Source organism: Neisseria sp. HMSC069H12, assembly GCF_001812735.1.
Lineage (GTDB): Bacteria > Pseudomonadota > Gammaproteobacteria > Burkholderiales > Neisseriaceae > Neisseria > Neisseria subflava.
This window is the reverse complement of record NZ_KV810265.1, coordinates 1-56,279: the sequence shown is the minus strand read 5'-3', so window position 1 is coordinate 56,279 and position 56,279 is coordinate 1. Positions and strand designations below refer to the sequence as shown.

At 48.6% G+C, this 56,279-nt stretch carries 52 protein-coding genes, 1 other RNA gene and 1 pseudogene (1 of these 54 running past the window's edge); 28 read left to right on the top strand and 26 right to left on the bottom strand.

The features are described 5' to 3' along the window. From efeB to efeU, 3 genes are all read right to left on the bottom strand, one after another. Positions 1–767: the 5' portion of an iron uptake transporter deferrochelatase/peroxidase subunit gene (gene efeB, locus HMPREF2872_RS04645; RefSeq protein WP_070631554.1), read on the bottom strand. 499 nt of this gene lie to the left of the window's left edge; the window shows 767 of its 1,266 coding nt (coding positions 1–767); its start codon is at positions 765–767; its stop codon lies beyond the left edge, outside the window. A gap of 134 nt (positions 768–901) precedes the next feature. Next, positions 902–2,068 carry an iron uptake system protein EfeO gene (gene efeO / locus HMPREF2872_RS04640; protein ID WP_070631552.1) on the bottom strand — a complete coding sequence of 389 codons (1,167 nt, stop codon included), beginning with the start codon at positions 2,066–2,068 and terminating at the stop codon, positions 902–904. Between the two features lie 12 nt (positions 2,069–2,080). Continuing rightward, positions 2,081–2,905 carry an iron uptake transporter permease EfeU gene (gene efeU / locus HMPREF2872_RS04635; RefSeq protein WP_070631549.1) on the bottom strand — a complete coding sequence of 275 codons (825 nt, stop codon included), beginning with the start codon at positions 2,903–2,905 and terminating at the stop codon, positions 2,081–2,083. A gap of 381 nt (positions 2,906–3,286) precedes the next feature. Here efeU and HMPREF2872_RS04630 point away from each other — a divergent pair, with 381 nt between their 5' ends. The 3 genes from HMPREF2872_RS04630 to HMPREF2872_RS04620 all read left to right on the top strand — a co-directional run bounded on the left by HMPREF2872_RS04630 (position 3,287) and on the right by HMPREF2872_RS04620 (position 5,284). After that, positions 3,287–4,441 carry a cytochrome-c peroxidase gene (locus HMPREF2872_RS04630; RefSeq protein WP_070631548.1) on the top strand — a complete coding sequence of 385 codons (1,155 nt, stop codon included), beginning with the start codon at positions 3,287–3,289 and terminating at the stop codon, positions 4,439–4,441. A 139-nt stretch (positions 4,442–4,580) separates the two neighbouring features. Continuing rightward, complete coding sequence (locus HMPREF2872_RS04625) at positions 4,581–4,910, top strand: FKBP-type peptidyl-prolyl cis-trans isomerase (protein WP_094192864.1); 330 nt, start codon at positions 4,581–4,583, stop codon at positions 4,908–4,910. A 125-nt stretch (positions 4,911–5,035) separates the two neighbouring features. Continuing rightward, positions 5,036–5,284, top strand: a complete 249-nt coding sequence (locus tag HMPREF2872_RS04620; RefSeq protein ID WP_003686612.1) for a BolA family protein — start codon at positions 5,036–5,038, stop codon at positions 5,282–5,284. A gap of 145 nt (positions 5,285–5,429) precedes the next feature. On the opposite strand, the gene HMPREF2872_RS04615 is transcribed toward HMPREF2872_RS04620, so the two are convergent. From HMPREF2872_RS04615 to bioH, 8 genes are all read right to left on the bottom strand, one after another. Next, on the bottom strand, positions 5,430–6,224 hold the full coding sequence (locus tag HMPREF2872_RS04615) for a class I SAM-dependent methyltransferase (protein ID WP_070631545.1): 795 nt from the start codon (positions 6,222–6,224) through the stop codon (positions 5,430–5,432). A gap of 84 nt (positions 6,225–6,308) precedes the next feature. After that, complete coding sequence (locus tag HMPREF2872_RS04610) at positions 6,309–6,893, bottom strand: 4Fe-4S single cluster domain-containing protein (protein ID WP_003686644.1); 585 nt, start codon at positions 6,891–6,893, stop codon at positions 6,309–6,311. After that, a complete protein-coding gene (locus HMPREF2872_RS04605) occupies positions 6,893–8,728 on the bottom strand; it encodes an AAA family ATPase (protein WP_070631543.1) in 1,836 nt (611 codons plus the stop codon). The genes HMPREF2872_RS04610 and HMPREF2872_RS04605 overlap by 1 nt, the downstream gene beginning before the upstream one ends. Before the next feature lie 9 nt (positions 8,729–8,737). Beyond that, entirely contained in the window at positions 8,738–9,844 is a 1,107-nt protein-coding gene (locus HMPREF2872_RS04600) for a hypothetical protein (protein WP_070631541.1), read from the bottom strand. 33 nt (positions 9,845–9,877) lie between these two features. Continuing rightward, positions 9,878–10,384, bottom strand: a complete 507-nt coding sequence (locus HMPREF2872_RS04595) for a PIN domain-containing protein (RefSeq protein ID WP_070631538.1) — start codon at positions 10,382–10,384, stop codon at positions 9,878–9,880. Continuing rightward, a complete protein-coding gene (locus HMPREF2872_RS04590) occupies positions 10,377–12,389 on the bottom strand; it encodes a PIN domain-containing protein (RefSeq protein ID WP_070631536.1) in 2,013 nt (670 codons plus the stop codon). Before HMPREF2872_RS04590 ends, HMPREF2872_RS04595 begins: the two co-directional genes overlap by 8 nt. Next, positions 12,389–16,306, bottom strand: coding sequence for an AAA domain-containing protein (locus HMPREF2872_RS04585; RefSeq protein ID WP_070631533.1), 3,918 nt, complete (start codon positions 16,304–16,306; stop codon positions 12,389–12,391). Before HMPREF2872_RS04585 ends, HMPREF2872_RS04590 begins: the two co-directional genes overlap by 1 nt. A gap of 91 nt (positions 16,307–16,397) precedes the next feature. Next, entirely contained in the window at positions 16,398–17,144 is a 747-nt protein-coding gene (gene bioH, locus HMPREF2872_RS04580; RefSeq protein ID WP_070631531.1) for a pimeloyl-ACP methyl ester esterase BioH, read from the bottom strand. On the opposite strand from bioH, the gene HMPREF2872_RS04575 reads away from it, so the two are divergent. From HMPREF2872_RS04575 to rnpB, 7 genes are all read left to right on the top strand, one after another. After that, a complete protein-coding gene (locus tag HMPREF2872_RS04575; RefSeq protein ID WP_070631530.1) occupies positions 17,143–17,859 on the top strand; it encodes a ComF family protein in 717 nt (238 codons plus the stop codon). The two genes, bioH and HMPREF2872_RS04575, sit on opposite strands and share 2 nt — an antisense overlap. Positions 17,860–17,923: 64 nt before the next feature. Then, positions 17,924–18,388 (top strand): tRNA (uridine(34)/cytosine(34)/5-carboxymethylaminomethyluridine(34)-2'-O)-methyltransferase TrmL, encoded by a 465-nt coding sequence (trmL, locus tag HMPREF2872_RS04570; protein WP_070631528.1) that lies wholly within the window; start codon positions 17,924–17,926, stop codon positions 18,386–18,388. 48 nt (positions 18,389–18,436) lie between these two features. After that, the gene (locus HMPREF2872_RS04565) at positions 18,437–19,156 is read left to right on the top strand and encodes a septal ring lytic transglycosylase RlpA family protein (protein WP_070631526.1); all 720 of its coding nucleotides are present in this window, start codon (positions 18,437–18,439) and stop codon (positions 19,154–19,156) included. A gap of 98 nt (positions 19,157–19,254) precedes the next feature. Then, positions 19,255–19,839, top strand: a complete 585-nt coding sequence (gene ruvA, locus HMPREF2872_RS04560; RefSeq protein WP_070631524.1) for a Holliday junction branch migration protein RuvA — start codon at positions 19,255–19,257, stop codon at positions 19,837–19,839. Positions 19,840–19,852: 13 nt separating this feature from the next. Then, positions 19,853–20,086: a methionine-binding protein gene (locus HMPREF2872_RS04555; RefSeq protein ID WP_070631522.1), complete on the top strand. Its 234-nt coding sequence runs from the start codon at positions 19,853–19,855 to the stop codon at positions 20,084–20,086. Positions 20,087–20,140: 54 nt separating this feature from the next. Further along, the gene (locus HMPREF2872_RS04550) at positions 20,141–20,848 is read left to right on the top strand and encodes a hypothetical protein (protein ID WP_070631521.1); all 708 of its coding nucleotides are present in this window, start codon (positions 20,141–20,143) and stop codon (positions 20,846–20,848) included. 53 nt (positions 20,849–20,901) lie between these two features. Beyond that, an RNA gene (gene rnpB / locus HMPREF2872_RS04545) (RNase P RNA component class A) lies at positions 20,902–21,263 on the top strand. Between the two features lie 106 nt (positions 21,264–21,369). Here rnpB and HMPREF2872_RS04540 read toward each other — a convergent pair. Together HMPREF2872_RS04540 and HMPREF2872_RS04535 are read right to left on the bottom strand one after the other, a co-directional pair. Next, positions 21,370–22,692 (bottom strand): murein transglycosylase A, encoded by a 1,323-nt coding sequence (locus HMPREF2872_RS04540; protein WP_070631519.1) that lies wholly within the window; start codon positions 22,690–22,692, stop codon positions 21,370–21,372. 89 nt (positions 22,693–22,781) lie between these two features. Further along, the gene (locus tag HMPREF2872_RS04535) at positions 22,782–23,369 is read right to left on the bottom strand and encodes an RDD family protein (RefSeq protein WP_070631518.1); all 588 of its coding nucleotides are present in this window, start codon (positions 23,367–23,369) and stop codon (positions 22,782–22,784) included. A gap of 242 nt (positions 23,370–23,611) precedes the next feature. Between HMPREF2872_RS04535 and asd the strand changes: the two genes are divergently transcribed. Further along, entirely contained in the window at positions 23,612–24,727 is a 1,116-nt protein-coding gene (gene asd, locus HMPREF2872_RS04530) for an aspartate-semialdehyde dehydrogenase (protein ID WP_063076326.1), read from the top strand. An 88-nt stretch (positions 24,728–24,815) separates the two neighbouring features. On the opposite strand, the gene HMPREF2872_RS04525 is transcribed toward asd, so the two are convergent. Next, entirely contained in the window at positions 24,816–25,613 is a 798-nt protein-coding gene (locus HMPREF2872_RS04525; RefSeq protein WP_070631516.1) for a factor H-binding protein, read from the bottom strand. 196 nt (positions 25,614–25,809) lie between these two features. Here HMPREF2872_RS04525 and HMPREF2872_RS04520 point away from each other — a divergent pair, with 196 nt between their 5' ends. Continuing rightward, a complete protein-coding gene (locus tag HMPREF2872_RS04520; RefSeq protein ID WP_070631515.1) occupies positions 25,810–26,292 on the top strand; it encodes a dihydrofolate reductase in 483 nt (160 codons plus the stop codon). 82 nt (positions 26,293–26,374) lie between these two features. Here HMPREF2872_RS04520 and HMPREF2872_RS04515 read toward each other — a convergent pair whose 3' ends face one another. Beyond that, positions 26,375–26,641, bottom strand: a complete 267-nt coding sequence (locus HMPREF2872_RS04515) for a DUF3079 domain-containing protein (RefSeq protein ID WP_003686685.1) — start codon at positions 26,639–26,641, stop codon at positions 26,375–26,377. 167 nt (positions 26,642–26,808) lie between these two features. Between HMPREF2872_RS04515 and HMPREF2872_RS04510 the strand changes: the two genes are divergently transcribed. Beyond that, entirely contained in the window at positions 26,809–27,264 is a 456-nt protein-coding gene (locus tag HMPREF2872_RS04510; RefSeq protein WP_070631513.1) for a GNAT family N-acetyltransferase, read from the top strand. A 69-nt stretch (positions 27,265–27,333) separates the two neighbouring features. On the opposite strand, the gene dinG is transcribed toward HMPREF2872_RS04510, so the two are convergent. Then, positions 27,334–29,484: an ATP-dependent DNA helicase DinG gene (gene dinG / locus HMPREF2872_RS04505; RefSeq protein ID WP_070631511.1), complete on the bottom strand. Its 2,151-nt coding sequence runs from the start codon at positions 29,482–29,484 to the stop codon at positions 27,334–27,336. 164 nt (positions 29,485–29,648) lie between these two features. Next, entirely contained in the window at positions 29,649–29,867 is a 219-nt protein-coding gene (locus tag HMPREF2872_RS04500; protein ID WP_070826381.1) for a DUF2061 domain-containing protein, read from the bottom strand. 128 nt (positions 29,868–29,995) lie between these two features. Between HMPREF2872_RS04500 and HMPREF2872_RS04495 the strand changes: the two genes are divergently transcribed. Next, on the top strand, positions 29,996–30,946 hold the full coding sequence (locus tag HMPREF2872_RS04495; protein ID WP_070631510.1) for a D-2-hydroxyacid dehydrogenase: 951 nt from the start codon (positions 29,996–29,998) through the stop codon (positions 30,944–30,946). A gap of 195 nt (positions 30,947–31,141) precedes the next feature. On the opposite strand, the gene gnd is transcribed toward HMPREF2872_RS04495, so the two are convergent. After that, entirely contained in the window at positions 31,142–32,590 is a 1,449-nt protein-coding gene (gene gnd, locus HMPREF2872_RS04490; protein ID WP_070631507.1) for a decarboxylating NADP(+)-dependent phosphogluconate dehydrogenase, read from the bottom strand. A 482-nt stretch (positions 32,591–33,072) separates the two neighbouring features. Between gnd and ggt the strand changes: the two genes are divergently transcribed. Next, positions 33,073–34,842: a gamma-glutamyltransferase gene (gene ggt, locus HMPREF2872_RS04485; protein ID WP_070631504.1), complete on the top strand. Its 1,770-nt coding sequence runs from the start codon at positions 33,073–33,075 to the stop codon at positions 34,840–34,842. Between the two features lie 233 nt (positions 34,843–35,075). Here the strand turns inward: ggt and lpxC are convergent, their stop codons facing one another. Further along, positions 35,076–35,993 carry a UDP-3-O-acyl-N-acetylglucosamine deacetylase gene (gene lpxC / locus HMPREF2872_RS04480; protein ID WP_070631503.1) on the bottom strand — a complete coding sequence of 306 codons (918 nt, stop codon included), beginning with the start codon at positions 35,991–35,993 and terminating at the stop codon, positions 35,076–35,078. 569 nt (positions 35,994–36,562) lie between these two features. Between lpxC and gap the strand changes: the two genes are divergently transcribed. Beyond that, positions 36,563–37,567, top strand: a complete 1,005-nt coding sequence (gene gap, locus HMPREF2872_RS04475; protein WP_070591971.1) for a type I glyceraldehyde-3-phosphate dehydrogenase — start codon at positions 36,563–36,565, stop codon at positions 37,565–37,567. A gap of 95 nt (positions 37,568–37,662) precedes the next feature. Here the strand turns inward: gap and tsaA are convergent, their stop codons facing one another. Beyond that, entirely contained in the window at positions 37,663–38,337 is a 675-nt protein-coding gene (tsaA, locus tag HMPREF2872_RS04470; RefSeq protein WP_070631500.1) for a tRNA (N6-threonylcarbamoyladenosine(37)-N6)-methyltransferase TrmO, read from the bottom strand. 170 nt (positions 38,338–38,507) lie between these two features. Between tsaA and HMPREF2872_RS04465 the strand changes: the two genes are divergently transcribed. The 5 genes from HMPREF2872_RS04465 (at position 38,508) to HMPREF2872_RS04445 (ending at position 42,707) form a co-directional block, all read left to right on the top strand. Beyond that, positions 38,508–39,143 carry a nicotinamidase gene (locus HMPREF2872_RS04465; RefSeq protein ID WP_070631498.1) on the top strand — a complete coding sequence of 212 codons (636 nt, stop codon included), beginning with the start codon at positions 38,508–38,510 and terminating at the stop codon, positions 39,141–39,143. 46 nt (positions 39,144–39,189) lie between these two features. Continuing rightward, entirely contained in the window at positions 39,190–40,158 is a 969-nt protein-coding gene (waaC, locus tag HMPREF2872_RS04460; RefSeq protein WP_070631496.1) for a lipopolysaccharide heptosyltransferase I, read from the top strand. Between the two features lie 183 nt (positions 40,159–40,341). After that, positions 40,342–41,091, top strand: coding sequence for an electron transfer flavoprotein subunit beta/FixA family protein (locus tag HMPREF2872_RS04455; RefSeq protein WP_003686610.1), 750 nt, complete (start codon positions 40,342–40,344; stop codon positions 41,089–41,091). 10 nt (positions 41,092–41,101) lie between these two features. Next, positions 41,102–42,034 carry an electron transfer flavoprotein subunit alpha/FixB family protein gene (locus HMPREF2872_RS04450; RefSeq protein ID WP_070631494.1) on the top strand — a complete coding sequence of 311 codons (933 nt, stop codon included), beginning with the start codon at positions 41,102–41,104 and terminating at the stop codon, positions 42,032–42,034. A gap of 61 nt (positions 42,035–42,095) precedes the next feature. Next, complete coding sequence (locus HMPREF2872_RS04445) at positions 42,096–42,707, top strand: IMPACT family protein (RefSeq protein ID WP_049333071.1); 612 nt, start codon at positions 42,096–42,098, stop codon at positions 42,705–42,707. A gap of 54 nt (positions 42,708–42,761) precedes the next feature. Here HMPREF2872_RS04445 and HMPREF2872_RS04440 read toward each other — a convergent pair whose 3' ends face one another. After that, positions 42,762–43,073, bottom strand: a complete 312-nt coding sequence (locus HMPREF2872_RS04440; protein WP_003747758.1) for a DUF4298 domain-containing protein — start codon at positions 43,071–43,073, stop codon at positions 42,762–42,764. Positions 43,074–43,212: 139 nt separating this feature from the next. Here HMPREF2872_RS04440 and purD point away from each other — a divergent pair, with 139 nt between their 5' ends. Next, positions 43,213–44,484, top strand: coding sequence for a phosphoribosylamine--glycine ligase (gene purD, locus HMPREF2872_RS04435; RefSeq protein ID WP_070631492.1), 1,272 nt, complete (start codon positions 43,213–43,215; stop codon positions 44,482–44,484). 71 nt (positions 44,485–44,555) lie between these two features. After that, a complete protein-coding gene (locus tag HMPREF2872_RS04430) occupies positions 44,556–45,125 on the top strand; it encodes an L-threonylcarbamoyladenylate synthase (RefSeq protein WP_070631588.1) in 570 nt (189 codons plus the stop codon). A gap of 382 nt (positions 45,126–45,507) precedes the next feature. Here HMPREF2872_RS04430 and HMPREF2872_RS04425 read toward each other — a convergent pair whose 3' ends face one another. Continuing rightward, a complete protein-coding gene (locus HMPREF2872_RS04425) occupies positions 45,508–45,945 on the bottom strand; it encodes a surface-adhesin E family protein (protein WP_070631489.1) in 438 nt (145 codons plus the stop codon). Between the two features lie 210 nt (positions 45,946–46,155). Between HMPREF2872_RS04425 and purB the strand changes: the two genes are divergently transcribed. Further along, positions 46,156–47,526: an adenylosuccinate lyase gene (gene purB, locus HMPREF2872_RS04420; protein WP_070631487.1), complete on the top strand. Its 1,371-nt coding sequence runs from the start codon at positions 46,156–46,158 to the stop codon at positions 47,524–47,526. Positions 47,527–47,656: 130 nt separating this feature from the next. Here purB and msrAB read toward each other — a convergent pair whose 3' ends face one another. Beyond that, positions 47,657–49,225, bottom strand: a complete 1,569-nt coding sequence (gene msrAB, locus HMPREF2872_RS04415) for a bifunctional peptide-methionine (S)-S-oxide reductase MsrA/peptide-methionine (R)-S-oxide reductase MsrB (protein ID WP_070631485.1) — start codon at positions 49,223–49,225, stop codon at positions 47,657–47,659. A gap of 145 nt (positions 49,226–49,370) precedes the next feature. Between msrAB and ftsY the strand changes: the two genes are divergently transcribed. Further along, positions 49,371–50,783: a signal recognition particle-docking protein FtsY gene (ftsY, locus tag HMPREF2872_RS04410; protein ID WP_070631483.1), complete on the top strand. Its 1,413-nt coding sequence runs from the start codon at positions 49,371–49,373 to the stop codon at positions 50,781–50,783. Between the two features lie 174 nt (positions 50,784–50,957). On the opposite strand, the gene HMPREF2872_RS04405 is transcribed toward ftsY, so the two are convergent. From HMPREF2872_RS04405 to HMPREF2872_RS04395, 3 genes are all read right to left on the bottom strand, one after another. Beyond that, the gene (locus HMPREF2872_RS04405; RefSeq protein ID WP_070631481.1) at positions 50,958–52,184 is read right to left on the bottom strand and encodes an MFS transporter; all 1,227 of its coding nucleotides are present in this window, start codon (positions 52,182–52,184) and stop codon (positions 50,958–50,960) included. Positions 52,185–52,300: 116 nt separating this feature from the next. Then, the gene (locus HMPREF2872_RS04400) at positions 52,301–52,699 is read right to left on the bottom strand and encodes an extensin (RefSeq protein ID WP_070631479.1); all 399 of its coding nucleotides are present in this window, start codon (positions 52,697–52,699) and stop codon (positions 52,301–52,303) included. 168 nt (positions 52,700–52,867) lie between these two features. Then, on the bottom strand, positions 52,868–54,901 hold the full coding sequence (locus tag HMPREF2872_RS04395; protein WP_070631477.1) for a TonB-dependent receptor: 2,034 nt from the start codon (positions 54,899–54,901) through the stop codon (positions 52,868–52,870). A 261-nt stretch (positions 54,902–55,162) separates the two neighbouring features. Between HMPREF2872_RS04395 and HMPREF2872_RS12000 the strand changes: the two genes are divergently transcribed. From HMPREF2872_RS12000 to HMPREF2872_RS11570, 3 genes and pseudogenes are all read left to right on the top strand, one after another. Then, entirely contained in the window at positions 55,163–55,297 is a 135-nt protein-coding gene (locus HMPREF2872_RS12000) for a hypothetical protein (RefSeq protein ID WP_283118988.1), read from the top strand. Positions 55,298–55,302: 5 nt separating this feature from the next. Further along, complete coding sequence (locus HMPREF2872_RS04390; RefSeq protein WP_070631475.1) at positions 55,303–55,971, top strand: TetR/AcrR family transcriptional regulator; 669 nt, start codon at positions 55,303–55,305, stop codon at positions 55,969–55,971. A gap of 58 nt (positions 55,972–56,029) precedes the next feature. Further along, positions 56,030–56,279, top strand: a pseudogene (locus HMPREF2872_RS11570) (IS5/IS1182 family transposase); the annotation flags it as partial.

The window sequence follows — 56,279 nt, the reverse complement described above, 5'->3', positions numbered from 1 at the left end:
AAGCTGTTGGCGGCAACGCCTGTCCACAGGACTTGATCGGCAACTTTGGGATCTTCGACTTTTGGATTGCCGGAACCGTCGCGGAAACCTAAAAGATTGCGCGCGGCAATGGCGCCGGGTTCGGCTTTAGGGAGCCAACCGTCTATGCTCCAGCGGATCACGGCAAACTGGGCGGTATTTTTGATGATGTCGCGCAGGGCGGCTTGGCAGGTTTCGGGGGAGAATGCGCAAATTTGCAGGCTGAGGTCGCCGTCGCACCACGATTTTTGGAGTTTGTCGTTGGGGAAGTCGCGCATTTCCTGCAGGTGTTTCGGCTTTTTGTCTTTGAGGCCGAAGCGGTCGTCAAAGAGGCTGCTGCCGACGCCGACGGTAACTGTCAGTCCGTCGGGACGGAATTGTTTGCCGAGGATGCCGCTACCCGCAGGAGGGAGTTTGTCGTCGCCGTCTTGGTATTCGCCGCCTTGGGTGAGGAATTCGATGCGGGCGGTCAGGGCGCGGAACAGGTTTTCAAGTTGTTTGGCATCTTTGGCGGTAACGTCAAAGGCACACATGATGCCGAAGAGCTGGTGTGGCGTGACGATGCCTGCCTGATGCTCGCCATAACACGGATAGGCCAGCTCGGAATGTTGGTTGTTTTGGGTCTCGGCGGCGGCTTCACCTTGTTTTTTACCGGCAAAATAACCGGCAACGCCGATGGCGCCGGCGGCAAGGGCAGTTTTGAAAAGGGTTCGTTTTTCGGGTTGTGCCGGTTGTTTGTTTTGGCTCATGGTCTGCTCCTTGGCAGGGAACGGAAAGATTGCAATCGTGTGAAGTAAGGTCGGTTTTCAAGCATATTTGTGTGGGCGACAATAAGATTCAGACGGCCTTTCAATATCCAAAGGCCGTCTGAAAACGCGTTATCTTATTTCAAACCCAAAATGCCGCGCAGTTTGGCCAAGTCTTCTGCCAAGGCATTAATCGGTGCCTGCAGGCCTTTGCGGTCTTCTTCGCTCAGTTTGTCGTACAGCTCAAAACCGTCTTGTTTTTTGTATTTCGCCAAAATGTCTTCAACCTGTTTGAAGTTGGCATCGGTTTTTTCCAACAGCGCTTTGTCTTTGGCTTCGATCAGCGGACGGAACAAATCAACGATTTTTTTGGAGCCTTCCACATTGGCTTGGAAGTCGCTCAGGTCAGTATGGCTGTAACGGTCTTCTTCGCCGCTGATTTTGCTGCCGGCCACTTCTTCAATCAAAACAGCCGCGCCGCCAACCACTTTGCTTGGCGGGAAGGAAAGGGCGTCGATTTCTTTTTGCAGGGATTCAACGTCTTTAAAGAGTTTGTCGGCGATTTCTTTCACATCGGAAACGTCTTTTTTCACCCACAACGCGTGTTCGATACGGTGGAAACCGGTAAAGGCCGCGTCGTTTGCGCCGTCTTTGAAGTCGTCTTCACGCGCGTCAATGGCCGGGTCGAGTTCGTTAAAGAGTTCGGCAATCGGCTCGATGCGTTCGTAGTGGACGCGGGTGGCGGCAAACAGGGATTTGGCTTTTTCAATGTCGCCGGCTTTGACGGCTCCGGTAAAGGCTTTGGTTTTAGCGACCAACTCTTTGGCTTCCGCCTGAACATAAGCTTTATAGTCGGCCAAAGGTTGCTCCAATTTTTCCAAATCGGCTTCGTTGGCAGTGTCTTTGAAGCCGCTGTCGGTAACAATCAGCTTACCGCGCGGATTTGTCAACAGGCCGCAAGTCATTTCGTATTCGCCCGGCAGTAGGGTAACGGTCATTTTGTCGGATAAACCCGGGGCGATGTTTTCACGCTCGTCCACCACCATCACGCCTTTCAGGATTTCCCATTCCAGCTTGCGGCCGCTGTCGTTTTTAATGTTGAACACGACTTGGCCGCTGGGGACGGTCAATTCCATCGGTTCGCAGGCAGTATCGTTCACACCGATATTGACCGAACCGTCGGCATTGGCGGCAGCGGATGCGCCTGAAGCGGCAGGCGCGGCTTTTTCGGCTTCAGGCGGCTGACACGCGGTCAAACCCAGAGCCAACATTACGGACAAAGCAGTCAGATTGAATTTTTTCATTTTCATTCCTTTTTATTTAGTTAACGTTTTTGCCGGCGCGCTGCCGCGCAAAAACCAAATCATGACGGGAACCAGATACAGCAGCCAAATCAGGACTTCGCCTTCGGTCGGGTGGTCGGTATAACCGAAGAAACCGCCGAGCAGCACGCCTAAAGGGCTGTCTTCATGCAAATATTTCGATGTGTCGAAAGCAATATCCTGCATCACATTCCATACGCCGGCCTCATGCAGCGCGCGAAACGAACCGGCCAGCAGACCGGCCGCCACTACAATCAAAAACGCGCCCGTCCAACGGAAAAATTTCGCCAAGTTCAGGCGCATACCGCCCTGATAAATCAGCGTACCGATGACAACCGCCACCAACAGCCCTAATACCGCGCCTATCGGCATAGACCACGTCGGGCTTTGCTGGAACACGGCCAGCAGGAAAAACACGCTCTCCAAACCTTCGCGCGCCACAGCCAAAAACGCCATGCCGACCAAGGCCCATCCCTGGCCGCTACCGCGGTTCAAGGCCGACTGAACAGAATCCTGAAGATGTTGTTTCATCGAACGTGCAGCCTTTTTCATCCACAAAATCATGTACGTCAGCATGGCCACGGCCACCAGGCCGATGACGCCGACCACCAATTCCTGTTCTTTTTGCGGAATCTCGCCCGTAACGGAATGAATGCCGTAACCGATACCCAAACACATGGCCGCAGCCAAAAACACGCCCAGCCAAACCTTCGGCATCAGCTCGCTGTGTCCCGACTGTTTCAAAAAACTGGCAACAATGCCGACGATCAGGGCGGCTTCGATGCCCTCGCGCAGCATAATCAATAAAGCAATCAGCATAAAAAACTCTAAAGTGAAACGTTCATTTATTAACGCATTTATAACGCTTTATGTTTAATAACGCAAATTATTTTCATTTTTTAATAACCCCATATTTCTTAAGATTTTTTAAAAGAAAATAACGAACGTAATCAATAAAAACTAAAAGGCCGTCTGAATTTTATTTTTTCAGACGGCCTTAAAAACAGTAACTAATTGTAAATAAATAATAAAAAAGTTCCATAGTATAAATTTCCCTATCAGTGATATTTTCAAAATTTATCAAATTTAAAAGGTTGATTTACAAAAAAAATTAAAACCGCCTTATCTTTTATAGTTGGCATATTGCTGGTGCAATCAGCAATCCATTACATAACAAACGCATAACAAAGGAACCCTTCTATGCCACGTTTAAAACTCCACCAAATCGCTTTGGCTTTGGCCGTTTCTGCCGCACTGACCGCCTGCGGCGAGAAAACGGCTCAAACAACCGAAACCCCTCAAGCGGCTTCTGCCGCAAGCGCTGCCGCCGTTTCAGCTCCTCAAAACTCTGCCGATGTTTCTGCCGAAGACAAAGCCCTGTTGGAACGCGCGCAAGCTACGTTCAAACCTTTGCCTGACTTAGCCGAAATGCAAAAAATCCGTCCGTTTACCGAAGAACAGGTCAAACTCGGCCAACAACTTTGGTACGAAAACCGCCTGTCCAAAGGCAACACCGTCAGCTGTAACTCTTGCCACAACTTGGCAACTGCCGGCGTAGACAACATGCCGACCAGCGCGGGTCATAAAAGCCAATTCGGCGGCCGTAACTCCCCAACTGCTCTGAATGCCGCCTTGTTGGGCAGCCAATTCTGGGACGGCCGTGCAGCCGATGTGGAAGAACAAGCCGGCGGCCCATTGCTCAACCCTGTTGAAATGGCCAACGCGACCGAAGCCGATGCCGCCGCAAAAATCGCCGGTATTCCTGAATACCAAGAAAAATTCAAAGTCGCATTCCCTGAAGACGGCGCGGTTTCCTTCAAAAACATCACCACCGCATTGGGCGCGTTTGAACGTACCCTGCTGACCCCGACCCGTTGGGATGACTACCTCAAAGGCAACGTGTCTGCCCTGAGCGAACAAGAACGCAAAGGCGTACGCGCATTTATGGACAACGGCTGTATCGCTTGTCACAGCGGCGTCAACTTGGGCGGTACCATGTTCCAAAAATTCGGTTTGGTGGATGGTCCTTACTGGAAACACATCGACGATCCTAAACACGACAAAGGCCGTGCGGACGTAACCAAAAAAGCCGAAGACGAATTCTTCTTCCGTGTTCCCGGCTTGAGAAACGTTGAACGTACCTATCCATACTTCCACAACGGCAGCGTTTGGGAATTGGATAAAGCCGTCAACATCATGGCGAAAGCTCAATTGGGTAAAACTCTGGCTCCGGAAGAAACTGAAAACATCGTTGCCTTCTTGAAAGCTCTCTCCGGCAATGTTCCTGAGTCTGCCCGAACCATGCCTGAGCTGCCTGTATCCACCGATGTCAAATCCCGACCTGACAACAAATAAGGTTTAGCGCAAAACAAAGGCTGTCTGAAAATCCGTTTCAGACGGCCTTTTTGTTGCCGGGCATATAGTCGGCTTTGTTTCACGATTCCACACAATATGGTAATCTTGAGCCGATTTTCACCATACATCCGAAAGGAACATCATGAGCCTGATTATTGAAGACTTGCAAGAAGGCCACGGCAAAGAAGCCGTCAAAGGCAAAGAAATCACCGTACATTACACTGGCTGGTTGGAAGACGGTACCAAATTCGACTCCAGCCTCGACCGCCGTCAACCGTTGACCATCACTCTGGGCGTCGGCCAAGTGATTAAAGGTTGGGACGAAGGCTTCGGCGGCATGAAAGAAGGCGGCAAACGCAAGCTGACCATTCCTTCCGAAATGGGCTACGGCGCACACGGTGCCGGCGGCGTGATTCCTCCGCACGCAACCTTGATTTTTGAAGTCGAGCTGCTGAAAGTGTACGAATAAGCATTTGACGCTTCAAAAGACCGAGGCCGTCTGAAACCCGAAGTTTGGTTTTTCAGACGGCCTGTTTTATCAAGATTCGGTATAATGCCCTCTTTTACAAGCAAACCATTTCCCAAGGAACCCCCATGCTTTTACCCGAACAAGTCAAAACCCTGATTGAAGGTGTTACCCCTTGCGAACACGTCGAAGTCGAAGGCGACGGCCATCACTTCTTCGCCGTCATCGTTTCCTCCTCATTCGAAGGCAAAGCCCGCCTCGCCCGCCACCGCCTGATTAAAGACGGCCTCAAGCCGCAACTCGAAAGCAACGAATTACACGCGCTGTCGATTTCCGTTGCCGCCACTCCGGCCGAATGGGCTGCCAAACAGGCTTAATTTGAAATCAAACAAAAGGCCGTCTGAAAACTTTTCAGACGGCCTTTTTCATACATATTAAACAGCACAGGCAATCGATACAAACGCCAAACCGCATTCCACAATACGCAATCTCGGTGTAAACCCTACCGGCACAACCGCCAAACTAGCCCTGCCGTTTCGGGAAAAACTGCACCACGTTCTCACCTTGCGGCAACACCAATTTCTTCACGGCATGGCCGTACACGGTTTCAAGCGTGATGTTCAGACGGCCTTCGTTGGCAAAAATCTTATCCACACATTCCTTGGCCGCTTGCGGATTGCTGAACTTCAACGCATTCCACAATCCCAAGGTTTCCATGTCCTGCCAAAACGTCGCAGCTTTTTTATAGCCCAACTCAAGCTTGGCCGTGTCGGTTACCGGATCGTAAAAGCCGTTGTCGGCGAGCATATCGCCCAAGTCGTGCATATCAATCAGCGTGGGCGCTTCGCATTCGATGCCTTCATGGTTCAGACGGCCTGTCAGCTCGCTCAGGCTGTCGCGGCCAAAGTGCGTGAAAAACAATAATCCGTCGGTTTTCAAAGCGGTAGCCCAGTTTTTCAATACCGGCAAAATATCGTCGGCGCGGCTGAGGCTGAGGTTGGCCCACAACATATCGGCGGATGCTTCGGGCAACGGCGCGGTCAGGGCTTGGCAATGCTGCGGGATGGTTTTGCCGGTCAGCTTCTGCCAAAAACCGCCTTTGCGCGCGGCGGCGGCGGTTTTCAAAAAGTCGGCATTCGGATCGTATTCTTCAAATACCGCGTTCGGATAGCGCGCGGCAAGAAGACTGCGGCTGATGTCCGCGTCCGCACCGACCAGCAGGATGCGCTTGGGCGCGTTGCGGACGATTTGCAGCCGCTCGTCGGTGTCTTGGGCGAGATGGCGGTGGATTTGCCAGCGTTTGTCTTGGGGGTTCATGTTTCAGACGACCTTTTTATTTATAATTTGATAGTATAAGTCTTCGTATAATAGGTAGAAATGTATTATTTTAATGTTGTTAAATTAATATGGATAAAATTTAATAGGTAATCCATTACTTTGAATATTATTACAACTATCCACTCTCCACTCATTAGTTACCGACAATTCTTGAGTCTCAATCTCATCTGAATAACGATTTGTCAAATAATGGAATTTTTGGTTTGTCGAACCCACCCAATTTCTTGTTGTTTCTATTTGTGTATTATCAAATTCTCCGTCGATCAATAGGTCTGTAGAGTTTAATAGCCTTTTGCTGCCTGAAAATTTATTTTCTGACAGTTCGGTATATTCGTAACCGGAAAAAACCATTACAGATAGATTTAGATTATGTGCAGCCTCGGCAATATCGGCTAATCCTTCAGCTTGTAAAAAAGGCTCTCCACCAAGAAAGGTAAGACCCTCCAGTGGATATTTTTCTGTTGCGTTTTTAAGTAATTGGATGATTTCATTCGATCGCATAAGATGGGCAGGTTTTATTTTCAGTAATTCACCATTGCAACAACCTTTACACCGTTTCAGACATCCTTGAACCCAAATGACAAAACGCAGACCCGGTCCTTCGGCTTCGGTAGCTTCAACAATATGGGATATATTCAGCCAGTGCATTATTCCAACTCGAAATCAAAATATTTTCCTGCCTGCAAGACTTTTAATGTCCTGCCTTTTAATTTATGGGGCTGTTCTACTTGCTCAAAGAGAAATTCTGCCAGCGGGTCGAATAAATATTTTGTTAACACGTTTAATACGCCACGCCCCCCGTGTTGGTAATTTACTTGTTTGATTAATGCATCTAGTGCTTTATTCTCATTTTCAAATACCAGTTTTTCAAGCCCCCATTTTTCTTTCAGACGGCCTGGCAACGGTTTAAGTTTTGCGCGCGCTATATCTTTTAATACAGCATTATCCTGTATGAAGTTAAACGGGATAATGTTTGCATCGCCTATACGTCCTAATAATTCTGGGCGGTTTAGTTCGTCTCTAAAATGAGATTGCACTGCCTGTTTAAATTGTTCTGCAATATTTTCTTTATTATCTTCGTCAGGTCGAATATTAGTTGCACCGATATTGGAAGTGAAAACAATAAAGGTATCAGCAAAAGAAATGGTTTCGCCTTTGCCGTCGGTCAATCGGCCATCTTCTAATATTTGTAGAAATTTATCTAAAATCCGCGGATGGGCTTTTTCGATTTCATCAAACAAGAGCAGGGAAAATGGGCGTGTTTTCACTGCATTGGTCAATTGACCTCCTTCTTCAAAACCGACATATCCCGGCGGTGCGCCAACTAAGCGTTGATCGGCGTGTTCGTGATTAAATTCGGACATATCGAAGCGGATGCAGGCATCCTCATCACCAAATAGAAATTGTGCCAATGATTTTGCTAATTCGGTTTTGCCTACACCTGTCGGTCCGACAAAAAATAGCGAGCCTTTAGGCATACGGGCTTTAACTGAATGTTGCAACCCTGAAAGCCCGGTATAGGCCCGTATCAAAATCTTGTTTACGGCTCCAATTGCCGATTCTTGTCCTTTGACTCGCCTTTGCAGCGTGATTTGGGCATCTTTCAATCTTTGATAATTCAATTTTTCCCAAGGGGATTGGCGTTTACCATAACGGTACAGCGATACTAAATTCTGTATATTGATAGGTGTCTGCTGTTGTCTGGATAAGCGAACAAGGTTATCTATATCGCGTAAAGTCAGGGTGTCGGTCAATGTAACAAAATCTACCAACGATTGACTTCCCGCACTCAAATTATCACTAACCTTCCACTGTGTTTGTCTTGCCAAAATAGCGGCTTCGCGTTCGGAAATATTAGGTAGGGGGATGGTTATTTCGGCAAATAAAGGATTGTTCAGATAAACGGATGGCGGTAAGGCGGTATTGCCCGAGCACAGAAAAACCAACAGGCTTTGCGGTTGGCCCATCGCTTCTGCGGTTGTTGTTTGTTCGGCATCCCGTAGGCCAGTAGCGATTTGTTGCAACCAAGCCCGTTCCGTTTCACTCAAGGCATTGATTTGCCCGAACAGATAATTTGACCAATCTACGATAAAGGCGGCTTTTTTCTGTGTTTTGGTCATGACTTGTTCAACGGTAGCAAAAAAATCCTGAGGCTGAATGGGAATGCATCCGGATATTGCTTTATTATCTTCACCGTCATCGTCAAAATCGTAAGCTTCACCGACTTCGGCCTGCATGCCGAGCCGGTTCAATCCATCCCATTCCTGAGAGGAAACACCTGATATACCATTCAAGCGTGAGTAAAATACAACCTGTTCGAAACCTTGTGCTTTTAAACTTTCTTCAATAATTCTGTTTATCGGCATTAATTTGTTATAACGGTTGAAACCTAAGTCAATGATGTTTCCGCTGATGATTAAAGCCCGACGTATCATAGATTGACGTTCAAAGTTTTCTAGCCATGTATTGATGTATTCGTTCATTTTTTTACCTTAGTGCGATTTTGCCGTATGTGTTGGATTGATGGGTTTGGCATCGGCATGTTCGTCATCCGGATTTTCCCAAAGAACACGTTCATCAGATAAATTTACACCATAAACTTCGGATAGTTTCGGCAATACTTTTTGCATATCTTCTTTACAGCGTTGCCCTTTATAGTTATCAAATTCATAGCGAACCGCACCATCTAAACGTACACGGAATTTTGCCCGGTTTCCTTGCGGGCGGCTTGCTTGGATGACAACGACGCTGTCTTCGCCGACACCTTGTTTGACCGGCGGCAAAACCGTAAAACCGGCTTGCTTCAGCGATTGATATACGGCTTTGACCATTTCCTTACGGACGGCTTCGTTTTCAATCACCGTATCTTCAATTTGGTGGGCTTCTTGGATGATTTCTGTCAAATCCTTCTGATTTTCTTGCTCAATTTTTTGTTTTAACCGCTCGGATTCCGATTGTGGCAGATTGGCCGTTTCAATAAATCTTAAAAGATCGGACTTTTGTGTTTGTGCAACTTCGTCTTGTACGGTTTTAGCAAAATTTTTCCGTATTTCTTCGGCTTGTTGCTCTGCCGATTGTTTAATTTCGTGAATCGCCGATTTTATGTCAGCAATACTTAGATTTTCCTCCGTAATACGTTTTCGAAGTATTGCTAAAGGTTTGAATGCCAAATTTCGTGCCTGCTTATTTTCCCAATTACTTGTTTCCTGTATCCATACGTTTTTTATTTCAGCACGCAAACGTTCCGCCGCACGTTCCGCCTCTTCACGCAACAGATGTTGGTGTTCTTCCGCTACCCTTTTATTTTCCTGTGCTTCGTAACGTATGGCTTGTACAAGCTGACCAATAGCAAAACTGCGGTTACGTCCGTCATAAGCGTTCATATGCCGTACCCGTTGAATCTCAGTGCGTATGGTAGCGATGTTTTGCAAAGCAAATTCAGCCAGATCGCTGTTTTCCAAATCGTTTAGCTGCTGTTCGTAACGGCGCAGATAAATTTCCGTTGTTTGGCTGATTTCGGCTTCCCTTGCCTTGCGTGCGGCTTCGCGGATTTCCCGTTCGCGTTCCAATTGCCAACGGTTTTCGCTGATTTGACTCATTTTATTCGTCTCCTAAATCGTTTTCAGACGACGTTACGGTTCAGATGTGGTTTTAATGCCGACAGCCGTAGCGTGATTTTTAAGGTTTTTATCTTTCGTATAAAGCACAACATCATTCAACTTATATCGTGCGGCAACAGCCAGGATGGCTTGATCGTTTTGTCCGTTGCGGTTCTGACCGTCTGCTTCTGCACCCATTAATGCCAAAATTTCCGGTTCGGCGGATTCCGTATGCCGCGCCAGTTTCAATTCTTCAATCTTGCGTATGGCTGCGCGTATTTCTGCGGCTTCCCGTTCCAACCGCTCAACGCTTTCTTCCGCTTGGATTTTTTCTTTTTCTGCCTGCTGCCGCTTCAAATCCAAATCGCGTTTTTTCTTTTCCCATTTGGATTTTTGGTTTTGGACTTGTAGGATTCGCGCGTTCAATTCATCGCGCTGTTTCTCCAACGCCAGCGTTGCGGGTGATTTTTCTACCGCTGATTTGACTTGTCCGTTGATTTGGTTTTGCTGTTTTTGCTTGTTTTTGTTTTTTTTAGCCATTTGGCCGTTCCTTACTGTTTAACTGGTTCAACTGCATTCTGACCGCATCTAACTCTGCTTTCAGACGATCTAAAAGGGCATCGCAATCTGCAATTTGTGCATCAATGTCGACTGAAACAATGGCTTCACATTGCTCGGTTTTTTCCACTAAGGCTTGTTTGGCGGTAGCTAAATCCCGTTTGAACTTCTCTTTTTGATAATCCAATTCGTTTAACACGGTTTGAGGAAGGATTACCGTACCTTCCGTTTGGATTGCAGACAGACTGCTGGGACATTTGCGGACAAAGTTGGTATCCAATACGACAAATTTCTGTGTTACGTCCATCGGTTCGAAATATTGGAATACTGCCGACTGCCATTGTTTTAGCTGCTCCGACAGTTTGGCAATGTCGTTTGAAGCGGAAATTGCAGGAAAAGTACGGTTGATTGCTTCGACGTTTTTCTGCCATTGACCGATTTGTTCCAAACTGTTTTGCTTGATGTCTTTTAACTTCAATTCGTCGGGTTTCAGACGACCTAATGCTTTATGTTGTGCCAGCAGGTCGGACAATTCGGGAATTTTACGTGCCGTCGATTTTTCATTACTGACTGCCCAATCAAAGGCTTGCCGTTGCGCTTCTGCTGAAAATCTTGCCAAGCTCAAATCTGTCTTGGGGAAAAGTTCGGCAAATTGTTCCAAATCGTTTTCATTATTAAGAGGCTCAATTTTTTCTTCCCAGTTCTCGGGGAGGAACGGCTTACTCCAAGTCTTTTTAATCAACTCGGCAAAGCCAACTGCTTGAGTTATCGTCATCTCAGGCAATTTTTTCAGAATATCAGCTGCGGGGACAAAATTTGCCATAAATGCCAAAACCGCCATATTCGGCTGAGAAAGCGCGGGCAGGTCAGCAAGCCAATTTTCAGATTCTTGATATAAAATTTTTGCCGGTAACGGATACGGCTGATGATCGAAATAGCACTCAAGATAACCTGTTTCCTCCACGAAAAGCGTATTATCCGAAAAACGGAAAAATATGCGGGTCAGACCGTCTGAATCATCTAAGCGTGTAGGAATAAAAAGATGTTTGCCGTGTAATTCAGCTTCGGCAATGTTAGAGAAGACAATCAGTGGTGTTTTATCGTCAAGTTCATCATGATTTCCATTGAATTTAACTTCAACCGTATTGCCGATTTGGCGTGTGTCGGATTCCTGATCTGCCAAAACCAGCGACAGCAAACCGTTTTCAGGCAAATCCAAATCTACATCCCATTCGATTGCGTCTTCAGCATCAAAAATCATAGGTTCAAGCAGAACTTCTTTGATGACTTGTGGCTCGCGCGTATTTATCCATTGGGAGAACAGCTTGTCTTCGCTATCGATATTCAAATAGCGGTTGCCGTCCAGTGTGAGCTTGACAGGGACAGTTTGCGGTAAAGATGTATCTTCATCACACGTTACGCTGATGCCGTCATGCTCCAATTCGGTTTCGGCATCAAACCATTTTTGATTTGTAGACTCCAGCCCACTCAATTGCTGCAATAAAGTTTCATTAACAGGGAAAAGGGAACAATTCAGCTCAACAACATCTTCTACGTTGCTTGCGCTTTGTTTTGGTTTGCCGATATATTCATTCAATAATGGATTAAACCAAAATTCAGCATTTTCTGTTCTACGCCGTCCCGGCATTTTTTTCTCATGGTAAAACTTTTTGCCATTGTCGGTCAGTTTTAAATCTGCTAGAGATAACTTGGCTAAATCATCTTCAGTATCGGGTAAATCAATATGTTCAATCAGTCCCGTATCATTAAGGTTTTCCAGCGTATAGCGGACAATGGTGAAACCCAGCTTCAATACACGGGCAATTTGCGCCAAGCTGTTATTTGCCAATTGCGGAAAATCATTATGGGCAAGACCCATCAACAACTCGGCAAATACGGTCGGCGTACCAATTTTACGGTAGCGATACTCTGTATCCGCGCGGTAAATCGGATAGGAAAAGGTCTTTTTTGCCAGCAATTTATCCATTATCTACGCCCTTTTTGCTGAGGTTGTATGTTTGGCAGGATGGCGGAAAATTCTTTCGCATCGCAAATTCCGCCTGTTTCTGCCCAATGTTCTAAATATTTGAACATATTCTTATAAACCATTTCTTTATCGTATCCTGCTTTATCCATTCGAGGCAGTTTGACTTCCCGGTTTTCCAGCATATTTCTTGCACCGAATATCAATAAAAGATTTTGTGCGCGAGACATTGCCACATTGATAAATTCAAAACGGGCGATGTTTGCTCTGCCGGCTCGGAATTTTTGTGTTCTATCACCACCATTGTTTTTTACCAGGCTCAGTAAAATAATCGGTTTTTCTTTGCCTTGATAGCGGATAACCGTATTGATTTCTACATCAATGGCGGAAAACGATAATTTATCTTTATTGATTTTTCGGATTTCATCACGAATGACGCGGCATTGAGGCTGGTAAAATGAAACGACACCTACTTTCATTTTGTTGTCCTTGCCATAACCCAATGTCTCAAGCTGACGGTTCATATCCACCAATGTTTTGGCAATCATTCTTGCCTCTAATACGTTGATATTGCTTTGCCCGTCATTAATCGAAAAACGCTTTCCTTTTTCATCATCTGTCGTATCAATCCACAGCACATGGTCTTTTTGGGACAATAGTCCTTTAAACTCAATCCCATGAGGCCGCTTGGCATCCGGATTGCCGCAGGTCAATTGCCTTTCATAAAAGTAGTTGATCATCTTCATGATGTCAGGGTGCATGCGAAATTGAATATTTAAGCGTTCGCGTAAACTTTCCGGTGCCTTTTCAAACAATTCTTTAAACAGACTTGCCGTTACCATTTTTTCGAATTTATGCAAATTATCCTCGGTCAAATCCGTATCGGAATCTTGCTTGTTTTCCTGTGCTTCGTTTTGTTCGACCTCATCTTCAAATGTCAGTCCGTCGGCTTCATTGAATATCGGTGGCAATTGACGATGGTCACCCACCAAAATGGCTTTTTTGGCACGCATAAGAGGCAGCAACATTTCCAACGGTGTAGCTTTGGATACCTCGTCGATAATGACTACATCAAAACCGTCAAAATTATTATCGGTTAGTGTCCGCTCATTTTCATTACAGGTAATGGCAACCAGATTGCAGCTTTCAACAAACGGTTTTTCCAGCTCACTCCAATCTTTTTCTGCTCTTTTTTCCGGCTCTTTCAGGATTTCCTGCCAACGGGAGAATAAAGGCATAAAATCTTGGTTTTGTGTTTGCAGGGTTTGCAGTTCACTTTCTAATGCGTTCAAACGGCTTTGCTGTGTGGCAAATTCTGCCAAAAAGTCTGCTTCAGCAGAAAATCCGCCATCGATAAGTATTTGTGCTGCCTGTTGTTTTTTCAGACGACCTCGTTCGGTAATTTGATGCTTATCCTCTTTTAATGCTTCAAGATCGGCCTGCTTTTCCCGTACGCTTTCATCACTTGGCGGTTGCAAATCATAGCCTTGCAACTGATTGTTCAAATCCCAAACTGTGGCTTGTACCAATGTCTGATATTTCTGTTGGAATATGGTTAGATTTTGAACGCGCTGTATCAGCAGCGGTTTGAGTATTTCTGGATTATTTTGTGCGAAGCGTTCTGCATCATTAAAAATTTGGTAAGGTTCGAGATTTAGACCGTCCGACGGTTTCTCTTTCAAAAGGCGCAATGCTTTTCGTTTTTCTTTCCATAGGGCGGAAAGTTCATTGCTGTCGTCATTTTCCATTTGATCAGCGATTTCATCGATTTCCTGTTGTAACTGTTCTATTTCCAGCAGGGTTTTCGTATCTGCCCCCATTGTGCCATTGCCACCGTTCAATCGTGCTAAATCTGCTTCCATTTTCGGCAAAACTGCCTGAATACGCTGATAAAGTTGAATCAGTTTATAAAGAATGGCAGCTTGGTTTTCTCTTTCGGCAAGAAACCGCTCGTAAGAAAACTTTTGGCTGATATGCAGATGTTCAAGGTTAGTAAGGTGTTCTGCCAATGGATAAAGTGTTTCGGGTAAAATAAAATTGCTGTTACGCAAGGCTTCACCGGAATTTTTCTCATTGAGTAAGTCGATAAGCAGTGCAATGTTTTCTATATCGCGGCTATGTCGTCTGAAAATATCCTGCTGTTCATCAAACTCAATTTTGGCTTGGATAAGTGCCTGCTCTGCTTGTTTCAGACGACCTTGATTGGTACGGTATTCTGCACGAAGCTGTTGCAAATCATGTGCCACAAATTCAGCCTGTTTTACCCATTCGCGAAGTTTTTCGGTTTCTTCCGATAATGCGTTAAACGGTTGCAGGTATTCTTTGGCTACATAATTGCGCAACGATACATAATGTTTGCTCAATATACTTTCGCCGGTAAATTGTTTACCTTCTTCCGTAATGCGGTTGGCACTTTTTGCTAAACGGACAGCCCTTAATTCAGGATGGTTTTGCAGGCGCGACAAAGCATTATCCAATGCGTCATGAGCTTGGCTTGCAAGCAAGACCGTTTCTCCGCGCTTGGCAAATTGTAGGCAGGCCTCGGCGATGACCGTGGTTTTGCCGGTTCCCGGTGGCCCCTGAATCAAACAAATATCAGGTGCCGCCAGCATTTTTTGTACGGCAGATTTTTGTTTGTCATTTAAACTCTTGTTTTCCCATTCGGTAATTTCTGGAATTTCATCAGGCTGGTTGGCATTTTCAATATCAAACAGATAACTTGAAAGATACGGCGCATAACAACCTTCATTTTGTTGCAGGTTTTTTACCGCTCGGCGATGACGCTCAATCAACGCTAAATCGCCGACTAAAGATATAGAGATAAAGCCACTCTCGGGCATATTTTTAAATAGGGAATTGATTTTCTTTTGGCGTGTTTTGCCTTCTTCTCTGTTGTCATCATCTTCAAATTTGGCAATGTGATTGCTTAACTCTTCGGATATATCGACAAATACGTCCGCAAACACAGCTTTACTGAAATCAAATGTGTTATTTTTATCAGCCTTCTTTTGTGATTCTCGACGAAAATCCTCACAGAAGGTGAGCTTTTCTTTATCAGAATTGTTTTTCTGAATAATTTTGATGCCCTGATTCGCCAATTGTCCCAATTGTGAAAATGCACTATCCACTAGCGTAGTGTCTTTTTTCGGCAGAATAAAACGAAATGGCTCGGTTGAAACTTCGGTTTTGAATGTATGCAGGCTTTGACGGCTGAATGCGGCGCGTGTTTTTTTCAATACCTGTTCATCTTCGGCAATGACCAAAAAGTGTACCTGTCCCGTTTCTTCATTAAACTGCCAATTCAGATATCGTAATCCCTGAGTTTTGTGCTTGATTAACTTATTTTTAAAGGTCAAAAAGTCTAACCAACCCGACAAGCGTTCTTTAGTTTTAGCGGCATATGCCGGTAGGGATTTTGTAAAATCAGAGGAAAGCAAATTAGGTTGACTGCGAGGCGGATATGAATTTTCCTGTAACTGATAAAAATGAGTTTCAACTTGTTTTTCATAAGCAGTCGCATCCATTCCTCCATGTGTGAGAAATACTCGTTCAGGAATAAAAACAGGACTAACAGTTGCTGTCGGACAATATCCGATAACGGCTACCGCAATGTTATGAGGAATATGTTGATTGAAAACAGGATGGGAAGAAATCCGAATAGATAAAGAAATCTTTTTTTCCGAATTATCTTGCAAAGAAAGATTGGCAAAGTTAGCAATTATTGCTTCATCGGCTAAAAAGAAATCTTCGCAAAACTGTTTCGCAACAGTCTCATATTCTTTGCTTGCATATTGCGGAAATTGCGCTTTGTAGGAACGAAAAGCACGAGAAATGCTTTTCCCGAGCATTTCTTGTGTTACAGAATTTTTATGTTTTTGTTCGGTTTCGGGTAGGCGAAAATAAACAGTCTTTCCAGTCATGTTTAATAGTCCCTTTAAGATAAAATTTAAAGATAAAACTTATTAAATTGCAATGCAATTGTATTTTAATATTTTGTAATATAGATATTTTTCAGACAACCTTCTCAACAAAACCGCGGTAAATTTCGGCAAACTCGTCGGCATGGCTTAAAAAGGGCGCGTGTGCGGCTTTGTCGATAAGGACCAGCTCGCTGTCGCTCAAATGGCGGTGTAAATATTCGCCCATGCGCGGCGGCGTGATCGCGTCTTTCTGTCCAAACACCAGCAATGACGGCGTTTGAATACGCGGCAACAGCGGACGCGCGTCGGCATGGTTGACGGCTTCAAGCGCAGCCTGTAAGGCGGAAGGCGTGCCGCAACGCGCCAAATCGGGCAGCACCCGGTTTAAGATTTCGCCTGAATTCGGCGTGTGCAGCAGTTGCAGTTGTAGAAACTGTTTAATATGTTTGGCATAATCCTGCTGGAATGCGCCGACCATCTTGCCCAAGGCAGGTTGCGCCAAGCCTTCGGGATAATCCGTGTCGGCAGTCAATCGGGCAAAACTTGCCGTCAGGCAGAGCGATTGGATTTTGTCGGGATAAAGCGCGGTCAGATACAGGGCAACCAGTCCGCCCAGCGACCAGCCGAGAATGTGTGCCGGCATGTCGATTTGTCCGGCGAAAGCTTCGGCAACAGCGGCAATATCAAACGGTTCGGCAAAAGGCGCATCGCCGTGTCCGGGCAAATCCAGCGCGCGGACATCCCAATCGGCAGGCAGGCGCGGTATCAAATCGTCGAATACATGGCGGTTCGCCGCCCAACCGTGTATCAGATAAACTTTTTTGGCGGAGTGTGGCATGAATGTTCTTTCTTGGTGGCGCAGTTTGAAACAGCTCAATGCGCGACGTTGCGTATTATGCCACGATTCCGTTTCAGACGGCCTTTGCCGAGGCTGCGCAAATGATTTGACGGAATATTTTATCGACGCGGCACAAAGCTGCCCTTTGTGTTTCCGCCATGTCGCGGGCGGGGCAGTGTGCGGCAGTTGTCAGAAAAAGCCGCCCGCATTTGATAGAATGTGGGCCTCGCTGTATTACGAACCGCCCGTCAGCAGCATGATACGCGAGCTGAAACACTTGGCCGATTTGGGCATGAGCCATCCGTTGGCGGATTTAATGTGCCAAAACGCACCGGACTGGCTGGCGACGGAACACTTCGATTTCGTCCTGCCCATGCCTTTGAGCAAAGAGCGGCGGCTCAAGCGCGGATTCAACCAAAGCGAGGCATTGACGGATATTTTGGCAAAACGCTACGGCTGGACGCTGCTGCCGCGCCACGCGGTTTTCAGACGGCATGGCGAGCCGCAAAGTACGCTGAAAAGCGACGAACGTCGGCGAAATATCAAGAATGCATTTAAAATCAAAGCCGAATTGCCGAAGGCGTGTAATATTCTGTTAATTGATGATGTCTTCACCACCGGCTCGACTTTAAACGAATTGGCGAAAACGCTGAAAAAATCAGGCGCAGGTAAGATTTTTTGCTGGAGTTTGGCGCGGCCGCCAATGAAAAAATAGCTTAAAGTTTTTGACACCCATGGAACATTTCGGCATTATGCCACTCTATAAGTGATTGATTTATATGTTTACCATAGTTTTGTACCAACCCGAAATCCCGCCCAATACGGGCAATATTATCCGCCTGTGCGCCAATACCGGTGCTGATTTGCACTTGGTCAAACCGCTTGGGTTTCCTCTGGATTCGTCCAAAATGAAACGCGCGGGTTTGGATTATCACGAGTTTGCCAAACTGACGGTACATGAGAATTTCGATGATTGCCTCAAGGCACTCGAAGGCCGCCGTATTTTCGCGCTGACCACCAAAGGCTCCACCCGCCCCGACGAAGTTTCCTTCCGCGAAGGCGACCTGTTGCTGTTTGGTCCCGAAACACGCGGCCTGCCTGCCGAAGTTCTCGACAGCCTGCCTGCCGGACAAAAAATCCGTCTGCCGATGATGCCCGACAGCAGGAGCATGAATCTTTCCAATACCGTCGCCGTCATTCTGTTTGAAGCATGGCGACAAAACGGTTTTGCCGGAGGCGTATAACAGGCCGTCTGAAACCGCTACGTTATCAACTCAAGAACGGAACCCGTTTTGATTTTTACTAAAAAAACCCTCCTTTCCTTAGCCGCCGCCACCATCGGCGTCCTTTCCATCAATGCCGCCGTTGCCGACAGCGTGGTCCGAGTCGAAAAACTGCATCCTTCTGCCAACCGCAGTTACAAAGTTGCCGGCAAACGCTACACGCCGCTGACCAAAGTTTCCTCTTTCAGCCAAACCGGTAAAGCCTCATGGTACGGCAACCAATTCCACGGCCGTAAAACTTCCAGCGGCGAGCGTTACAATATGAACGCCCTCTCCGCCGCCCACAAAACCCTCCCTATTCCCAGCTACGCACGCGTGACCAATATGCAAAACGGCAAAAGCGTCATCGTCCGCGTCAACGACCGCGGCCCTTTCCACGGCAACCGCGTCATCGATGTTTCCAAAGCCGCCGCCCAACAATTAGGTTTCATCAACCAAGGCTCGGCCAACGTCAAAGTTGAACAAATCATCCCCGGCCAAACCGCCGCTCAAACCATTATTTCCCCAAACAACAAAGAATTTTTTGTTGATTTGAAATCCTTCGGTACCCAACGCGAAGCGCAGGCTTATTTGAACCAAACAGCACAAAACCTACCATCCGACAGCAAAATCATGCTTGAAAAACGCAACTACGAATACGTTGTCAAAATGGGTCCGTTCAGCAGCCAAGAACGTGCTGCCGAAGCAGGCGAACGCGCCCGTCATATGAACCTGGCATCCGCCATCTGATTTCGTCCGCGTTACCGCTGAAGTTTGATACAATACAAGGCCGTCTGAAACCCGATTACAAGGTTTCAGACGGCCTTTTTTAATCACAGGGGAACACCATGATCAGCAGGCTTACAGGCAAATTGATTGAGAAAAATCCGCCGCAGGTCGTTATCGACGTCAACGGCGTCGGTTATGAAGCCGACGTTTCCATGCAGACTTTCTACAACCTGCCCTCCGTTGGCGAAGCCGTCCATCTCTACACCCAGCTGGTCGTCCGCGAAGACGCGCATTTGCTGTTTGGTTTCGCCTCAGCCGAGGAACGCGCCACCTTCCGCCAACTGGTCAAAGTCAGCGGCATCGGTGCCAAAACCGCATTGGGCATTTTGTCGGCCATGAATGCCGACGAGCTGGCGCAAGCCATTGCCGAAGAAGACGTCAAACGCCTCTCTTCCGCCCCCGGCATCGGCAAGAAAACCGCCGAACGCATGGTGTTGGAACTGCGCGGCAAACTCGTGTCCCATACCGTTTCAGACGGCCTGTTTGCCCCTGATGCCGTTGCCGACGAAAGCCAAGACATCATCAACACCCTGCTTGCCCTCGGCTACAACGAACGCGAAGCCAAAGCCGCCACCAAAGGCATTCCCAATGGCACGGAAGTTGGCGAAGGCGTGCGCCTGGCCTTGAAAAACCTGCTCAAATAAGGCCGTCTGAAACATGAAGGCATTGGCACTGAGCGTCACCCTCTTGCTGAGCGCGTGCGTCTATACCGAGACTCCGTATGGGCGCACCGCCGTCTTGGACCTGCCCGTCCACTCGCAAACCACTGTCAACAAAACCGTGACCATCAACGCCCCGCCGGGAACAACCGTCATTTACCAAGACAGCGAACCCGTCCGCAATTACCCGGCCTATCCCGTTTATCCCCGCCAGGTTTATCGTTATCGATAAACAACGCTGACCGTTTGAAACCATAGGTTCAGACGGCCTGTTGAGAGACCAACCATGAAATACATCCTTCCCCTGCTTTTACTCCTGAGCGCCTGCACACCGGACACCAAGACCACGGATGCCGCATCCGCCCCCAAAACACACGGCTTTGCACACCGCCTGACCGAAGGCGAAAAACTACTGACCCAAGCCTTCATCAAACAAGACCTCGCCGCCTACTTCAAACACGAAACCGGCGGCGCATTTGCCGAACAAGCCCCCTTATTCTCGGCCCAACAACTTGCCGAACAGAAAAACATCCCCCAAAACGATGCCATCGGCGTTTACGGCAAAATCATCAAAACCCAAGGCCGCACCGCCTGGCTGCAAACCGACAAGCAAACCCTCAAACTCGATTTGGCCGAACCGCTGCAAGAAGCGGAAGGCGAAGTTACCCTCGTCTGCCAATATGAAAACACTGCATTTCAAGACTGCCAAACAGAAGAAAACTTCGCCCGACGCTTTACAGAACAAATTTTCTCGGCGGTCGAGTCCGGGCGCGTATCCGCCCAAACAGACGCACCGGCCGAAGAAATCATGGCCGGCCGCCTCATCCCGTTTTTGAGTGCCGCCAGCGACTTTACCGGCAACTTCAAAGCCTGCGCCACCACCATGACCGAATACTGCACCAGCCGCCTGGCACGCGAAATGCCCGAATCCGCAGTCCGCAAAAAAGCACAGGAATTGGGTTTAACCGAAATAGCATTTAAAAAGAAAAAATAAATATTTAGGCCGTCTGAACCTTATACCGACTGTGCTATAATCCGCGACTCATACAGGTCGGACAGACAGTCGCCGCGTATCGCGTAAGGCATACGGGGAGGAAAGTCCGGGCTCCATAGAGCAGAATGCCGGCTAACGGCCGGGCGCGGCAACGCGACGGAAAGTGGAACAGAAAGCAATACCGCCGATGATTGCCTTCGGGCAAAACAGGTAAGGGTGAAAAGGTGCGGTAAGAGCGCACCGTGCATTTGGTAACAAAGCGCAGCAGGCTAAACCCCATTCGGAGCAAGACCAAACAGAACGCGATGACGCTGCTCGCCGAGCGTTCGGGTAGGTTGCTTGAGCACACCAGCAATGATGTGCCTAGAGGAATGACTGTCCGCGACAGAACCCGGCTTACCGTCCGAGCTGTATGTCCCCATACCGCGGCAGGTTTTAAAAACCTACCGCATTTTTATAGAAATAAAAAGGCCGTCTGAAACCTGAATCTTGGTTTCAGACGGCCTTTTTTAAACCGCTGTTTATGGACGGTATTCCGGTTTCATGCCGTTAGGCAGGAGCTGCCATACATAGCCGGTGGTTTTCATTTTGCCGGCCACTTCGCCTGCTTCGTCACCATAGCCCCAGAAATAATCCACACGGACCGCGCCTTTAATCGCGCTGCCGGTATCTTGCGCCATAATCAGGCGGTTGAGTGCTTTTTTGGTGGTCGGGTGGGCAGTAGCGACAAATAATGGTGCGCCAAGCGTGATGTAGTGACGGTCAATGGCACCGGCGTATTCGCCCATCAACGGCGTACCCAATGCGCCCACCGGGCCGGAATCACTGCTGCCGGTCAGCTCACGGAAGAAGACGTAGCTTGGGTTTTGTCCCAAAACTTCGGCAAGGCGGCCGGGGTTTTGCTTCATATAGGCCTTGATGCCCTGCATGCTGGTCTGACCCAACGGCAGATAGCCTTTGTCCGCCATATAGCGGCCGATGGAAACATACGGATGTTCGTTTTTATCGGCAAATCCAACGCGGATGTATTTGCCTGACGGCGTTTTCAGACGGCCTGAACCTTGAATGTGCATAAAGAAAAGTTCGACCGGATCATCTGCGTAACCCAAAATCGGCGCTTTACCGTTAAGCGCGCCGCCGTTGATTTGGCTGCGGGTGTAGTAAGGAACGAAACGGCTGCCTTCAAAACGGCCTTTCAGCGCAGTGCTGCGTGCTGTAATCGGGAATCTGGACAAATCGGCCGTGTATGTGCCACTGTTGTCGATGACGCCGCTGTTTTGGCCGGTTTGGCGGATGCGGACGGTGGCTTTGCTGCCTCTCAAGTTTGCAGCCAGCGGAACAGAAACAAAATCGTTCGGAATGCCGTAAATAGGGAAACGGGATTGGCTTGTGGGCTTGTCGTCGCCGTGAAGGACCGGTTCGTAATAGCCGGTAATGGTGCCGGCAGGATTGCCGCCGTTATCGACGCGCCATGCGGTGAAATAGCGCTCGAAAAAGTGCTTGGCTTGGAAATGATGTGCCGGCGTCTGCATGGCTTGGATACAAACGTCCTGCCAGCCTTGGCGGTTTTTGAGTTTTTCACAGCCTAAGCGGAAAGACTGCAGGCTTTTGGCGAAGTGTTGGGTGCTCCAGTGCGGCAATTCGTTGTAGGAAACTACGGTGTAGTTTGCTCCTCCCCCGCTCACTGTCGTACCGATGGGGTCAGGCGTACCGGTGGGGCGGTCAGGGCCTTTGATAACGCTGGTGTCGGTTTCGGGAAGATTTTTAATGCTTTTGCTAGGACAGGCGGCAAGAATGGCTGCAGCAATGCTGACGAGCGTGATGCGGTACAGGTGTTTTTTCATGGAATCAATAGCGTGTCGAAAGGCCGTCTGAAAGCTATTTTTCAGACGGCCTATGTTGGAAAGTGCTGATTTTAACACAAAAAAGCCATTTATCGGCGCGGCGGCAATTTGACGACAACCGTATCGGCCAGCATATCGTAGAGCGTGCGGCGGTCGCGTTTGACGGAGAAGAGCATGATGAAGTTGATCAGTAAAATCAGTAGGGAACAAATTAAAATGTTTACTTTTAATACAAAGTATGCAGAAATCAAGATGACAAGTACAATTAAGCCCCATGCAACTTCTCGCACCAATACCGTACCAAGAAAACCCGGATTGCTGCCATTGCTTTTCAATACACGAATACGCATGATCTTTTTACCCAAGGATTGACCATAGCGGCTCATATAATAAAGCTGAACAATACCGACAATTAAATATACGATAGAGGTCAATCCTAGCATCTGTGTCATATCGGCCCGCTCGCTGACACTTATTATAAGCTCTTGTGTAAAAGCAATATTTTTCTGCTTGGCAATTGCTGCTGTCTCAGTATATAAAATATAATAATAGGGTAAAAAAATAATTACATTAAATAAATAATTCAACAAATATGCCGCGACCCGTGACCATACTGAAGCAATATGGACATCCACTACTTCCGTTTGCGGCAAATCTACCGACTTTATTTCATTCATTTAATCTTTCCTCTATGCAATTAATGAAATGTAGTTTCATTGCCATCTTAACCTATTTTTCCATCATTCTAAAAAATTTCGATAAAAACCTTTACATTTTCCGCAGACGGCGTTAAAACACTTGTTTTCCCCTTTGTTATAGTGGGTTAACAAAAATCTGAACAAAGCGGCAGGCGATGCCGTTCCGATTTTTGTTAATGCACTATAAAACTTATCAGGATTTTCTTCTCAAGGAGTAGCACATGAAAGTAGGTTTCGTCGGCTGGCGCGGTATGGTCGGCTCTGTTTTGATGCAGCGTATGAAAGAAGAAAACGACTTCGCCCACATTCCCGAAGCGTTTTTCTTTACCACTTCCAATGTCGGCGGCGCTGCCCCTGATTTCGGTCAGGCAGCCAAAACATTGTTGGATGCCAACGATGTTGCCGAATTGGCAAAAATGGACATTATCGTTACCTGTCAGGGTGGCGATTACACCAAATCCGTCTTCCAACCCCTGCGCGACAGCGGCTGGAACGGCTACTGGGTTGACGCGGCTTCTTCCCTGCGCATGAAAGACGATGCGATTATCGTCCTCGATCCTGTCAACCGCAACGTCATCGACAACGGCCTCAAAAACGGCGTGAAAAACTACATCGGCGGCAACTGTACCGTTTCCCTGATGCTGATGGCTTTGGGCGGTTTGTTCCAAAATGATTTGGTCGAATGGGCAACCAGCATGACCTATCAAGCCGCTTCCGGCGCGGGTGCGAAAAACATGCGCGAACTCATCAGCGGCATGGGCGCGATTCACGCCAAAGTGGCAGACGAGCTTGCCGATCCTTCCAGCGCGATTCTCGACATCGACCGCAAAGTGTCCGATTTCTTGCGCAGCGAAGATTATCCGAAAGCCAACTTCGGCGTACCGCTCGCCGGCAGCCTGATTCCGTGGATTGACGTGGACTTGGGCAACGGCCAGTCCAAAGAAGAATGGAAGGGCGGCGTGGAAACCAACAAAATCCTCGGCCGCAGCGACAATCCGACCGTAATCGACGGCTTGTGCGTGCGCATCGGCTCTATGCGCTGCCACAGCCAAGCCCTCACCCTGAAGCTGAAAAAAGACCTGCCTGTTTCTGAAATCGAAGCCATTTTGGCTGGCGCAAACGATTGGGTGAAAGTCATCCCTAACGAAAAAGAAGCCAGCATCCACGAGCTGACTCCTGCCAAAGTTACCGGCACGCTGTCTGTTCCTGTCGGCCGTATCCGCAAACTGGAAATGGGCGGCGAATACATCAGCGCGTTCACTGTCGGCGACCAACTCTTGTGGGGCGCTGCCGAGCCGTTGCGCCGCGTATTGCGCATTATCTTGGGCAGCCTGTAATTTAGGTTGGCATGAAAAAAGCAACGGTTTGAGCCGTTGCTTTTTTTGTCACAACAAGGCCGTCTGAACCTTTCAGACGGCCTTTTTCCTACTCTTTCTTACCGGCCAAACCGATTTCTTTGGTAGAGTCGCCAACTTTGATTTGCGCCTTACCGGCAATTTCTTCAGCCTGCGGACCGAAGAGTTTCAAATCATAACGGCCGTTTTCCACGCCGTTCAAACTGGTTTTACCGCTGATGGCGGCTTTACCATTGTTATTGGCAATGCCTGCTGCAAGCAGGTCGACATTATTGTGGGAAGCCATGCTGCTGATTTTGCCGTAACCTTGTTTTTTATCGAAATCGACGGTGTATTTCAGACGGCCGCTGCGGTCGTCGCCGTTAAACGCAATGCCCGAATACTGATAGCTGCCTTGTTTGGGCAAATTGTGGTAAGCGGTTTCATCGCCTTGGACTTCGCCGACGGTGAATGTGTATGTATCGAGGTTTTGCAGCTTGCCCGCGTCATCGGCTTTTTGTTTGGCGTAACGCGCGGCAACAGTGGAATAATTTTGTTTATACACTTGGAAGTCGCCCGTTTCCAAAGTGATAACTTGGCCTTTTACCTTGATTTTTTGGGCGTAGTCGTAAGAAGATACTTTATCGGTTTTCAAAAAACCGGTATCGAGTTTGCCGCCTTTTTTCAGGGTTTGCGTTTTACCGTTGGCCGTCAGCTCCAACGTACCGTTTTCAGGGACAGATTCGTTCAATTCAATGGACAACACGCCTTTCGGATGCGGATTGAGCGGTTCGGTCACGGCATTCGACAAGCCGCTTGTTGCGCCACCGCAGGCAGCCAACATCAAAGACAGGGAAGCAGTCAAAGCAGAAATGCGGAGGGTTCTCATCATTTTTTCCTTTCCTTTTTATTTGGTATGATATTTATCATATACCTAAAAAAATAAACAATAAATGATTTTTGTCAAAATTAAGTATTTTGAATATTGATTTTATAAATATTGAAACATTTTTAAAACAACGGATATTCCGTTAATCTAGCATCTCTTCCGCTATAATCGTTTTATTTTACAAACGGACTTCATCATGCCGAAAATCACCCTCATCGCCGCCTACGCCGCCCGCCGCTGTATCGGCATCAACAACACCATGCCTTGGCATTTGCCCGAGGATTTTGCCTTCTTCAAATCCTACACTACCGGCAAACCCGTCATTATGGGCCGCAAAACATGGGAATCACTGCCGCGCAAACCGCTGCCCGGCCGTCAAAATATCGTCATCACCCGCCAAGATTATCAGGCCGAAGGCGCGCAAACGGCGGCTTCTTTGGAAGATGCGCTGGCTTTGTGTCAGGGGGTTGAAGAAATCATCATCATGGGCGGCGCGCAAATTTATGCACAAGCCCTGCCAATTGCCACCGATTTGCGTTTGACCGAAGTCGGTTTGAATGTGGACGGCGATGCGTTTTTTCCTGAGTTTTCCACAGAAACATGGCAAGAAGCCTCTCGGGAAAACCATGTTTCCGCCAAAGGCATTGAATACGCGTTTGTGCATTATGTGAAGGCATAATCTGATAACACAAAGGCCGTCTGAAACCCTGTTTTTCAGGTTTCAGACGGCCTTTTTATTTCGTTTGTTTACGGCATGCCGTTTAAGCCGTTTTGTTTTTCAAAGGCAGCTTGATATGCGGTTTGGCCGGCTTGGGCGCTTCTTTCAATCCAAGTTCGATTTGCTGCTCTTCGCTCAACAAATTGCTCCAGTCACCTTTTTTATACCAGTCGCGGCCGTCCAACTCGATGGGGTGTTGGATGCGTTCGCAACCGTTGCCGCATTGCAAATCGTCTTCTTTGCAGTATTTGTCGCAACCCCAGCAGATACGCTCGGGATTTTTCGGGAAAATGGGAAATTTCTTGGCCATGATGTTCTTCTTTTGTTTGTGAGCGGTATGGGCAGAATTATAAGTGATTTGAATGGGGCTGGCGGTGGGTTTATCGTGTTTTACGCTGATTTTTTAAGATGTGTTAACCTTTCAGACGGCCTATACTGTAAAAACTATCCCTATGCGGTACAACAAGAGGAGCCAATATGAACATATGCCGTCTGAAGCCTGAATTTGTCGAGCCTTTAGCCCTCGCGCTGTTTGAGGAATGGCACGATTTTGCGCCGTGGTCGTCTCTGGACAAAATCCGTGCGTATTACGCGCAGTGCCTCGATGGGGATAATTTGCCGCTGGCGTTTGCGGCTGTGGATAACGAAGGGCGGCTGATGGGTTCGGCGGCATTAAAGCGGTTTGATATGGCGTGTTTTCCCGAATACGAATATTGGCTGGGCGATGTGTTCGTTTTGCAGCAGTTTCGCGGTTTGGGCGTAGGCAGGCAGCTGGTTTCGTTTTGTCTGGATAAAGCACGCGAACTGGGTTTTCCGCATCTGTTTCTCTATACGCCGGATGTGCAGGCCGTGTATGAAAAGTTCGGCTGGAAGGAAATCACGCAGACTTGGCACAACGGGGAAACCGTATCCGTCATGAAATTGGATTTATAGCTTGAAATGAATAAAAGGCCGTCTGAACATTTGGTTCCAGACGGCCTTTACCTTTTGAACAATCCACAACTACCCTATCCGTTTAAACGGCGGCAGACAGGCCAATAATTGTTGGCCGTAGCGTTGCGTTTTGACGCGGTTGTCGAGGATGGTGACGCGGCCGTAATCCTGTTCGGTACGGATAAGGCGACCAACGGCTTGGATCAGTTTGATGCTGGCTTCGGGAACGGTGATTTCGATAAAAGGATTGCCGCCACGTTGTTCAATCCAACGGTTTTGGGTTTTCTCGATAGGATTGTCCGGCATGGCAAACGGCAGCTTGGCAATAATGACTTGCACGCAGGCCGTGCCGGGCAGGTCGAGGCCTTCGGCAAAACTGTCGAGGCCGAAAATAATGCTGGCTTTGCCTTCGGCAATGGCTTGATGGTGCCTTTGCAACAGGACAGTCTTGGGCAACTCGCCTTGTACAAGCAGAAGCGGCAAGTATTCGTCAGGCAGTCGTAAGGCGACATCCTGCATTTGTTTGCGCGAGGAAAACAGGACGAGCGTGCCGATGGCTTCGGTGGGCGAAATGAGCTTGGGCAGCCATTCGACAATGGCGGCGGTGTGCGCGGCGGGGTCTTTGGGACTGGCGTGTACGGGCGGGATGTAGAGTTCGCCTTGCGCGTCGAAATCAAACGGGCTTTCTAGGGCAAGGGTGGTGGTTTCGGGCAGCCATTGCAGTCCGGTTTGGCGCAGGATGAGGTTGAAGCTGCCCAAGGATTGCAGGGTGGCGGAGGTCAGCACTGCGCCTGCCGCGCGCCGCCACAGGCTGTTGGCGAGGTGGGACGCGCTGCTGATGGGGCTGGCGTTGAAAATGTAGTCGTTTTTGTCGTCGGCGCGGCGGGTTATCCATTTCGCCAGCGGTTCTTCGCCCTCGAGTGGGACGGTGGAGAGCAAATCCCATGTGGCGGTGATTTGTTCGATGCGGGCGCGGAATATGCCGAATTCGGTACTCAGGCGGTCGATTTGCGCGCTGTTTTGGTCTTTGTCGCGGCGGGCGGCGGACAGGGCGTCGTTGAGGCTGTTGATGTGTTTGTAGAGGCTGCGGGCGGCGATGGCGGTGTTGGAAACGGTGGTTTCGAGGCCTTCTGGGATTTTGCCGTCTTCCCACAGCCAAGTCGGTTCGCTGTTGGTCCGTCTGTCGTTTTCAGACGACCCCAAGCTCAAAGACGGCTCTTCGGCGAGGTGGAACTGCCATTCGTGTAGGCTTTCGAGCAGCGCGGCGGCGGCTTCGTCGGCAAGGTTCGCCAACTCGCCTTTGTCGGTGAGTGCGGCAATTTTGCCGGTAACCTGTGGCAGTTTTTCCAACGCCCACACCGCTTGGTTCCACGAATGCTCGGCGGCAAACTGGCTGAGTGCTTTTTTGGGCAGGTGGTGCGCTTCGTCGATGCAGTAGAAGCTGTTTTCAGGGTCGGGCAAAATCACGCCGCCACCCATGCTGATGTCGACCATCAGCAAATCGTGGTTGGTTACGACGACATCGACGGTTTCCAGCGTGTCGCGGGCAAGGTAAAACGGGCATTCCGAGCGGTTGGGGCAGGTGGTTTTGAGGCAGCCGTAGTTGTCGTTGTTCACCTTCATCCAGATGGTGTCGTCGATTTTTTCCGGCCAAGTGTCGCGGTCGCCATTAAAACGACGGGCAGAAAATTCATCGGCAATGTCGCGCAGCAGGTTCAATTCTTCCGGCTTGGGTTTGCTGTCCCACAACACTTCCGGCGCTTCAAAGCCAAGCAGGTTTTGCTGGGCGTTGTTTTGCGTCAGTTGATAGAGTTTGTAGGGGCAAAGATAACGGCCGCGCCCTTTGGCAAGCGCAAAGGTCAGCTCCAAACCGCTTTTTTCGACCAGAAACGGCAAATCGCGGTCAACCAACTGCTCCTGCAAAGCCACCGTCGCACTACTGATGATCAACCGTTTGCCGCGCGTTTGCGCCATGATGCCGCCGGCCAAAAGATAGGCCAACGATTTACCCACGCCGGTCGGCCCTTCGATCACGGCAATGCTCTCGCCCTCGCGTTTGAGTGCTTCTTCGCCTTCTTCACGCGTCAACGTCCGCGAAAAAGCGTTGGCAACCGCCGCAATCATTTCCCGCTGCGAAGCGCGCGGACGGAAACCGGGCAGGTTTTTGCCGATATTTTGGTAATGGTCGCGGATGGCGTTTTTTTCTAAATCGGTGAGCATCGAGGCCGTCTGAATGGGTTTGCAAGAATAGCGTATTTTAGCATTTTTACCTTCATGAAGCCTTCGTAAAGTCTTACTTTATTTTAGGGTTTGGCATTTTGATGGCGATGTACAAACCGCAAAGGCATAATCGGTTTTAATCAAGCAAAAGGCCGTCTGAAACTTTAGCCGCACTGATGCAGAGGCACCCACAATTTTTGCTTTTCGGATTTGTTTTTCTCGTAGCGGTTCCACGCTTTTTCGTGAAAATAAAAGACGACGGTATTGACGATGGGTTCGACCAAAGCGACCGCGCTGGAAACGCCGATACTGCCGGTCAAAATATAGGCGACACTAAATGCGACGCTGAAATGCAAAATAGCAAATGTAATGGTTTTAATCATGCTGTTTTCCTGATACATTGATGTTTTAATAGCTACATAATAATGATTATCAACTAATACGTATATTTTAAATCCTTTATCTTGATTTAGATTTTATAAATCGATATTTTATTTTTGATAGGAATTTTATGAACCCGCTCCATATTGTCGTCCTCGACCGCGATACCCTCGTCAACCGCCCGTTTGATTTTGATTTTCCACATACATTGAGCAGCTACGGCACAACCGAAGCGCACGAAACCTTAGAGCGCATCCGCGGTGCGGACATTGTGATTACCAACAAAGTCGTGATTTCCACCCAAGCATTTGCCGAAAATCCACAACTCAAGCTGGTTGCCGTTACGGCGACAGGCGTCAACAATGTGGACGTTGAGGCTGCCAAACAAAACGGCACGGCAGTGTGCAATATCCGCGCTTACGGCAATGAATCCGTGGCGGAACACGCGTTTATGATGATGATTACCCTGATGCGCAACCTGCCTGCCTATCAGCGCGACGTTGCGGCAGGCTTGTGGGAAAATTCGCCGTTTTTCTGCCACTTCGGCGCTCCTATGCGCGATTTAAACGGTAAAACTCTGGCGATTTTCGGTCGCGGCAATATCGGTAAAACGCTGGCAACTTATGCTCAGGCTTTCAAAATGAATGTCGTGTTCGCCGAACATAAAAATGCCCAAAGCGTCCGCGACGGCTATGTTTCCTTTGACGAAGCCATCCGCTCTGCCGATGTCGTGTCGCTTAATTGCCCGCTCACGCCGCAAACGGCCAACATGATAGGCGAAGCCGAATTGCAGCAAATAAAACCCGGCGCCATCCTCATCAACTGCGGACGCGGCGGCTTGGTTGATGAAGCCGCTTTGGTTGCAGCGTTGAAATACGGCCAAATCGGCGGGGCAGGTTTTGACGTATTGACACAAGAGCCACCACGCGACGGCAACCCCCTGCTGAAAGCCCGACTGCCCAACCTCATCGTTACGCCACACATTGCATGGGCAAGCCAAGAGGCCGCCAACCGTCTGTTTGACATCCTTTTGGACAACATCAACCGCTTCGTGGCCGGCAATCCGCAAAATCTGGTTTAATCTATGGAAAACCTGTTGATAAGGTTGTGAACAATTTTAAAGGCAGTCTGAACTATTCAGACGGTCTTTATTAATCCTTATTTATTTCATAAAGTTACCTATAAAATAGGTTAAATTGTTTCATTCTTCATTGTGGATAACCCTATAAAAAGGCCGTCTGAAATACTCAGACGGCCTTTTGTTTGCCCGGGCAAATTAAATATCGTATGTCGTTGAAGCGGTATCGCCGCCCTTACCTGTCCAGTTGGTATGGAAGAACTCGCCGCGCGGTTTGTCGGTACGCTCGTAAGTATGCGCGCCGAAGTAGTCGCGTTGCGCTTGCAGCAGGTTGGCTGGCAGACGCTCGGAAGTGTAGCCGTCAAGGAAGGTAATGGCGGAAGCCATGCAAGGCATCGGAATACCGCACTCGATCGCTTTGGCGACCACTTTACGCCATGCAGGCAGACAGGTTTCCAATACGCCTTTGAAATAAGGATCGGAACCCAAGAAGACCAAATCAGGATTGGCTTCGTATGCGTCGCGGATGTTGCCCAAGAACGCGCTGCGGATGATGCAACCTTCGCGCCACAAGAGGGCAGTATTGCCGTAATTCAATGCCCAATCGTTGTTTTCGCTGGCTTCGCGGATCAGCATAAAGCCTTGTGCATAAGAAATGATTTTGGATGCCAACAGGGCTTGGCGCAAAGCATCCACCCATGCGGCTTTATCGCCTTCAATCGGGGTAATGGTTTTGCCAAACAGGCTGTTTGCTTGGGTGCGTTGGTCTTTAAACGCGGACACGCAACGTGCAAATACGGCTTCGGAAATCAGGGTCAACGGAATACCCAAATCGAGGGCATTGATGCCAGTCCATTTGCCTGTACCTTTTTGACCTGCGGTATCGAGGATTTTTTCAACCAAAGGTTCGCCGTTTTCATCTCTGTAACCCAAAATCGCGGCGGTAATTTCAACCAGATAAGAATCCAGTTCGGTTTTGTTCCACTCGTTGAAGATTTGGTGCATTTCGTCATAAGACAGGCCCAAACCGTCTTTCATGAATTGGTACGCTTCGCAAATCAACTGCATATCGCCGTATTCGATGCCGTTGTGCACCATTTTGACGAAGTGGCCCGCGCCGTCGCGGCCGACCCAGTCGCAGCAAGGCTCGCCTTGAGGAGTTTTGGCGGCAATGGCTTGGAAGATGGGTTTGACGGCAGGCCATGCGGCTTCGTCGCCGCCGGGCATGATGGACGGACCGTGACGCGCGCCTTCTTCGCCACCGGAAACGCCCGCGCCGATGAAGCGGATGCCTTTTGCCGCCAGCTCGTGTGTACGGCGGGTGGAATCAGGATAGTTGGCATTGCCGCCGTCAATAATGATGTCACCTTCGTCCAAAAGCGGAACGAGTTGCTCGATAAAATCGTCAACAACAGAACCAGCGCGCACCATCATCATGATTTTGCGTGGTTTTTCTAATTTATCAACCAAATCTTGCAGTGAATATGCGCCGATAATATTGGTATTTTTGGCTGCGCCGTTGAGAAAATCGTCTACTTTAGCGGTGGTCCGGTTGTACGCCACGACTTTGAAACCGCGATCGTTCATATTCAAAATCAAGTTTTGACCCATAACGGCCAAGCCAATGACGCCGATATCGCCTTTCATTGATGGAAGCTCCATTATTAATTTAATTTATCAGCCGTAACTCTAGCTGATTTACAACTTTTTAACAATCCTTAACTTTTTAATTTTTTGAAAAGATGCCTTTACGTTTCAGACGGCCTTTTCCTTTGGGAAAACAAACTATAAATTAGATTTTAAATAATAAATAGAAGATGATATTGAGTGCTGCTCCAGCTTGTTGATAACTTTGATTACAAAAGATTTTCAAATACTTAGCTGATATTTTTTGATGAGGATAAAGTATGGTCGGCCTTGTTTGCAGATGTGGATAAATTTTTCCTGCTGCTTCGTTCTGTGGATAACTTTTTGCCTGTGCACAATCTTAGCTTGTTTTATACTTTTTTTAATCGGAACTAATTGACTAGAGAAATAGTCAAATGGTTTTTTATTTCAAGCTATTTTCATATTTCCTTTTATTTAATCTGGGAAAAGGCCATCTGAAAATATTTCAATAAGGTGTGCATATGAAGTTTTCCTTTAGTATTAACCTGTTATCCGTTTTGATTTTGGTCGCTTGTGCGCAACAGCCGGTTCAAAAGCCTCAAGTTGCCCTGCCCTCCGTATCTGTGGATAACCATGCGCCGGAGCAAGGAACAGGGCTGACGGAACAGAAATTAATCCGCGCCAAACATTATATGGCGGCGTCTGCCAATCCGCTGGCAACTGAAGCCGGTTATGAAATTTTGAAGCGCGGCGGCAGCGCGATAGATGCGATGATTGCCATGCAGACAACTTTGGGACTGGTTGAGCCGCAGTCTTCTGGATTGGGCGGCGGTGCGTTTTTGGTGTATTGGGATAATAAAGCGAAAAAGCTGACGACGTTTGATGCCCGTGAAACAGCGCCGAAAGCGGCAACACCGGAACTTTTCTTGGACGAAAACGGTAAACCGATAGGCTTTATGAAAGCGGTGGTCGGCGGCCGTTCGGTCGGTGTGCCGGGGATTCCGAAGCTGCTGGAAGATGTCCACAAGCGTTACGGCAAATTGCCGTGGGCAAGTTTGTTTGAGAAACCGATTACTTTGGCGGAACAAGGTTTTGCCGTTTCTCCGCGTATGGCGAAATCCATCGAGCAGAATCTGGAACCCTTGCAACGTTATCCGCAAACCGCCGCCTATTTCCTGCCTGACGGTAAGCCTTTGGCAGCGGGAACGGTGTTGAAAAACCCTGAATTTGCGCGTTCCGTACGCCTGTTGGCGGAAAAAGGCAGTGCGCCGTTTTATCAGGGAATGCAGGCGCAGAATATTGTCCGTGCCGTTACCGGTGCTGTGGATAATCCCGGCAAAATCAGTATGGCGGATTTGAAAAACTATCAAGTTATCGAGCGTAAGCCGGTTTGTGCGCCGTACCGCGAATACGAAGTTTGCGGTATGGGTGCGCCAAGTTCCGGCGCAATCGCTTTGGGGCAGATTTTGGGCGTATTGCAGAATCAGGATATGAAGGCGTTGGGTGCGGAAAATATCCACAGTTGGCGCTGGATAGGCGATGCGTCGCGGATTGCTTTTGCCGACCGTGATTATTATGTCGGCGATCCTGCGTTTGTGAACGTTCCGACCCGAGCCATGATTTCTCAGGCTTATTTGAAACCGCGTGCCGAAGAAATCCGCAAAGCTGACAAGGCGTTGGAAAACATTCAGGCGGGCAAGTTTGGCAAGAAATACGCGCAGGGTATGGCGATCGAGCTGCCGTCTACCAGCCATTTGGTGGTTGTGGATAAAGACGGCAACGTCGTGTCAATGACGACTTCGATTGAAAATGCGTTCGGTTCGGGGCTGATGGCAAACGGCTATCTGCTCAACAATGAATTGACCGATTTTGCTTTCAATCCTGTCGGAGAAGACGGTAAAACGGTGGCAAACAGCGTGGCCGGTGGAAAACGTCCGCGTTCTTCGATGGCGCCGACCATTGTGATGAAAGACGGAAAACCTTATATGGCGGTCGGTTCGCCGGGCGGCAGCCGCATTATCGGTTTCGTTGCCAAAACGCTGGTGGCGCATATCGACTGGGGCATGGATATTCAGACGGCAATTTCACTGCCGAATATGCTCAATCGTGGCAGTCAGTATGAAATCGAGGAAAAAACCGCAGCGGCAGACAAAGCGGCAGCCTTGGAAAAATTGGGCTACAAAGTCCAAATCCGCGATTTGAATTCTGGCGTACAAGGGATTTTAATCGGCAAAGACGGTTTGCTTGGCGGTGCCGACCCGCGCCGTGAAGGCAAGGTCATGGGCGATTGATTTTATCGGTTTTACATGCAAAGGCCGTCTGAAACCTAGTTGTTCAGACGGCCTTTTAGTTTGGGAAAATATATGGATAAGATGTGTATAAGAATAGGGTTAAATTTTAATATTTTTATTTTTCAATAAGATAAAATAGATGAATATGTGGATAATTATTTGTGGAAAACGACATAATTTAGGCCGTCTGAAAGGTTCAGACGGCCTTTGCATTGAACTGCGTTATCTATTTTCTATTTGGCTGCCGGCAATTCGTGAAAAGCGGTGGGCAAGTCTTCGTCATCGGCAAACTCAACCCATTCATAAGCGCTTTCATCTGCCAAAACGGCACGCAACAGCGCATTATTGATGGCATGTCCTGATTTGTAACCTTCAAATGCGCCGATAATCGGATGGCCGACAATGTATAAATCGCCAATCGCATCAAGGATTTTGTGGCGGACAAATTCATCGGGATAGCGCAAACCTTCCGGATTCAAAACGTCCATGTCGTCAATCACGATGGCGTTATTTAAATTGCCGCCCAGTCCGAGATTGTGGGCGCGCATCATTTCCACTTCGTGCATAAAGCCGAAGGTACGGGCGCGGGCAATCTCATCGATATAGGATTTTCCTGCAAAATCAATCTCGAAAGTAGGTGCGCTGCGGTTGAATACGGGATGGTCAAATTCGATGGTTAAAGTAACTTTAAAGCCGTCATAAGGCGTAAAGCGCACCCATTTTCCGGTTTCTTTGATTTCAACCGGTTTGAGGATTCTCAAAAAACGTTTTTGGGCTTTTTGATCCACCACGCCTGCATCTTGTAAAAGGTAAATAAACGGCAGGCTGGAGCCGTCCATAATCGGAATTTCAGGCGCGTTCAATTCAATCAAGGCGTTGTCGATGCCGTAGGCAGACAGTGCCGACATAATGTGTTCAATCGTGCCGATGCGCACGCCTTTATCGGTTACGATAGTGGACGACAGGCGCGTATCGTTGATGAGGTAAGGCGTAAGTTTGATGGTTTCGCCCATTTCGCCGTCCAAATCGGTACGGCGGAAGGAAATCCCACTGTTTTCAGGCGCGGGGTGCAGGGTCAGCGCGACCCGTTCGCCCGAATGCAATCCGACGCCGGTTACGCTGATGGATTTTGCCAAAGTTCGTTGCAGCATAAACCGTCTCCTTAGTAATCATTGGTTTGATGTTTGGATAATACGATAAAAAGGAAAAAATAATCCATTATTTTTAATAGTATTTGCTAATGTAGGCGTTTCAGAACCATAGATTTTTCAGACGACCTTTTGTACCGGTAAGATTATCCACAATATGCCGTGTAATCCGAGTGGAAAAATCTGATTTTATCCACAGAAATATTCAAACGATTACAGATTATCCGACTTTGTTCTCACACAAAACAAAACTTGAACGCAGCCTTTAAATGAATACAACAATTTGATTATACAATCAGTAATCAGGTTATCCACAAAATAGGGACGTACTCATCATAATCACCATTTTTTTAAATAATTACATATTAATTTTAAAAACAGGCCGGAATTTATCCCCAAATATGGGAGCGAACCGTACCAATCTGTATTTTCAGACGACCTATTTCACGGTTTTTTTATTTAAATCAAACATTTTAAAAGTAGCGTCGTGTAATTCTAGGTAGTAATTTTATTTCAGGATACAATGGCCTTACTGAAAAATTTTTCCCATTCCATCTAATAGGAGTAGCAAAATGAGTATTAAAGTAGCGATTAATGGTTTTGGCCGCATCGGTCGTCTGGCATTGCGTCAAATTGAAAAAGCCCAAGGTATCGAAGTCGTTGCTGTTAACGACTTGACTCCTGCCGATATGCTGCTACACCTCTTTAAATACGACAGTACTCAAGGCCGCTTTGAAGGCTCTGCCGAATTGAAAGATGATGCGATTGTTGTTAACGGCAAAGAAATCAAAGTATTTGCCAATCCTAATCCTGAAGAATTGCCTTGGGGCGAGCTGGGTGTGGACGTTGTCCTCGAATGTACCGGTTTCTTTACCAGCAAAACCAAAGCTGAGGCCCATATCCGTGCCGGTGCGCGCAAAGTTGTGATTTCTGCCCCTGGCGGCAATGATGTGAAAACAGTTGTATATGGCGTAAACCAAGATATTTTGGACGGCAGCGAAACCGTTATCTCCGCCGCTTCTTGTACGACTAACTGTTTGGCCCCTATGGCTGCGGTATTGCAAAAAGAGTTCGGTATTGTTGAAGGCCTGATGACCACCATCCACGCTTATACCGGCGACCAAAACACCCTTGACGCACCACACCGCAAAGGCGACTTCCGCCGCGCCCGTGCCGCTGCCTTGAATATCGTACCGAACAGCACCGGTGCCGCGAAAGCCATCGGCTTGGTTATTCCTGAGTTGAACGGCAAACTTGATGGTTCTGCCCAACGCGTTCCTGTTGCTACCGGCTCTTTGACCGAACTGGTTTCTGTTCTCGAACGCCCTGTTACCAAAGAAGAAATCAATGCAGCCATGAAAGCTGCCGCCAACGATGCTTTAGGCTACACTGAAGACCAAATCGTTTCTTCCGACGTTATCGGTATCGAGTACGGCTCACTTTTCGATGCGACTCAAACCCGCGTGATGACAGTTGGCGACAAACAATTGGTGAAAACTGTTGCTTGGTACGACAATGAAATGTCTTACACTTGCCAATTGGTTCGTACCTTGGAATTCTTTGCCAGCAAAATCTAAAGGATAACAGGCTGAATCAATCAGTCTATGGATAATTCAAAGGCCGTCTGAACATTTCAGACGGCCTTTTGTGTGTAGATAGATTCAATTTGCAATCAGATTGTGGATAGTTTAATCACTGTGGCACATTTGTTTTCTATCCTAAACTGTACTTCATAGTCCGCAATATTCATTACATAAATCCGTTCGGGAATATCTTGATAGGCAGGGCGAGGATCTTGGGCGATGCTTTGCTCAATGAGATGTTTTTCTTCTGTGGATAAATGTTCCGCAAGCGTACTTTCTGCCCAGACAACGTTCAATTCTTCAGGTTTGCCGCTGACAAAGCCTGATGATGCGTCAGGTTTGGCCTCGACAAACGGGATGTAGGGTTTGATATCCACTACAGGAGTACCGTCCAATAGGTCTGCACCGCTGCAATAGATGCGGACAGGTTTGCCTGTTTCGATACGTTCGAGTTTCAGCAGGGATAAACCGAGATGATTGGGGCGGTGCGGGCTGCGCGTGGCAAATACGCCCATTTTTTGTTTACCTCCAAGCCGTGGCGGACGTACCATTTGCGCCCAACCTTCATCCAATACGCCGTGGAAAATAAAACTTATCCACACATAGTCGAAATCTTCCAAGCCCCGAACGCTGTCTGCGGTAAATTCAGGAGTGAGTTCAATGCAAATTTCTGCTGCAGGAACTAAACCAGGTTGGCGGGCAATGCCGAATTTTTGTTTGTAGGGGGAATGAACGGTTGCAATAGGCGTAATCGAATAGGACATAATTTGTGGATAAATATTCTGTGCAAACTGTCATCATATCACAGATGTTTTCCCACATTTTGCGGTAGTAATTTGTTATAATACAAAGCATTTATTCCAAATGTCCGTACATTAGCAATAAATACTTAATTTGAATAATATAAAATAAAATCAATAGGTTATATTAATACATGATTGTTTCTATCGATGTAGATGCACAAAAAACGTTTACGCCTTTGTGCCCGAAAGAATTGCCTGTTGCCGAAGGTCATCTGATTGCGGATGAACTCAATGCCCAAGCTGTATTGGCGGATTTACGCGTGATGACGAAAGATGCGCATCATGTCGCGGCAAAATGGCTTGTGGATAATCCTGTTGATATGTTGAAACCGACGGGTTTGCCGGATGCGGATTTGACTTGGGTGTCGCATGCTATGGTTGGGACATATGGCTATGAATTATTGGATGGCCTGCCCTCAGCTAAAGAATACGATTATTGCGTTTGGAAAGGCATTGATCCTGAATTACACCCCTACGGCGCATGTTTTCACGATATTGAAGAAAAGCTCAGTACAGGTTTGATCGAATGGTTGCGCTGTCAAAATGCAGATACAGTCATTGTTGGCGGTTTGGCAACGGATTATTGTGTGAAGACAACGGTTTTACAGTTGCTTAAAGGCGGGGCCTGGAAAGTCATCGTCAATCAGGCTGCTTGCCGCGGCATTGCTCCTGAAACGGTTGAATCTGCATGGCAGGAAATGCATTCTGCCGGAGCAGTTATTTTAGAAAACGCCGAAGAAATAAAAAAATACATTAATAATCAATAAATTATATTTTAAATTCTGTTGTTTCACGTGAAACATTTTCCAAAATATGAAGATTTTACTTGTCCGCTTGTCTAGTATGGGCGATTTAATTCACACATTGCCCGCAGTTGAAGATTTGGCGCGACAATGTCCTGAGGTAGAGCTCCATTGGCTGTGTGAGGCAGGGTTTGTAGATATTGCCCGCTTGCATCCTTTTGTCAAAAAAGTTCATGTAATGAAATGGCGGCAATGGCGCAAACACCTTTTTCAGGCTGAAACATGGCATGAAATAGGCCGTCTGAAAACGGATTTACAGGCTGAATCTTTTGATTTTGTTTTAGATAGTCAAGGACTGATTAAAAGCGCATGCTTCGCCAAAATGGCGAAATCCCCTATTTACGGATTGGATAAACACAGCGCGCGTGAAAGTTTGGCTGCTCTTGCATACAGTAAAATGTTTGCCGTACCGAAAGGTAAAAATGCGGTCTGGCGAAACCGTGAATTATTCGTCCAAGTATTTGGTTATACAATGCCTGAGACGCAAGTATCTGGTTTGTCGGTTCCTGAATCAGGCCGTCTGAAAAATTTGAAATCCCCTTATTACGTTGCTTTGCATGCAACCAGTCGAGACAGTAAATTATGGCCGGTAGAACACTGGCGTGCATTATTGAAAAAGTTGAATGAAGAACAACAATGCAATGTATATCTGCCATGGGGAAATGAAACCGAAAAAATGCGTGCCGAACAGATTACAAGCGATTTACCGTTTGCTTCGGTTTGTGACAAAATGAATTTATTACAGGCTGCATTTTTATTGAAAAACGCAGAGGGTATTATTGGCGTAGATACCGGACTGCTGCATCTTGCCAATGCATTGGAAAAGCCTGTTGTAGGAATTTATACAGATACAGATCCGGCCAAGACCGGCGTTCAAGTTTCGGCTTATGCAAAAAATTTAGGCGGTATTGCTCAAATTCCCAATGTAGACGAGGTTTATCAAACCTTGATGGATTGTGTTGCTGCATACGGTAAATAATTGCTGGGGAGTTGGATTTATTTTCTGAGTAAATGCTTTAGAAATGATATAATTCCGCTCTATTTGCCAAGATTTATATAAATTTGGTTTTATCATGTTGGTGAAAACCGAATTGGATTTTATATAAAGAATGTATCAAAAGCAGTATGCTTGATTTGATGGACATTCTTTTAGGAGAATTGAATGAAAGCACTGGTCGCAGTAAAGCGCGTAGTGGACTACAACGTCAAAGTTCGTGTGAAAGCCGATGGTTCCGATGTGGATATCGGTAATGTCAAAATGTCGATGAACCCGTTTGATGAAATCGCGGTAGAAGAAGCTGTCCGTTTGAAAGAAGCCGGAAAAGTAAGCGAGATTGTTGCCGTTTCTCTTGGCGAGAAAAAATGCGAAGAGACGTTGCGTACTGCTTTGGCGATGGGTGCCGACCGTGCGGTTCATGTTGAGACTGATGCAAAGTTGGAGCCTTTGGCCGTTGCAAAATTGCTGAAAGCTGTTGCGGATAAAGAAAATCCGCAAATTTTACTGCTGGGCAAACAGGCAATTGACGATGACGCCAACCAAGTTGCCCAAATGCTGGCTGCGTTGTTGAATGCGGCTCAAGGTACTTTTGCATCAAAAGTGCAAATTGAAGGCGAAGAAGCATTGGTAACCCGTGAAATTGATGGCGGCGAAGAGACTGTTGCGTTGAAGCTGCCTGCGGTCATCAGTGCAGATTTGCGTTTGAACGAACCACGCTTTGTCAAACTTCCTAATATCATGGCGGCAAAGAAAAAGCCTTTGGAAAAATTAAGTCCTGCCGATTTGGCTGTGGATATTTCTCCGCGTTTGAATACCGTGAAATTTGCCGAACCTAAAGCACGTCAAGCCGGTGTGAAAGTGGCTGATGTTGCCGAGTTGGTTGAAAAGCTGAAAAACGAAGCCAAAGTGATCTAAGGAGTATGAAATGAGCGTATTGATTATTGCGGAACATAATAACCAACATTTGAATCCTGCCACTTTGCATGCGGTAACGGCTGCCGCCAAATTGGGTAATGTAGATTTATTGGTTGCCGGCAGCAATGTTGCTGCGGTGGTTGAAGAGGCGAAACAGGTTGCAGGCGTAGCGAAAGTTTTGGTAGCCGATGCGCCCTATTACGCTGAAGGTTTGGCAGAAGAATTAGCGCCTTTGGTTGTTAAACTGGCTGCGGATTACCGCTATGTGGCTGCGACTGCAACTGCGTTCGGTAAAAATCTTCTGCCCCGAGTAGCTGCCCTGTTGGATGTGCCACAAGTTTCGGATTTAACCGAAGTTGTGGATAACTCGACATTTGTCCGTCCGATTTATGCCGGTAATGCATTTGAAACTGTTCAATCCAATTCTGAAAAACTGGTGCTGACTTTCCGTGCAACCGCATTTGATGCTGCCGGACAAGGCGGTAATGCGGAAGTGGTCAATGTTGAGGCAACGCCTGCTCAAAACCTGAGCCGTTTTGTAAACCGTCAACTTTCCCAGTCTGACCGCCCTGAATTGACTCAGGCAAAAGTGATTGTTTCCGGTGGCCGTGCATTGGGTAGTGCTGAAAAATTCAATGAAGTGTTGACTCCTTTGGCGGATGCGTTGGGTGCCGCGATTGGTGCTTCCCGTGCGGCAGTGGATGCCGAGTATGCGCCAAATGATGCCCAAGTCGGACAAACCGGTAAAGTGGTTGCGCCGCAACTGTACTTCGCTATCGGTATTTCTGGAGCTATCCAACACGTTGCCGGTATGCAGGACAGCAAAGTGATTGTTGCCATCAACAAAGATGCCGATGCTCCGATTTTCAATGTGGCAGATTACGGCTTGGTTGGTGATTTGTTTGAAGTTGTGCCTCAACTGACTGAAGCACTGAAAAACTAATGTTTCACGTGAAACGTTCAGACGGCCTTTGTTATATAAGGCCGTCTGAAAATATTTTGGCATGATTACGACCTATAAAACCATTACCACACCGACACAGGCTGAATTTAAAGATAAAGGCAGCCGCTTCATCGCATACGCCTATCCGATACGAACGTTGGCCGATGTGAAGAAGTATCTCGACCCATTAAAGGAAGAGCATCACAAGGCAAGACATTGGTGCTACGCCTATCGACTGGGTGTGGATGGAATGCAGTTTCGCGCAAATGATGATGGGGAGCCGTCCGGGAGCGCAGGCCGCCCTATTTTGGGGCAGATTGATTCTGTCGGCGTAACGGATGTGTTGGTTGTGGTTGTGCGCTATTTTGGCGGTACGCTATTGGGTGTTCCCGGTCTGATTCATGCTTATAAGGAATCAACAGCTCAGGCATTGGCGATAGCTGAAGTTGTTGAAAAGAATGTTGAGAAGACAGTTTGGTTGAAGTGTGAATATCCTGTTTTGAATGAGGCTATACGGATTGCCAAACAATATCAGGCCGATATTGTAGAACAGGATTTGCAGTTGGATTGTAAGTTGACAGTGAAAATAGCATTAGCCGATTATGAAGCTTGTATTGCTGCTTGGAAAAATACGCGCCAAATTGAAGTAGATACTGAGAAGCCGTTTGAATAAAAGGTCGTCTGAATATATTTGAGAAATCAAAAGTTTCAGACGGCCTTTGATGTTTTAGCCTTGGTATCTGTCTAAAGCATTTACGCTTGAGCGCAGGTGTTCCCAAGCCAGTTGATGAAATTCCCCCAGTGCGTTCCATAGAGCATCTTCGCTCATAATGCTGTATTCGCCCTGTGTGCGTAAATCAACATCTGCCCCTTCTTCAATGGCCTGATGGCATGCTTGGTATTCGTTGGTATAGAAGTCATCCATGTCTTGCATGAGGCTTGCGGCATGTTTCCAGCGGGCAATATCTGCTTCCAGTTGCGGCAGTAATTCGCACCATTCGCGGTATTTGCTTTGAATTTCGTCAATACGTTTTTGCATGATTTTCCTTTAGTTATTTGAAATTAGAGTATGGTTGTCTTGGTGCAATATTATTCTTAATTTGAAACATCTATACAAGATGGAACAATATTCCATCAATTGAATTTTATTTACAACATCTATTCTTCAAGGAGATGGTATGAAATTGCTCGTTATTGGTAATGGTGGACGTGAACACGCACTGGCTTGGAAATTGGCGCAGTCGTCTAAAGTTGAAACTGTCTTTGTTGCACCTGGTAATGCCGGAACGGCAATTGAGCCTAAACTGCAGAATATAGCGTTGACGGCGCATCAAGATTTGATTGATTTTTGCCGTAATGAAAATATTGCCTTTACCGTAGTCGGTCCTGAAGCTCCTTTGGCTGCCGGTGTGGTGAATGATTTCCGTGCTGCCGGATTGAAGATTTTTGGCCCGACTCAATACGCGGCCCAACTGGAGAGTTCAAAAGATTTTGCTAAAGCATTTATGGCAAAATATAAGATTCCAACCGCGCAATACCAAACCTTTGAAAATGCCGATGCGGCACATGATTACGTCAATCGAAAAGGTGCGCCGATTGTTATTAAGGCGGATGGTTTGGCTGCCGGTAAAGGCGTGATTGTCGCCATGACTTTGGATGAAGCCCATGCCGCTATTAACGATATGTTGTTGGGCAACAAAATGGGCAATGCAGGCGCGCGTGTTGTAATTGAAGATTTCCTGCAAGGCGAGGAAGCGAGCTTTATCGTTATGGTGGACGGCAATCATGTTTTGCCGATGGCAACCAGTCAAGACCATAAACGCCTGTTGGATGACGACAAAGGCCCTAATACCGGCGGTATGGGTGCATACAGCCCTGCTCCAGTGGTAACGCCTGATGTTTACGAGCGTGCTATGAATGAAATTATTTTGCCGACTGTGGCCGGTATGAAAGCAGAAGGTCATGAATTTACCGGTTTTTTATACGCGGGCTTGATGATTGATAAAACAGGTGCGCCTTATACCATCGAATTTAACTGCCGTTTCGGCGACCCTGAAACCCAGCCGATTATGAGCCGTTTGGATAGCGATTTGGTGGATTTGGTTGAGGCGGCAATCGACGGCAAACTGGATAGTGTTACTGCCGAATGGAATCCGCAGACTGCGGTAGGCGTAGTGTTGGCCGCACAAAACTATCCTGATTCTCCGAAAAAAGGCGATGTGATCTTTGGCTTGGATAAGGCCAATCAAATCGGTAAAGTTTTCCATGCCGGTACTGCAACGAATGAAAAAGGCGAAGTGGTAACCAACGGCGGCCGTGTGTTGTGTGTAGTCGGTTTGGGCGATGATGTTGCCCAAGCTAAAAGCAAGGCTTATGAGGCATTGGAAACAATCCGTTTTGACGGTATGCAATACCGTAAAGACATTGCCGATAAAGCCATCAACCGTTAATAATGAATAGAAACAGGCCGTCTGAACACAGATTGTCCGACAATCGTAGTTTCAGACGGCCTTGGTATATGATGATGTTCCCCAGAATTTTATCGGCTGCAGCCCAACGCAGGCTGCAGGCGCATCTAAAAAAAGGCGGTTTGGTTGCCTATCCTACCGAGTCTTGTTATGGCTTGGGCTGTGTCCCTACTTTGTCCAAAGCGCTCAATCAACTGATTCATCTGAAAAAACGACCGCAACACAAAGGCATGATTGTCATTGGCCATAGCTTGGAACAGTTGCAGCCTTTGCTGCAAAGGCCGTCTGAAAATATCCAAACCATGCTTCATGAAGCATGGCCGGCTCCGAAAACTTTCTTATTGCCGGCCAGCAAAAAAGTATTGCCTTCATTGCGGGGAAAAGGACGCAGTAAATTGGCTGTCAGGGTTCCTGCGCACGCAGGTGCAAGACGTTTGTGTCAGGTTTTGGAAACACCTTTAGTCTCTACTTCATGCAATCGTGCAGGCAAACGGGCATGTAAAACGGAAAGGGAAGTCAGAAGACAGTTTGGCAGGAAAGTCTGGGTTGTAGGCGGATTGATAGGTAAGCAGAAAACGCCTAGCCAGATTATTGACGGAGAAACAGGAGCAAGGCTGCGTTAAAGAAGGACTGTATCATCAAAAGATATTTATTTGGAGAAGCAAATTTTTTTCCAAAAGATTGGAATACCTTTGTGAAAAGCATTTAGCGCAGATTCAGTTTGATGCATAGCAGTCTGTAAATACAGATCGATTAAGCAGATAGTAAGTTAGTAAATAGAGTAGAAAGCAGTATTTTGTGAAATGTTCTTGCAAAGAATGAAGCAAATTTTGAGCGTAAATGAATCGCTGTAATAAATTATTTTTGAATAAACAAATTTTGTGGATAAATTTGAAGATAAATTTCCATCAAAACATAAAAAGACCGTCTGAAACTTGATATTCAAAGCATTCAGACGGCCTTTTAAATATTTAAACTGTGGATAACTTTGTGAATAAGTGTGGATTAAAGCTTATGTCCACACACAGTTTCGTATTGTTTTTCAGTAATCGTGCCGCTCATGACGCTCATTGGGCGGATGCTGGTCGGCGTATAGCTTTGGTTGGAAATCACCCGGCCGTGTTCGTCCATCAGTTGCAGCGCTGCCAGGCGATAGGTTTTGTTTGAGCAATGAATTTCCCAGTTGCCGATGGCCGTTTTATAGGCCGGCGTATTGACGAAACGTTCCTCTTTCAGTTTGGAAACAGTTTTTTTATCGCGGAAAGTAACCAGTGCGCCATTTCTTTTAATGCTGCTTCTATCAATGGCCACTTTGATATTGCCTTCAGAGATGGTGCCGATATTGGTCCAGCTGCTGCTGCTCGAAGTGGTGGTTGTTTCACAGGCACTCAACATCAAAGCTGCAAATACGGTTGCAGCTAGGGAAAAACGTTTGATATTCATAAAACCTCATTATTTACAAAAAGTCAGCCAATATTATCCGTGAAGATGGCATATATCGTAAATCGATTTTGCAAAGTTAAACCTCTGAAAAGAATTTTATGAAAAATACGCTGAAAAGGCCGTCTGAAACCTGTCTTTCAGACGGCCTTGAAGTGTAAAATCATGTATAATTGCAAACAATTTGGTTTTCACCCCATAGGAAGATCCGACATGATTAACCCTATCGCTGCACTTTCCCCATTAGATGGCCGCTACGCCAAATCCGTTGAAGCATTGCGTCCGATTTTTTCCGAATACGGCCTGATGCGTGCGCGTGTCAAAGTTGAATTAAACTGGCTCAAAGCTCTTGCCGCCGAGCCTAAGATTGTAGAAGTTCCTGCTTTCAGTGATTTTACGCTTGCCGAAATCGACAAAGTGATCGAAAACTTCTCGCTTGAAGATGCCGCCGCCGTCAAAGCCATTGAAGCGACCACCAATCACGATGTCAAAGCCATCGAATATTGGCTTAAAGAACGCTTCTCCGGCGTGCCTGAAGTGGCTGCCGCCAGCGAGTTCATCCACTTTGCCTGCACCAGTGAAGACATCAACAACCTGTCCCACGCTTTAATGCTGCAAGAAGCGCGTGAGGTTGTTTTGCTGCCGAAACTGGCTGAAATCATCGAAAAACTGACCGGCATGGCGCATGAGTTGGCTGCCGTCCCTATGATGAGCCGCACGCATGGCCAGCCTGCTACACCAAGCACACTGGGTAAAGAAATCGCCAATGTCGTGTACCGCCTGCAACGTCAATTTAAAAACCTGCAAGCGCAAGAGTTCCTCGGCAAAATTAATGGCGCAGTCGGCAACTACAATGCCCATATGGTCGCTTATCCCGATGTGGATTGGGAAACCCATTGCCGCAACTTCGTTGAAATCAGCCTCGGCCTGACCTTCAACCCCTACACCATTCAAATCGAGCCGCACGACTATATGGCGGAATTCTTCCAAGCCATCAGCCGTGTCAACACGATTCTGATCGACTTTAACCGCGATGTTTGGGGCTACATTTCTTTGGGTTACTTCAAACAAAAAGTCAAAGCAGGCGAAGTCGGTTCTTCCACCATGCCGCACAAAGTCAATCCGATCGACTTTGAAAACTCCGAAGGCAACCTCGGTATGGCCAATGCCGTATTGGGCTTTTTGTCTGAAAAACTGCCGATTTCCCGTTGGCAGCGCGACCTGACCGACAGCACCGTATTGCGCAATATGGGCGTAGGCGTGGGCTATACCGTATTGGGCTTTGCCGCCCATCTGCGCGGTCTGAACAAGCTTGAGCCGAATCCTGCCGCCCTTGCTGCCGATTTGGACGCTACTTGGGAACTGCTGGCCGAGCCGATCCAAACCGTAATGCGTCGTTACGGCGTGGCCAATCCTTATGAGAAGTTGAAAGATCTGACACGCGGTAAAGACGGCATTACGCCTGAAGTGTTGAAATTTTTTATCGAATCGTTGGAAATTCCGGCAGAAGCCAAAGCCAAATTGCTTGAGCTGACCCCTGCGTTGTATGTAGGCAAAGCCGAAGAGTTGGCAAAACGAATTTAAAAGGTTTTTGCAGGGTGCACTTTCTTAGTTATTGAGATTTTTTGATAGATAAGAAACCAACCCTTTGCATCCGACAAATTAAAAAGGCCGTCTGAAATCTTTTTCAGACGGCCTTTTTCGATTCAATCGGTTATTTCACTTTGTCTTTCAATGCGCCGTAGCCGGCAGCGTCCATTTCTTCCAAAGGAATGAATTTCAAACTTGCGCCGTTGATGCAGTAGCGCAGGCCGCCTTTGTCTTTGGGGCCGTCGGGGAAGACGTGTCCCAAGTGCGAATCGGCGGCATGGCTGCGCACTTCGGTGCGGTGCATGTTGTAAGTGAAATCGTCGTGTTCGGTAACGGCGGCGGCGTTAATCGGGCGGGTGAAGCTCGGCCAGCCGCAGCCGGAATCGAATTTGTCGGCGGAGCTGAACAGGGGTTCGCCGCTGACGACGTCCACATAAATGCCGGGTTTGAACAGATGGTCGTATTCGTGGCTGAAGGCGTATTCGGTCGCGCTTTTTTGGGTCACTTGGTATTGCTCTTCGGTCAGAATGCGTTTGAGTTCGGCATCACTGGGTTTTTGATACGTTGCCGCGTCGAAGCCTTTGCCTTGCGGGGCGGCTTTGCTTTTGCCCGGCAGCGGTTCGTCGGCTTTGCGGATATCGATGTGGCAGTAGCCGTTGGGGTTTTTAATCAGGTAGTCCTGATGGTATTCCTCGGCGTCGTAGAAGTTTTTCAGCGGCTCGTTTTCGACGACGAGGGGCTGTTGGTATTTTTGCTGCTCGCGTTTGAGGGCGGCGGCGATGACGGCTTTTTCGGCGGGGTCGGTGTAGTACACGCCGCTGCGGTATTGCGTGCCGGTGTCGTTGCCTTGTTTGTTGAGGCTGGTCGGGTCAACGACGCGGAAGTAGTATTGCAGGATGTCGTCGAGGCTGAGTTTGTCGGCATCGTAGGTGACTTTGACGGTCTCGGCATGACCCGTGTCGCGGTAGGACACGTCTTCGTAGCTCGGATTTTTCGTTTTGCCGTTGGCGTAGCCGGATACGGCGTCAACCACGCCGTCTATGCGTTGGAAATAGGCTTCCAAGCCCCAGAAGCAGCCGCCTGCGAGGTAGATGGTGCGCGTGTTCATGATTTTTGAATCCTTTTTCTGTGTGTCGGGTTTGTAGAACGAATTTTTCAGACGGCCTAAATCGGCATTCGGATCGCTGATTAACGCCAACGCCTGCGCTTCGTTGATGCTGCCTTTGACGATGCGCTGCACGTCGCCGTCTTTACCGATTAACGCCCAAGAAGGATAAACGCCGATATTCAGGCTTTGGGCGATGGTGCCGCCGTTATCGGTTACGACGGGCAGCTTGGGATAGTTCAAACCGGCATACCATTTTTGAAAGTCGCCGTCTTTTTTCTCGTGTAGAAAACCGGGCGAGGCAACGGTAATCAGATTGGCAGAACCGAATTTTGCATCTTGCGCCCATTTTTCGGTTTGTCCCAATTCGGACAAACACAAAGGACACCAACTTGCCCAAAATTTAATCAGGGTGGGTTTGTCTTTTTTCAGGAAAACACTGGCAGGGCGGTTATCAGGGGTTTTCAACGAGGACAATGCCTGCGGTACGGTTGCGGCTTCGGTATCCATCATTTTGGATGAGCAGGCGCCAAGCGCAAGCAGGCAGCCGAACTTGGTGCAAAGTGAAAATAATGTGCGGGGATTCATCTCTATGTTTCCTGTGTGGATGGTTTGTTTCGTTAGACGTTGGAAATGCCAAAACCTGACAACCTTGATTTTCAGACGACCTTGCCACGTAAAATACGCTACAATACTCCTTATTTCAAGTTTCTAAAATTAAAAGGAAAATTTAATGTTCAGCTTCTTCCGTCGCAAGAAAAAACAGGAAACTCCGGCTCCTGAGGAGGCTCAAGTTCAGGAAACCGCAGCAAAAGTAGAATCTGAAGTTGCTCAAGTAGTTGAAAATATTAAAGAAGATGCCGAATCTTTAGCAGAAAGCGTCAAAGGGCATGTTGAATCAGTTGTCGAATCGGCTGTTGAAACTGTCAGCGAAACCGTCGAACAGGTTCGGGAAGCTTTAACCGAAACGCCGTCTGAAACAGTCGAAAAAGTAGAAGAACACGTTGAAGCGGCAAAAGAAGCGGCCGTTGAAACCGTCAGCGAGGCTGTTGAACCGGTTCAAGAAACCGTTGCCGAGATGCCGTCTGAAGTGGCCGAGGCTGCTGAGGAAGCAGCAGAACAAGCCGAAGCGGTCAAAGAAGAAGTTGTTGAAGCAGTTAGCGAAGCTGTCGAGCAATTTCAAGAAGCCGTTGGGGAAACACCGGCTGAAGCCCCTGCTCCGGTAGAAGAACACAAGCTCAGTTGGGCTGCGCGTTTGAAACAAGGCTTGACCAAATCACGCGACAAAATGGCAAAATCGTTGGCCGGCGTGTTCGGCGGCGGACAGATTGACGAGGATTTGTACGAAGAGCTAGAAACCGTGCTGATTACCAGTGATATGGGCATGGAAGCCACCGAATACTTGATGAAAGATGTGCGCGACCGTGTCAGCCTCAAAGGCCTCAAAGACGGCAACGAATTGCGCGGCGCGCTGAAAGATGCGCTGTACGACTTGATTAAGCCTTTGGAAAAACCTCTGGTCTTGCCGGAAACTAAGGAGCCTTTCGTGATTATGCTTGCCGGTATCAACGGCGCAGGCAAAACCACATCTATCGGCAAATTGGCCAAATACTTCCAAGCACAGGGCAAATCTGTGTTGCTGGCGGCAGGCGATACTTTCCGTGCCGCCGCGCGTGAGCAGCTTCAGGCTTGGGGCGAACGCAACAATGTGACCGTGATTTCGCAAACTACGGGCGATTCCGCAGCCGTTTGCTTCGATGCCGTTCAAGCCGCGAAAGCGCGCGGAATCGACATTGTGCTTGCCGATACAGCCGGCCGTCTGCCGACGCAGCTTCATTTGATGGAAGAAATCAAAAAAGTGAAGCGCGTGTTGCAAAAAGCCATGCCTGATGCGCCACATGAAATCATCGTCGTACTTGATGCCAACATCGGTCAAAACGCCGTCAACCAAGTGAAAGCCTTTGACGAAGCGTTGGGTCTGACCGGCCTTATCGTCACCAAACTCGACGGTACGGCCAAAGGCGGTATCCTTGCCGCCCTTGCCTCCGACCGCCCTGTTCCTGTCCGCTACATCGGCGTAGGCGAAGGCATCGACGATTTGCGTCCGTTTAATGCCAAAGCGTTTGTAGATGCCCTATTGGATTAAACAGACAGGCTGAGGCTTGTAAACGCAGTTTGCAGGGGGTTTCTGAGCCGTATTTTGCAAAGATCTCGCCTTGCAAGAAGCGGGCGTGGAAATCATAGCGCAAGAGTAGCGGAAAATAACGGAAGGCCGTCTGAAAACCCTATTTCAGGTTTTCAGACGGCCTTTCTTTGAGTCTTACGGCTCGTCTGAATCAAACAGGCTTCGGCACGCATACAGCAGCCCGCCCACCAATATGGCCAGACCCACCGCCGCCCAATACGCATCGGCATAGCCGACCGACTTTGCCAGCCGCAGGGCGGCGAAACCGGCCGCGTAACTGCCGAGCAGGACGACGGAAAATTGCAGGCTGCTGTCGAGTGCGGCGGTGGCGCGGTCGGATTTGTCCATCACCAACGCCAGTATTACCGGCGGCAGCAGCGTGTAGCTCAGACTCAGGGCGATGATTTGCGCGGGCGGCAGCCAAGGATGGACGCGGGCGAGCGCGTCGATGGCGGTCATGGACGCCAAAAGCGGCAGTTGCAGCGCGTAGAGCAGGAACACGAGTTTGCGGCGCGGATAATTGCGCGAAAACCAGCCCGACAGCGGCGTAACAATCAGGCAGGCAACAGGAATACCCACCGCTAGAATCCCGCCCGTCTGTTTCGGGGAGAAGCCCAAATCCGCCAGCTTGGGCACAAAAGTCGCCGCCGCAAACGCATACGGTGCGGCAACGGCAAACAGCAAAACCAGCCACCGCCAGCCCGTTTCAGGTCGCCGCCAAAAGGAGACCAGCCGTGCCGCCAATGCCGTCAAACCGCCTTGTGCCGTCGGGCTTTCCGACTCGCGGTAGCACAAGAGTTGCAGCAACATCAGCAGGGTGAACGCCAGCATAAAGCCCGCCGCCGCCGTCTGCCCGTATTCCTGATACAGCCACAACACCAGCGCGCCGCCGATCATCTTTCCGCCGCGCGCCGCCATCGTCTGAATCACACCACCGAAACCGCGTTCGCGGTGCGGCAGGACGATGCACGACAAGCCCAGCATCGCGCAGCCGTACACCGCCGACATGGCCGAGAGCAAAACGCAGCAAACCAAAAGTAGCGGGAAGTTCTGCGTTATGTCGATGCAGGCCATCAGCCCGAACACCGCCGAAAGCCCCAGCGTCGCCGCCAGCAGCCAGCCGCGAAACCGCCCGAACCGCCCCGCCGGCCGCCGCTCCATCAACGCGGCAAACAACACCTTCGCCGCTTCGATACCGCCGATTAAATGTATCCAGCTCAGTTGGTTCAGGCTGTAACCGTGGTTTTTCAAAATAGCGACCAGCGCGACCAGATAAAAACTGGTCAGCGTGAATTTGTAGGTGCTGCCGCCGATAAGCAGCAGCCAGTCGCGTGGGGCGGGGGAAGCGGAGGTTTGCGGCATGGGTTGGTTTTCCTTGGGGCGGAACGTGTGAAGGTAAAGGCCGTCTGAAAATAAAAAAATCAAGCGTGTGCAGCTGATTTGCGGCCGAAAACCGCTATCGGTGTTTGCAGTCTTTTTCAGACGGCCTTCAACGCTTCTTCTGCCTTTTGCAGGGCGGTTTGCTCGTCGGCTTCGACGATGTAGTTCACGCCCAGCGCGGGGGCGAGTTTGGACGATTGTTCGCGGAAGAACGCCAGTTGCGCCGCGTCGGGTTCGATGAGGAGCATGGCGGCGCAGCGTTCGGCGAGTTGCGGCCGGTGTGCCTTTATCCATTCGATGTAGGTTTTGCGGTCGGCAATGCGCTGTTCGTCGCTCACCTGCCGCCGCATCGGGGTGCAGACGGTGGCGAAGCGGCGGTTTTGGTTTAACAGGGTTTCGAATTCGACCAGCCAGTCGGCGAAGTCGGCGACGTGGGTCAGGTCGGTCAGGTAGACGGTGCCTTCGGGTAGGGTTTTGGCGGGGGTGAAGTAGATCATGTGGTTCCTTTGGGTGTTTTGGGGTAGCGAAGCGGACTTGCGTAAGCTAATGACGATAATCGGTTGTTAAGGCCGTTTCAGACGACCTTCGTTATTCCAGTAACCGTAGCTAGGGCATTGATGCCTGACCTACGTTTTTTCAGACGGCCTCCATCATTTCAGCCCAGCCTAAAACTTCCATTCCGCGCTTACGCCCACGCTTCTGGGGCGTTGGTAGAGTGCGTCTTGGCGGTCGGCGCTGGAAATGAATATGGGGTGGCGGCGGTTGAACACGTTGTCGGCGTAGAGCGAGATGCGGCCTTGTTTGAAGTTGTAGGCGGTGTAGAGGTTGACTTGGTTGTATGCGCCGATTTTGCCTGATTCGGCATTGTCGGCGGCGGAGTAGTAGCCGCCGTAGAAGCGCACGTCGCCGCCGGCTTCCCAGCCTTTGTCGTTCAGGTATTTCACGCCGATGTTGGCGGTGTATTTGGGCGCGCGGCCGAGTTTGTTGCCTTCAATGCCGCTGTTGGGATAGCTTTTGATTTTGGTGTTGAGCAGCCCCAGTCCGGTGGTGAGTTTCAGGCTGTCGGTGGCCTGCCAGTCGGCGGCGAGTTCTGCGCCGTAGGTGTGGACTTTTTTGGCGTTGCGGATGACGACGGAGTTGGTGCCGAGATAGAAGGGGAGCTGCATGTCGCGGTAGTGGTTCAGGAACAGGTTGCCGGAGAGTTGCAGGCGGCGGTCTGCGCTGCGCCAGCGGGTGTACCACTCGTAGTTGTTCACATATTCGGGTTTATAAGTGTAGGTTACGACGGGGCGGCCGAAGGTGATGCCTGCGCCGCCGGGGTTGTAGCCGCGCGCGGCTTTGATGCCGCTGACCCATTGGTCGGTGGGTTTGAAGGCGATGTCGATTTTGGGCAGGAACACGGTCTGGCCTTTGTCTAAATCAAGGTGCAGTGCGCCGCTGCCGCCGCTTCGTTTGTGCGTTTCTTTTTCAAGGCGTGCGGCGGCTGTGATGTCCCATTTTTCGCCGGGGCTGTATGTGGTTTCGGCAAACAGGGCGCGCACGCTGTTGCGGTCATCAAAGGTGTTGCGGCCGCCGACGCTGCGGATATCTACCCATTCGTCTTGTTTGCTGCGGAAGTAGTGCAGTCCGGCAAAGCCTTTCAGACGGCCTTTGTTGGAAAAATGCAATACCGGCTCCCATTGCAGTTCGCGGCCTTTGAGTTCGGCGGGCACGCCTTGCGGGCTGACGGTCATCGGCAGGTGCAGCCGCTCGTTGTGGTAGCGGCCGTAAACCAGTTTGTTTTCCAGTTTCAGATAGTCGTTAAGCTGCCACGATACGTCCCAGATGCCTGATGTCGAGCCGGTTACGAACACGGGCTTTTCTTTTAAAAAACGGCGGCTGGTGGTGTTGCCCATGATTTCGTTTTGCGGCGCGCGCGAACGGATGTGGTTCAGTGTCAGGCGGCTGTAAAAATCGGGATGGTTTTCGGGCGTGAGCAGGAGTTTGAAGCGCACATTGGTGTTTTCCACGCGGCGCGGGTTGCCGGTCGGCTCGTAGGACACGAACGGCTCGTAGCTTTCGCGCTGCTGCCGCTCCGCGCTCAGGCGGAAGGCAAGGTTGTTTTTCACAATCGGGCCGGACACTACGCCGGCGATGTTGCGCGTTTTTTGGTTGCCCAAACCCAAGCGCAGCGCGCCTTCCCATTCGTCGGTCGGGTCTTTGGAACGCATCACCACCGCGTTCTGCCCGCGCACATGGCTTTGCGGCCCGCGCAAGACTTCCACCTGCTGCATGTCCCACAGCGACTGCGTGCCGAAGGCATATTCGTTGTAAGTGGCGGATCGGCCGTCTATGGACAGGTTCAGGCGCGGCCGCGTGCCCGCGAAAAACGCCACTGCGCCGGTGGCGGGGCCGGAGCCGTCCACGCCGCGCACGGTCGGCAAATCGTTGCCGCTGCCCAAGTCCACCGTGTTCACAGTCTGTTTGAGCAGGTCGGTCGCGGAAAGATTGTGGCCGCTGCGGTCGATGTTCGGCGTGGTGAAAACGCGGTTGGACGTGGCGGTTTCAAAGCCGCTGCGGTTGGTGCGTTCGCCGGTTACGACGACTTCTTCCAACTGCACTTGTTCCGCATCTTGCGCCGTATCAGTGGCATAAATCCATTCGGAGGCGAAAGCGGCGGCAAGCAGCAGCGGCAGGCGGCGGAGGGGGGGGTTCTGCATTTCCTTATCCTTTCAGACGGCATACACCGGGGCGGATTGAACATCAGGCAATCCAACCGATCCGGCAGTATGCAAATATTTGTTGTTTACACATTTACATAAAACAAACTATTAATGTAAAGTATAAGAAACAAAAAACAGGAATGCAAGTGTTTATCATTCACTTTACTTGTTCCTTTTTATAGTGAACCATCTAAAAAACAATTCCCTCTCCCATTTGGTGGGAGAAGGTTGGTGAGGGCGATTCTGCGGCCTTTATGAATGTGGCTTGCTAAGCATCCGACAGCCCTCATCCATAGGATGGAGCGGAGGGATAAGGAAAGAGGCCGTCTGAAACGCCGCTGTATTGCCATTGCCGCTGTGGGGAAATATGATGAGTATCCTGCTTACGGATAAATTTAATGAAAGCCCTTTATGAACAAAATCAAAATCTTCTTAACGTCATGAATGCCAGTAAACAACAAACCATCGCCGACACCGCCCGCCGCCTGTTCCGCGAACACGGTTTTTCCGCCGTATCCGTGGGCGGAATCTGCGCCGAGGCCGCCGTCAGCCGCGTTACTTTTTACAAATATTACAGCGGCAAAAACGCACTCTTGCAGGAAATCGTTACCGAACAGAAAAACCGCGTCCGCGCCGAATTCGAAAACCTGCTCGCACGGCAATGCAGCCTGCGCGAAGCCGCCGAAGCCGTGTTTGTCCTACAAAAACAATCGTTTGAAGAACTCTATTCCGCCGCCTTCCTGCGTGACATCGAAGAAAACACCGATTTGGAGCTGGAGCGGTTTTTCCATGAGTTGAACGAAGAAAAATACGCCTTTATGCGCAGCTTCTTCCACACCCTGCAACAACGCCGCCTGATTCAGCCCGATTTGCCGGTGGAACTCATCGACCTGTTCATCCGTCAGGCGGATATATTGATGCGCCATCCGCAACTGGCCGCGCTTTATGCCGCTGCGCCGCAAAAACTACCGCAGGACGTATTAGGATTACTGCTGCACGGTTTGGCAGGGGAGGAAGGTACGGGTGAGGAGATTGATTTTTTGGGGAAGATGAAAGGGATTTGCTGAATTTCTCATAAAACGTCGTCTGAAAACGAATTGTCGATTTTCAGACGACGTTTTAATCCTGTCTGAACTGCTGGAACTGATTAACCGCCAACTGACCGAAAAAAACCTAAAAGTAGAGAAAGCATCCGCCGCCGTCATTGACGCCACCATTATTCAGACCGCCGGCAGCAAACAGCGTCAGGCCATAGAAGTCGATGAAGAAGGACAAGTTAGTGGCCAAACCACACCGAGCAAAGATAAAGATGCCCGTTGGACAAAGAAAAACGGCATCTACAAACTCGGTTACAAACAACATACCCGCACCGATG

Excerpts from the sequence above, each read along its gene's own strand:
- HMPREF2872_RS04555 (WP_070631522.1), top strand. The coding sequence starts at position 19,853 with ATGAAGGCATTGGCACTGAGCGTCACCCTCTTGCTGAGCGCGTGCGTC.
- gnd (WP_070631507.1), bottom strand. The coding sequence starts at position 32,590 with ATGAAAGGCGATATCGGCGTCATTGGCTTGGCCGTTATGGGTCAAAAC.
- HMPREF2872_RS04425 (WP_070631489.1), bottom strand. The coding sequence starts at position 45,945 with ATGAATATCAAACGTTTTTCCCTAGCTGCAACCGTATTTGCAGCTTTG.
- tsaA (WP_070631500.1), bottom strand. The coding sequence starts at position 38,337 with ATGTCCTATTCGATTACGCCTATTGCAACCGTTCATTCCCCCTACAAA.
- HMPREF2872_RS04390 (WP_070631475.1), top strand. The coding sequence starts at position 55,303 with ATGAAAGCCCTTTATGAACAAAATCAAAATCTTCTTAACGTCATGAAT.
- HMPREF2872_RS04405 (WP_070631481.1), bottom strand. The coding sequence starts at position 52,184 with ATGCCGCAAACCTCCGCTTCCCCCGCCCCACGCGACTGGCTGCTGCTT.
- HMPREF2872_RS04585 (WP_070631533.1), bottom strand. The coding sequence starts at position 16,306 with ATGACTGGAAAGACTGTTTATTTTCGCCTACCCGAAACCGAACAAAAA.
- trmL (WP_070631528.1), top strand. The coding sequence starts at position 17,924 with ATGTTTACCATAGTTTTGTACCAACCCGAAATCCCGCCCAATACGGGC.
- HMPREF2872_RS04605 (WP_070631543.1), bottom strand. The coding sequence starts at position 8,728 with ATGAACGAATACATCAATACATGGCTAGAAAACTTTGAACGTCAATCT.
- efeO (WP_070631552.1), bottom strand. The coding sequence starts at position 2,068 with ATGAAAAAATTCAATCTGACTGCTTTGTCCGTAATGTTGGCTCTGGGT.
- HMPREF2872_RS04610 (WP_003686644.1), bottom strand. The coding sequence starts at position 6,893 with ATGCACTGGCTGAATATATCCCATATTGTTGAAGCTACCGAAGCCGAA.
- efeU (WP_070631549.1), bottom strand. The coding sequence starts at position 2,905 with ATGCTGATTGCTTTATTGATTATGCTGCGCGAGGGCATCGAAGCCGCC.
- HMPREF2872_RS04600 (WP_070631541.1), bottom strand. The coding sequence starts at position 9,844 with ATGAGTCAAATCAGCGAAAACCGTTGGCAATTGGAACGCGAACGGGAA.
- HMPREF2872_RS04515 (WP_003686685.1), bottom strand. The coding sequence starts at position 26,641 with ATGGCCAAGAAATTTCCCATTTTCCCGAAAAATCCCGAGCGTATCTGC.
- HMPREF2872_RS04450 (WP_070631494.1), top strand. The coding sequence starts at position 41,102 with ATGAGCGTATTGATTATTGCGGAACATAATAACCAACATTTGAATCCT.
- HMPREF2872_RS04495 (WP_070631510.1), top strand. The coding sequence starts at position 29,996 with ATGAACCCGCTCCATATTGTCGTCCTCGACCGCGATACCCTCGTCAAC.
- msrAB (WP_070631485.1), bottom strand. The coding sequence starts at position 49,225 with ATGAATCCCCGCACATTATTTTCACTTTGCACCAAGTTCGGCTGCCTG.
- HMPREF2872_RS04520 (WP_070631515.1), top strand. The coding sequence starts at position 25,810 with ATGCCGAAAATCACCCTCATCGCCGCCTACGCCGCCCGCCGCTGTATC.
- waaC (WP_070631496.1), top strand. The coding sequence starts at position 39,190 with ATGAAGATTTTACTTGTCCGCTTGTCTAGTATGGGCGATTTAATTCAC.
- bioH (WP_070631531.1), bottom strand. The coding sequence starts at position 17,144 with ATGCCACACTCCGCCAAAAAAGTTTATCTGATACACGGTTGGGCGGCG.
- HMPREF2872_RS04525 (WP_070631516.1), bottom strand. The coding sequence starts at position 25,613 with ATGAGAACCCTCCGCATTTCTGCTTTGACTGCTTCCCTGTCTTTGATG.
- HMPREF2872_RS04510 (WP_070631513.1), top strand. The coding sequence starts at position 26,809 with ATGAACATATGCCGTCTGAAGCCTGAATTTGTCGAGCCTTTAGCCCTC.
- HMPREF2872_RS04630 (WP_070631548.1), top strand. The coding sequence starts at position 3,287 with ATGCCACGTTTAAAACTCCACCAAATCGCTTTGGCTTTGGCCGTTTCT.
- HMPREF2872_RS04620 (WP_003686612.1), top strand. The coding sequence starts at position 5,036 with ATGCTTTTACCCGAACAAGTCAAAACCCTGATTGAAGGTGTTACCCCT.
- HMPREF2872_RS04400 (WP_070631479.1), bottom strand. The coding sequence starts at position 52,699 with ATGATCTACTTCACCCCCGCCAAAACCCTACCCGAAGGCACCGTCTAC.
- gap (WP_070591971.1), top strand. The coding sequence starts at position 36,563 with ATGAGTATTAAAGTAGCGATTAATGGTTTTGGCCGCATCGGTCGTCTG.
- HMPREF2872_RS04395 (WP_070631477.1), bottom strand. The coding sequence starts at position 54,901 with ATGCAGAACCCCCCCCTCCGCCGCCTGCCGCTGCTGCTTGCCGCCGCT.
- HMPREF2872_RS12000 (WP_283118988.1), top strand. The coding sequence starts at position 55,163 with ATGTGGCTTGCTAAGCATCCGACAGCCCTCATCCATAGGATGGAGCGG.
- purD (WP_070631492.1), top strand. The coding sequence starts at position 43,213 with ATGAAATTGCTCGTTATTGGTAATGGTGGACGTGAACACGCACTGGCT.
- HMPREF2872_RS04500 (WP_070826381.1), bottom strand. The coding sequence starts at position 29,867 with ATGATTAAAACCATTACATTTGCTATTTTGCATTTCAGCGTCGCATTT.
- HMPREF2872_RS04615 (WP_070631545.1), bottom strand. The coding sequence starts at position 6,224 with ATGAACCCCCAAGACAAACGCTGGCAAATCCACCGCCATCTCGCCCAA.
- HMPREF2872_RS04550 (WP_070631521.1), top strand. The coding sequence starts at position 20,141 with ATGAAATACATCCTTCCCCTGCTTTTACTCCTGAGCGCCTGCACACCG.
- HMPREF2872_RS04445 (WP_049333071.1), top strand. The coding sequence starts at position 42,096 with ATGATTACGACCTATAAAACCATTACCACACCGACACAGGCTGAATTT.
- HMPREF2872_RS04590 (WP_070631536.1), bottom strand. The coding sequence starts at position 12,389 with ATGGATAAATTGCTGGCAAAAAAGACCTTTTCCTATCCGATTTACCGC.
- lpxC (WP_070631503.1), bottom strand. The coding sequence starts at position 35,993 with ATGCTGCAACGAACTTTGGCAAAATCCATCAGCGTAACCGGCGTCGGA.
- ggt (WP_070631504.1), top strand. The coding sequence starts at position 33,073 with ATGAAGTTTTCCTTTAGTATTAACCTGTTATCCGTTTTGATTTTGGTC.
- dinG (WP_070631511.1), bottom strand. The coding sequence starts at position 29,484 with ATGCTCACCGATTTAGAAAAAAACGCCATCCGCGACCATTACCAAAAT.
- HMPREF2872_RS04575 (WP_070631530.1), top strand. The coding sequence starts at position 17,143 with ATGAATGTTCTTTCTTGGTGGCGCAGTTTGAAACAGCTCAATGCGCGA.
- HMPREF2872_RS04430 (WP_070631588.1), top strand. The coding sequence starts at position 44,556 with ATGATGTTCCCCAGAATTTTATCGGCTGCAGCCCAACGCAGGCTGCAG.
- HMPREF2872_RS04535 (WP_070631518.1), bottom strand. The coding sequence starts at position 23,369 with ATGAATGAAATAAAGTCGGTAGATTTGCCGCAAACGGAAGTAGTGGAT.
- HMPREF2872_RS04465 (WP_070631498.1), top strand. The coding sequence starts at position 38,508 with ATGATTGTTTCTATCGATGTAGATGCACAAAAAACGTTTACGCCTTTG.
- ftsY (WP_070631483.1), top strand. The coding sequence starts at position 49,371 with ATGTTCAGCTTCTTCCGTCGCAAGAAAAAACAGGAAACTCCGGCTCCT.
- HMPREF2872_RS04540 (WP_070631519.1), bottom strand. The coding sequence starts at position 22,692 with ATGAAAAAACACCTGTACCGCATCACGCTCGTCAGCATTGCTGCAGCC.
- asd (WP_063076326.1), top strand. The coding sequence starts at position 23,612 with ATGAAAGTAGGTTTCGTCGGCTGGCGCGGTATGGTCGGCTCTGTTTTG.
- ruvA (WP_070631524.1), top strand. The coding sequence starts at position 19,255 with ATGATCAGCAGGCTTACAGGCAAATTGATTGAGAAAAATCCGCCGCAG.
- HMPREF2872_RS04440 (WP_003747758.1), bottom strand. The coding sequence starts at position 43,073 with ATGCAAAAACGTATTGACGAAATTCAAAGCAAATACCGCGAATGGTGC.
- HMPREF2872_RS04455 (WP_003686610.1), top strand. The coding sequence starts at position 40,342 with ATGAAAGCACTGGTCGCAGTAAAGCGCGTAGTGGACTACAACGTCAAA.
- HMPREF2872_RS04595 (WP_070631538.1), bottom strand. The coding sequence starts at position 10,384 with ATGGCTAAAAAAAACAAAAACAAGCAAAAACAGCAAAACCAAATCAAC.
- purB (WP_070631487.1), top strand. The coding sequence starts at position 46,156 with ATGATTAACCCTATCGCTGCACTTTCCCCATTAGATGGCCGCTACGCC.